Below are 52,629 nucleotides of genomic sequence, written 5' to 3'. Positions count from 1 at the left end.
TGAGGGTATGGACGAAGTCCGGGCTCTTGGCGCCCTTCGGCCGGTAGCGCGCGCTCATCCGCCGCGCCTGGAAGTCGCCGCAGACGGAGCACGAGGAGATTTCGCGGAAGGTGCCCTGCCCCGGCATCCAGACCTCGATGTCGTAGGTTTTTCGCGATGCAAAACCCATGTCACCGGTACAGAGCGTCATCACCCGGAACGGCAGATCGAGCTTCTTGAGCACGTTCTCGGCGCAGGCGAGCATGCGCTCGTGCTCCTCGGCGGATTGTTCGGGCGCCGTGATCGAGACCAGCTCGACCTTGTTGAACTGGTGCTGGCGCAGCATCCCGCGCGTATCCCGCCCCGCCGCCCCGGCCTCCGCGCGGAAGCAGGGGGTGAGCGCCGTGAAGCGCAGGGGAAGCTCATCCTCGGAGAGGATGCTTTCGCGCACGAGATTGGTGAGGGGGACTTCGGCCGTTGGGATGAGCCAGTGCTTGGGCGTACTGATTGCAGCATTCGCGAAAGCATCCGACCAAATCTCAAGGCCCTTGATGTCGTCCGGCGAGGTAATTTTTTCTAGGCGGAGGACAGCCTTATATTCGTCTGCGGCATTCGATATGTGCGGGTCTCTCGAAAGATCTCGAGCAAACTGGCTTAGTCCGACTGCCGCAAATTGATCCTCAGCAAACTTCGGCAACTGCGCCGTGCCGAACATCGCCTCGTCCTTCACGAGGATCGGCGGCGCGACCTCCAGATAACCGTGCTCCTGCGTGTGGGTGTCGAGCATGAACTGGCCGAGCGCCCGCTCCAGCCGGGCGAGCTGGCCCTTCAGCACCACGAAGCGCGAGCCGGAGAGCTTGGCCGCCGCCTCGAAATCCATGAGGCCGGTGGCCTCGCCGATCTCGAAATGCTGCTTGCCGCCGGTGAGCCAGGGGTGGGCCGGCTCGAAGCGGCGATACTCCACGTTGCCGTGCTCGTCGGCGCCCTCGGGCACGTCCTCCTTCGGCGAGTTCGGGATGGCGGCGAGCTTGTCGTCGAGCGCCTTGCCGGCCTCGGTCTGCGCGGCGTCGAGCGCCGGCCCCTCGTCCTTCAGGCGGGCGACCTCGGCCATGAGCTCGGCCGCGCGGGCCTCGTCCCTCGCCTTCTTGGCGGCGCCGATCTCCTTGGAGAGCGCGTTGCGCCGCTCCTGATTGCCTTGAGCCGCCGAGATCGCGCCCTTTCGCGCGTCGTCGAGGGCGATCAGCTCCGCCGAGAGCGGCGCCAGCCCGCGCCGGGCGAGCGCGTGGTCGAAGGCGGCCGGGTTGTCGCGGATGGCGCGGATGTCGTGCATGGCTCGTGTCCTCGGGCCGGCACGCTTTGCAGCATCGGGACTCGGGCGGCAAGGCTGGGATCCATCGCCTTCCTACCAGATCGCCTCATCCGGAGAGGCTGGCCGATCGCTCTCGTCCCGCCCTCGGCCTCCTCCCGAGAATCTGGCCGATAGGTGATGGTTCATATTTTCGCGACGCGTCGTGTGGGGAGTTCGGCGCTCGCGAGCCCGCCTCGCTCCCGCGCATGCCGCGCGTGGGTGGTCTCGGTCCAAACCATCGCGTGATCCCCTCGTCGCTCGCAACGACGACGGAATCACCCACGGCCGAGGCCGCCGCCCCGCTTGTCGGCCGGATGCTCAGGCGCCCTGTCAGGGGCCTCGAAGGTTCAGGACAGGAGAGCGGCCGACAACCGTGGGCGAGACGGCGGTGAAGGCCCGAAAAGAATCACTCGGCCTTGGCGGTCACGTCGAGCTTGTCGAGCACGGCGCCCGGCGAGCCGGCGGTGCTGAACTCGGCGACGCCCAAGCCGTTCGCGTCCTTCGCCCTGGCCGAGAGCGTCAGCTTGCCGGGCTTGGTCACGAACTGGCCCATGGCCGCGCCGATGGCCTTGGCGGAGGGCGAGTTGCCGAGGATCACCGGCACGCCGAGCGTGCTGGCGGTCACGTATTCCTGGCGCAGCTCGTCCGGCTTGAGGCTCAGCGTCTTCGACTGGGCCGCGATGAAGCGCTCGAACAGGCCGGTGTTCTCGATGCTCAGGTCGAGCGCCTTGGCGGTGGCCGAGAGCATGGCGAGCCCGGAGGTCGCCGCGTCCGGGTCGAACAATTCGGGCCCGATGCCGCCGATGGTGCCGGCGAGCCGCACGCTGCCCATGTCCTTGCCGGCCACCGAAACCTCCCGCAGCAGGACCTCTCGCTTGCCCTCGTCCCAGCTCGAATCGACCACCGCGTCGAGGTCGAGATCGCCGTAGCCGTAGGCGGAGAGGCCGCCGAGCCCCGGCACCGAGGCGACGCTGGCGGCCGGCATGGTCAGGCCGGCGAGGCTGAGCCGGCTCGATGTCGGCACGCCCTCGCGCGGAGGGCCGAAGGTCATGGTGGCGTTGCGCAGGCCGACATGGACCGGGGCTGCGGCCGGCTTGGCTGCTCCCGGCTTGGCGACGGGCGGGGCCGCCTTGGCGGCGCTCCTGTCGGCGCCCTTGGCGCGGGCGGCGCCGCGCACGGCGTCGTCCAGGGAATCGCCGAGGCGCTTCGGCGGCGCGGCCTCCGGCGCCGGCACGGGCGGGGGCGCGGGGGTGGGCGCCTCCTCGGGCGGAAGGTCGAGGCTCATGCCGTCGAGGGTGAGGGTGCCGATGGCGGGCGTCAGCCGCCGCATCGCGCCCTCGGGCACGGGAGCGTCGGGCTTCTTGGGGTCGACCACCGCGATCTGGCGAAGGGCCGCGACCGTCGGCGCCAGCGAGAAGCCGGCGAGCGTGATCTTCTCGATGCGCGTGCGCATGCCCCCCTTGGAGAGGGCGATGCCTTCCAGGGTGAAGCCGGTTTCGGAGGCGGCCGACTGGGCCTTCTGGCCGGCGGCCGGTAGCGCGAAAGCCATCCGGCCGATCTCGAAGGTCAGCGGCTCGGGGCCCTTTGTCTCGGCGACGCTGAGGCCCTTGGCCTCCACCGCGCCGGCCGAGACGCCCTCGATCAGGTCGGCCACGGTGGCGGCCGCCTTGGCGCGCTCGGGCCCTTCGAGGCTGTCGGGATCGAGGCGCGACAGCGCCTCGACGGCCCCCGTCCAGCCTCCCGGCACCTGCCGTCCGCCGAGATCGCGCCCGGACAGGGCGGCGAGCTTCACGGCGGTGCCCTTCTCGTCCGTGTAGGCGAGATCGGCGATGGACAGCGTGGCGTAGAGCGTCAGCAGCGGCCCCTTGCCGTCGCCGGGCACGCCGTAGAGTCGGGCCATGGCCGCGAGGTCGACGCCGGTCGCCGCGATCCGCCCGTAGCTCCCCGAGCCGGAGTCCGGGCCGCCCGCCACGGTGATCGCCGCCCCCGAGGCGGTGAGCTCGGCGATGCGCCCGGCCCGCACGTCGCGGGCCGTCACGTCGCGGTAGACGACGGTCTGGCGGGCATCCCCCGGCCCGGCATGGACCGTGCGCAGCTCGGGGATGGTCAGGCTGGCGGCGTCGAGCCGGGCGAGCCGCGCGGCCCAGGGCTCCGGCGAATCCGCCTTCAGGATGCCCATGAGGTCGTCCCGCGACAGGCGCGTGCCGCTCACCGTCACCTTGGGCGCGGTGAGCACCGTGGCGCCGAAGGGCAGGCTCACGTCCTGGAGGGTCACGTCCTGGACGGCGGAGGCCGCCTCCTGCGCCGGGGCCGGCAACGGCCGCACCGCCCATCCACATCCCGCCGCCAGGGCGAGGGCGCAGGCCGAAGCCAGGGCCGCCCGCGCCGCTTGCCGTGCCGTCTGGGCGCGGCCCTTCGGATAGGTCATGTGCGTGTACCGGATCTGACGCGTGCGGGACGGCGGCCGGTCGGGCCGTGCCATCCGTGCCGCATCCGCACGGGCGAGGCAATCGGACGCGCCGCCGCGCGGCAGCGAGCGCCCGCACCTGTCATCCGGGCGCAACGGATCGGGGGCTCTACAGCGAGAAGGAGGTGCCGCAGCCGCAGGAGGAGGTGGCCTGCGGGTTCTCGATCTTGAAGGACTGGCCGATGAGGTCGTTCACGAAATCGATGGTGGCGCCGGCCATGTATTCGAGCGACACGGGGTCGACCAGCACCGTCGCGCCGTCGCGCTCGATGGCGAGGTCCTCGTCGGCGCGGTCGCGGGCGATGTCGAAGGCGTAGGAGAAGCCGGAGCAGCCGCCCCCGTTCACGCTGATGCGCAGGCTGGATCCGGGGGGCTCGGCCCCCATGATTTCGTTGATGCGCCTGGCGGCGCGGGGGGTCAGGACGATATCGGCCATGTCCGGCACTCTGTCGCGGCGATTGCGGCGCCCGCTGTCCGAAACAAGATATGGGCGACGGGCCCGCGCCGCAACGCGGCGGCCCGCAGGGGGAGAATGCATGGACAGGCGGATCGGCTTCGAACGGATGCAGGCCCTTGCCCCGACCCGGTGAGCGCTGGCGCGCGCCCTACGCCACGGACCCGGCGGCGACCCGCGGCCGGCTGATCCCGGAACCGTCCTCGCCCACCCGCAGCGACTTCCAGCGCGACCGGGACCGCATCATCCACTCCACCGCCTTCCGGCGCCTCAAGCACAAGACGCAGGTCTTCGTGCATCACGAGGGCGACCATTACCGCACGCGGCTGACGCATACCCTGGAGGTGAGCCAGATCGCCCGCGCGCTCGCCCGCGCGCTCGGGCTCGACGAGGATCTCGCCGAGGCGCTCGCCCTCTCCCACGACCTCGGCCACACCTGCTTCGGCCATACCGGCGAGGACGCCCTCGGCGCCTGCATGGAGGCCCATGGCGGCTTCGACCACAACGCGCAGGCCCTGCGCATCGTCACCCGGCTGGAGCGCCGCTACGCCGCCTTCGACGGGCTGAACCTCGCCTGGGAGACGCTGGAGGGGCTCGTCAAGCACAACGGGCCGCTGCTGACGCCGGACGGGCGCCCGACCCCGCGCTACGCGGCGGACGGCATCCCGGCGGCCATCCTCGAATACGACGCGCTCCATCCCCTCGACCTCGCGCGCCATGCCGGGCCGGAGGCGCAGGCGGCGGCGCTCGCCGACGACATCGCCTACGATTCGCACGATCTCGACGACGGCTTGCGCGCCGGCCTGTTCGATCTGGCCGACCTCGCCGAGGTGCCGTTCCTGGCGGGGCTGCTCGCGGAGATCGCGCGGCTGCATCCGGGGCTGGAGCCCTCGCGCACCATCCACGAGCTCGCGCGGCGGGTCATCACCCGCTTCGTGGAGGACGTGATCGCGGAATCCACGCGCCGGATCGCGCGGCTCGCTCCGAGGAGCGTCGAGGACGTGCGGAACGCGGATGCGCCGGTCGTCGCCTTCTCGGACGCGATGGCGGCGGCGGATGCCGACATCAAGCGCTTCCTCTACGCGAGGATGTACCGCCATCCGAGCGTCGTCGCCGTGCGGGCGAACGCCAACGTGATCGTCGCCGACCTGTTCTCGGCCTTCCGCGAGGCGCCGGAGCGCATGCCGGAGGAATGGAGCGCGGGCCTCGCGGCGGCGCCGGACCAGAAGATCGCCCGGCGCGTCGCCGACTACATCGCCGGCATGACCGACACCTACGCGGTGCTCGCCCATCGCCGGCTCTTCCCGACGACGCCGGACCTGCATTTCAGCCCCGAGAGCCGGAGCCTGCCGCTCGCCGAGCCCTGACGGCCGGGCGAGCGGCGGCGGCGTCAGTAGCCGTAGCAGTCGTTGCCGTAGGCGCCGTAGCTCACCGGCGCGTAGCCGTAGCCGCTGCCGTACGTGGGGGGCGCGTAGCCGTAGCCCGAGGAGTAGCCGTAGCCCCCCTGGTAGCCGTACCCGCCGCCATAGCCGTAGCCGCCCCGGTAGCCATATCCGCCCTGGTAGCCGTAGCCGCCGCCGTAACCGTAGCCGGAGGAGACGGCGCCGGCCGCCAGGCCCAACCCCAAGCCGATCCCGGCACCAGCCAGGCCGTAACGGGCGCCGCGCCCGTAGCCGCGCCCGCCGGCATAGCCCCCGCGATATCCGCCGTAGCCGGCGCGGTAGCCGCCCGTGCGGTAGCCACCGCCGAGAGCGGCCGCCTTGTAGCCTCCGAAGCCGCGCGCGCCGTAGCCGCCGCCGTGGGACACGCCGTAGCCGCCGGCCGACCGGCCGCCATGACCGTAACCGCCGTGGCCGTAGCCGCCGAACGGGCCGGCCTCGGCGGCGGGAGTGAGAAGAACGGTCGCGCCGAGCGCGGTTGCTGCGAGAACGAGGGCCTTCATGGTGTCTCTCCACCGCACGAGGATCGGCGATGTCTTTTCAACGCAATCTTGGCCGCGTCCGTTCAAGGGGGCAGTCTACGCATCGGTAGTCCGGGCGGCCCCAACGAACGGTCGATCCGGCCCGAATCATCACGGACTCCGCATGAGCGACCGCATCCGCGACGACCGAAGCCAGTATCCGCGCCTCGTGCCGCTGACGACGCGCTGGGGCGACAACGACGTCTACGGGCACGTCAACAACGTCGTATACTACGCCTTCTTCGATACGGCGGTGAACGGCCTGCTGGTGGAGGCCGGCGTCCTCGACATCGCGGCGGGCCCGGTGATCGGGCTCGTGGTCGAGAGCGGCTGCCGCTACTTCTCCGCCATCGCCTTCCCCGAACGGGTGACGGCGGGCGTGCGGGTGGCCCGTCTCGGCCGCTCCAGCGTGCGCTACGAGATCGGGTTGTTTCGCGCGGACGACGCGGAGGCCGCCGCGCAGGGCCATTTCGTCCATGTCTATGTCGACCGGGGGACGCGCCGCCCGGTGCCGCTGCCGGAACCCCTGCGCGGCTTTCTCGGCGGGCTGCTCCCCGCCGCCTCCGAGCCGCCCCCTCCGTGACTCGCCTCCGGCGCCTTGCTATGCGGCCGGATGGTCCTCGCCCCTCCGGCCGCCCGTGACCGGCCGCGAACGAAAAAAAGCTGATCGAACCCCATGAACATCTTCGCCCTGTTCGAGGCGCGCGTGCGCGAGGCCCTCGAAGCGCTGACCCGGTCCGGCGCGCTGCCCGAGGGGCTCGACCTCTCCCGCGTGGTGGTCGAGCCGCCGCGCGACCCGAGCCACGGGGATCTCGCCACCAACGCCGCCCTGGTGCTGGCGAAGGAGGCCAAGGCCAACCCGAAGGCACTCGGCGAGGCGCTCGCCGCCGAGCTGCGCGGCGATCCCCGCATCGCCAGCGCCGAGGTGGCCGGCCCCGGCTTCCTCAACCTGCGGCTGGTGCCGGAGGTGCTCCAGGACGTGATCCGCTCGGTGCTGGCCGATCCCGACGCCTATGCGCGCCGGGCGCCGGGCAGCGTGCCGGGCAAGGTCAATGTCGAGTACGTCTCGGCCAACCCCACCGGCCCGATGCATGTCGGCCACGGGCGCGGCGCGGTGTTCGGCGACGCCCTCGCCAACCTGCTGTCCGCCGCCGGCCGCGACGTCACCCGCGAATACTACGTCAACGACGCCGGCGCGCAGGTCGACGTGCTCGCCCGCTCCGCCTACCTGCGCTACCGCGAGGCACTGGGCGAGACGGTGTCGATCCCCGAGGGGCTCTATCCGGGCGATTACCTCGTCCCGGTCGGACAGAAGCTCGCCGAGACCCACGGCCCAGCGCTCCTCGACAGGCCCGAGCACGAGTGGCTTCCGCTGGTGCGCGACACCGCCATCGCCATGATGATGGACATGATCCGCGAGGACCTGTTCGCGCTCGGCATCCGGCACGACACCTTCTTCTCGGAGCGTACTCTCCAGGGCGAGAACGGGGGCGCCGTCGCGGCTCTGCTCGACGACCTGCGCGCGCGCGGCCTCGTCTACGAGGGCCGTCTGCCGCCCCCCAAGGGCCAGTTGCCGGAGGATTGGGAGGACCGCGAGCAGACCCTGTTCCGCACCGTCGATTTCGGCGACGACACCGACCGGCCGCTGTTGAAGTCGGACGGTTCCTATACGTATTTTGCCTCGGACATCGCCTATCACCGCGACAAGTTCCTGCGCGGCGCCAGCGAGATGATCGACGTGCTCGGCGCCGACCACGGCGGCTACGTCAAGCGCATGCAGGCGGCCGTGAAGGCCGTCACCGACGGCAAGGCCAGCCTCGACGTGAAGCTCTGCCAGCTCGTGCGGCTGCTGCGCGCGGGCGAGCCGGTGAAGATGAGCAAGCGCTCGGGCGAGTTCGTGACGCTGCGCGAGGTCATCGACGAGGTCGGCCGCGACGCGATCCGCTTCATGATGCTCTATCGCAAGAACGACGCGACGCTGGATTTCGACCTCGCCAAGGTGGTCGAGCAGTCGAAGGACAACCCGGTCTTCTACGTGCAGTACGCCCATGCGCGCTGCCGCTCGGCCTTCCGCCAGGCCGCCGCCGCGCTGCCGGGCGAGGATTTTTCCCGCGCGTCGCTGCTGGCCGATTCGGACCTGTCGGTGCTCTCCGATCCGGGGGAGATCGAGATCATGCGCCTCATCGCGCAGATGCCGCGCGTCGTCGAATCGGCCGCCGTGGCGCACGAGCCGCACAGGATCGCGTTTCACCTGTATGAAACCGCAAGTTCCCTGCATGGTTTCTGGAACAAGGGCAAAGACTTGCCGCAATTACGGTTTGTTAATCCAACCGACCGAAAGTCGACACGGGCGAGGCTGGCCCTCGTCGAGGCTTTGACGAGCGTGCTCGCCTCCGGCCTCGCGATCCTCGGCGTCACCGCGCCGGAGGAGATGCGGTGAGGATTTACGCGTCGTGCGTATGAAGTGAGGGTGCTGCCATGACGAGCCCGTCGCGAGCGACAGTCGATTTCGAGGCCTTCGCCCGCGATCTCCAGCAGCCCCATCTCGCCCCCGAATCGGCTCCGCGCGCGCAGGGCACCGCTCCCGCCAAGGGCGACCCGCTCGCCGAGCTCGCCCGGATCATCGGCCAGGACGACCCCTTCCGCGCCCTGCTCGAGGCCCGCGACGGCCGCAAGGGAGCACAGGCCCGGATCGAGCCGAGCTTCTCGGAGGATCCGGTGGCCCGCCCGCTCGGGCAGCAGCAGGCCGCCTATGCCGCCCATGCCGGCTACCGGGAGCCCGCCGCCGAGCGCCACGAGACGCCGGCCGATGCCTTCGACCAGTACCTCGCCTCCGTCGAGCGGGATTATCACGACGCCCCGCAGCCGCAGCCCGAGGAGGCGCAGACGGCCGAGGACGCCTACGAGGGCCGCGCCCTCAAGCGGATCGCCCCGCGCCGCAAGCTCGTCTCGGTGGGCGCCGGCATCGCGGTGGTGGTGCTCTCGGTGACGGGCGCGCTGACCTATCGCGGCCTGCACCGCCACGGCGACGGCAGCGGCGGCGTGCCGATCATCAAGGCCGACACCGCGCCCCTGAAGATCCAGCCCAAGACCGCCGACGGCGTCGAGATCCCCGATCAGAACAAGCAGATCTACGAGCCCAAGGCCAAGGACGGCCAGATCCGCATCGTCAACCGCGAGGAGCAGCCCCTCGACGTGGCCCAGGCCGCGCGGGCGGCGCAAGGCTCCGAATCGTCGGCGGCGGTGACGCCCGGCGGCGGCCTCTCGGACGCCTTCGGCGAGCCGAGGCGCGTGCGCACGGTCTCGGTGAAGCCCGACACGCCGGTGCCCGCCCCGGCCCAGCAGCAGCAGGCCGCCGCCGAGACCCAGACCCCGCCGCCCGCGCTCATCCCGACGATGACGCTGCCCGATTCGAACCCGCCTCCGGCCGCTCCGGCCCCGCGGACGCGCTCCGTCCGTCAGGCCGTGCCGCTGCCGCAGGCCGCCCCGGCCCAGACCGTCGCCGCCCCCGCCGCCGAGACGACCCCGGTCGCCGCCGCGCCCGCTCCCACCCGCGTCAAGGCGCCCCAGCGCGTCGCCTCCGTGGCGCCGGAGGCCGTCGCCGCCCCGGTCGAGGCCCCGGCCACCACCTCGGCGACCACCGGCTCCGTCGGCGGCTTCTCGGTGCAGCTCGGCGTGCGCAACAGCGCGGGCGAGGCCCAGGCCGCCTTCAAGCAGATGCAGGCCAAATACGCCGAGCTCGCCGGCCAGCCGGCCCTGATCCGGCAAGCCGAGGTCAACGGCAAGTCGCTCTACCGCGTCCGCGTCGGACCGCTCGGCAAGAGCGAGGCGGCGAGCCTCTGCTCGAAGCTCCAGGCCGAGGGCGGACAGTGCTTCGTGGCCAAGAACTGACCGACCGACTGAGCCGGCTCCGTCGCCGCGCCGCCTGACTCATCCGGGCAACAGGTCCGCGCCGCGCGGGCCCGGAACGCCTCGTCCCGGCCGTGGGGCCTTGCGGGGCGGGGGCCGGCGGGCCGATTCTCCCCGCTTCGAGTCGCGCCGACCCCGATACCGAAAGCCCTCGCACAGAGTCCCCGCCGATGACCTCCCGTGCCCTGATCCTCGGTTGCGCCGGACGGACCCTCGAGCCCGAGGAAGCCGCCTTCTTCCGCGACGCGCGGCCCTGGGGCTTCATCCTGTTCAAGCGCAACATCGGCACGCCGGACGAGGTTCTGGCCCTGACCGACGCGCTGCGGGAGACGGTCGGGCGCGCCGACGCGCCGATCCTGATCGACCAGGAGGGCGGCCGGGTGCAGCGCATGGGCCCGCCGCATTGGCCGAAATACCCGGCCGGCGGCCGCTTCGGACGGCTGAACGGCTCGGCCGCCGCCATGGCGAGGCTCGGCGCCCGGCTGATGGCGCATGATCTGTCGAGCGTCGGCATCAATGTCGACTGCGCGCCCGTGCTCGACGTGCCGGTGGCCGGCTCCCACGACATCATCGGCGACCGCGCCTACGGCTCCAGCCCCGAGGCGGTGGCCGAGATCGGCCGCGCCGTGGCCGAGGGGCTGATGGCCGGCGGCGTGCTGCCGGTGATGAAGCACATCCCCGGACACGGCCGCGCCGCCTGCGACAGCCACCAGGACCTGCCCGTGGTCGATGCCTCTCGCGAGACGCTGGCCGCGCAGGATTTCCGCCCCTTCCGGGCGCTCGCCGACCTGCCCATGGCCATGAGCGCGCATGTGGTGTTCTCGCAACTCGACCCGGAATTTCCCGCGACGCAGTCGCGCGTCGTGATCGAGGAGATCGTGCGCGGCGCCATCGGCTTCGACGGCCTGCTGATGACCGACGACCTCTCCATGCACGCGCTCACCGGCCCGTTCAGGGCCCGCGCCGAGAAGGCGTTCTCCGCCGGGATCGACGTGGCGCTGCACTGCAACGGCGAGCGCGCGGAGATGGAGGCCGTGGCCGAGGGCGCGCCGCTGCTCTCGGGGCGGGCTCTCGACCGCGCGGCGCGGGCGCTCGCCCGGCTCGGGCGGGACCGGAGCGGATTCGACGTCGCCGAGGCCCGCGCCCGGTTCGAGGCGGGACTTTCCGCCGCGGCCTGAGCAACCGGCCGCATCATCCTCGCCTTGTGTTCGTTTCGCCCGGTCCTTAGGTTCCGGGCGATCATGGACAATGGCAGGCGCCGCCCCGGTCGGGCGCGTGGGCGCGGGAGTTCCCAATGGGCAGCATGAGCATCTGGCACTGGATCATCGTCGCCGGCATCGTGATGCTGCTGTTCGGGCGAGGCAAGATCTCGGACCTGATGGGCGACGTCGCCAAGGGCATCAAGGCTTTCAAGAAGGGCATGGCCGAGGACGAGACGCCCGCGCAGGCCGCCAAGCCCGCGCCGGGCAACGAGCCGGTGCGTACCCTCCCGCATGCGGCCGAGACGGCGCCCGGCACCGCCATCCCCGCGAGCCACGTCTCCCAGGCCGACAAGGTCTGACCCGGCGGGTGCCGGAAACCGATCGGGTGATGTAAGGCGGGGGTCCGCCCCGGATCGACAGGACCGACGACGACCATGCTGGACATGAGCTGGGGCGAGGTGATGCTGATCGGCGGCGTCGCCCTCATCGTCATCGGGCCGAAGGACCTGCCGAAGGCGCTGCGCACCGTGGGCCAGATCACGCGAAAGCTGCGCTCCATGGCCGGCGAGTTCCAGATGCAGTTCAACGAGGCGATCCGCGAGGCGGATCTCGACGAGGCCCGCAAGGAGGTCGACGGCATCCGCAAATCCATGAGCGGCATGTCGGGCTCGGGCTTCAACCCGGTCCAGACCATCCGCGACGAGCTGAAGGGCGCCATCGAGAGCCGCGAGGCGAAGGCCGCCGAGCCGGCGCCGACCGAACCGCCGCTTCCCGCGCCCCCGCTTGCAGACCTCGCCGCCGCCGAACCCGCCGTCGCTCCCGCGACGCGCGCCCGCTCGCTGGCAGACGCCGTGGCCGATCTGCGAGCCTCGGAGGCTGCTGCGGGAGGCCGCTACGACGTGCGCCGCCCCCCGGCCGCCCCTCCCGCCCAGGGCGCCTGAGATGGCCGCCGTGAACGAGGCGGACGAGGCCGAGATCGAGGCCTCGCGGGCGCCGCTCCTGGAGCACCTGATCGAGCTGCGCTCGCGGCTGATCAAGTCGCTCGCCGCCTTCGTGGTGATGTTCTTCGGGTGCTTCTTCTTCTCGAAGGACATCTACAACATCCTCGTCCACCCCTACGTCTCGGTGGTGGGCGCGGAGAACGCGAAGCTCATCGCCACGCATTTCCTCGAGCAGGTCTTCACCAACATCAAGCTCAGCGTCTTCGGGGCGGCGTTCCTGGCCTTTCCGGTCATAGCGACGCAGATCTACGCCTTCGTGGCGCCGGGCCTCTACCGCAACGAGCGCAACGCCTTCCGGCCCTATCTCGTGGCGACGCCGATCTTCTTCCTGCTCGGCGCGCTGGTGGTGTTCTTCCTGGCGATGCCGCTGCTGATCCGGTTCTCCGTGAGCCTTCAGCAGGTGGGCGTCGCCGGCGAGCCGACCATCGCGCTGCTGCCGAAGGTGGACGAGTACCTGTCGCTCATCATGACGCTGATCTTCGCCTTCGGCATCGCCTTCCAGCTTCCGGTGATCCTGACGCTGCTCGGCCAGATCGGCATCATCGACGCGAAGTTCCTGCGCGAGAAGCGGCGCTACGCCATCGTGCTGGTCTTCGTCGCCGCCGCGATCCTGACGCCCCCGGACGTGATCTCGCAGCTCTCCCTCGCGATCCCGATGCTGCTGCTCTACGAGGCCTCGGTGTTCTCGGTCGCGCGGGTGGAGAAGCTGCGCGCCGCGCGGCGACAGGGGGAGGGGCTGGAGCCTTGAGGTCGGCTTCTCCGACTGCTCGACCTCATCCCGAAGGCTGCCGATAAATCGGCGTTCCGTCTCCGGGTCCCTTCCGTCGAGGCTGCGGAGCGGGTTTCGCTCACGGCCGCGCACCGCTCAATCCGCGATGACGCCGGGATAGCGTGCCGCCAGCGCCGCGCGGGTCGCCTCGACGAAGGCCCGGTCGCGGGCCGGGCGCGGCACCGGAAGCCGCTCCTCGCCCACCAGCCGGGCGGGGCGGGCCGAGACCAGCAGCAGCCTGTCGGCGAGCCCCAGCGCCTCGGCGATGTTGTGCGTGACCATGAGCACGCTCATGCCCAGGCGGTCGACGGTGTCCGCCACGATGGCCCGCAGTTGCGCCGCCGCCGTGTCGTCGAGGGACACGAAGGGCTCGTCGAGCACCAGCAGGCGCGGATCGAGGGCGAGGGCGCGGGCGAGCGCCACCCGGCGCTGCATGCCGAGCGAGAGCGCGCCGGGATAGCGGTCGCGCCAGGGCTCCAGGCCGAGGGGCGCGAACAATCCGTCGAGGTCGCGCGCGCGCCGCTCGCGCGGAAGCGCGAGGCGCACGTTCTGCTCGACGGTACGCCAGGGCAGCAGGCGCGGCTCCTGGAAGACCATGCCGACCCCCGCCCCCGCCTCGCGCGGGTCCGGCGCGACGCTTCCCTCGTAGTCGCGGTCGAGCCCGAGCAGGATGCGCAGCGTCGTGGTCTTGCCCGCCCCCGAGGGGCCGATGAGGCAGACGATCTCCCCGGCCGGCACGCGGAAGGCCAGGCCCCGCACCGCCTCCACGGGCTCCGCGCGGCGCGAGCGGTAGACCTTTCGCGCGATCTCGACGGAGAGGACGGGCGGTTCAGCGCCAGCGTCGGACATGCGCGTCGATGGGCTGGAGGACGAGGGTGTCGATGGCGAGCATCACGCTCATGAACACGACGCTGTAGCCGATCACCGCCGTCACGTCGAAGAGCTGGAAATAGTAGTTGATGGCAAAGCCCACCCCGTTCGGCCGTCCGATCAGCTCGACCACCAGCACGATCTTCCAGGCGAGCGAGATACCGGAGCGCGCCGCCGCCACCGCGAAGGGCTGGAGCTGGGGGATCAGCACATGCGCCGCCCAGGTCCGGCGGTCCATCCGGTAGGTGCGCGCCATCTCCTCCAGGCCCGGATCGAGCCCGCGCGCGCCCTCGCGCATGATGACCGCGACGTTCGGCAGCTTGTTCAGCGCCACGGCGACGATGGCCGCCGTCTCGCTCAAGCCCAGCCAGACATAGGCCAGCACGGTGATGACCAGCGCCGGCGTGTTGAGGACGACGAGGAGCGGCGTGTCGAGGGCCCGGTCGGCGAGCTTCGAGCGGCCCAGCAGCACGCCGAGCGCCACCCCGAGGCTCATGGCGATGACGAAGGAGACCGCGACGCGCGCGAGCGTCACGCCGACATTGAACAGCATGCCGCCGCTCTCGATCTCGCGGACGACGAAGGCGGCGACCGCGCTCGGGCTCGGCAGGGTGCGCGTGTCGGCGATGGTCGCGGCGAGCTGCCAGAGGGCGACCAGGACGGCGAGGGAGACGAGGCGTGCGGCCAGGGCCATGCGGATCAGCGGACCCGCGTCGAGCCGCGCCTTCGAACGGACCTGTTCGAAGGTGTGAGGCACGCCCGTGTCACGGGCGGGAGCCCGCGCTCAGCCATTGCGGCCCGCGTCGAGATAGAGGTCGGGGGGCAGGCTCGTGCCGGTGCCGACGAGCCGCTCGCCGCCGAGCTTGGCCAGGGCCGCGTAGATGGTCTCGCCGTCGGCGCGCTCGACGCCGAGGGGCCTGCGCGGGATGCCGGCGAGGAAGTTGCGCTTCAGCGCCTCGAAGGTCGGCTCGTCCTCGGCCGCCATGAGCGGGCGCACCACGTCCCAGGCGGAGGGGTCGGTGGCCAGCGCCTCCTTGGCGGCGGCGGAGGCGCGGGCGAAGCCCTGCACCGCCTCGGGCTGGCGCAGCGCCTCCGCCGAGAACAGGTAGCCGATGAGCGTCACGGAGCCCTTGGCGCCGAAGGCGCGCATGATGTCGTCGGCGCTCACCAGCTTGCGGAAGCCCTTGGCCTCCAGCCGGGCGCAGTTGGTCCAGTAGAGCAGCGCCGCGTCGAGCTCGCCGACCTCGAGCTTCTGCGTGAGCAGCGGCGGCGCGCCGTAGGCGATCCGGGCGGCGGATTCGAGGTCGAGCCGGCCCGCCTCGCGTGCCTGCGCCCGCAGCAGGATCCAGTTCTTGTCCAGCGCGCCCCCGGCGACGCCGAGGCGCTTGCCGGCGAGGTCGGCGAGACCCTTGATCGGGCTGTCGGCGGGCACCATCAGCGCGCCTTCCGTGCTTGAATAGGGCACGAACTTCACGCCGCGCCCCTCGTTGCGGAGCTTGGCCGCCCAGATCAGGTCGCCGATGACGGCGTCGAGCTGGCCGCCCTGGAAGGCGATGCGGGCGGCATCCGTGCCGGCGAGCTTGACGGTCTCCAGGGTGAAGCCGTTGGCCGTGTCGAGGCCGCGCGCCTTGATGACGGCGGCTTCCCAGGAGGCGGTGCCGAAGGGCAGCACGCCGAGACGCACGGTCTCCCCCGCCAGTGCCGGGCGCGGCAGCAGGAGCGACGCCGCAGCCGCGAGAACTCCGCGCCGTGACAGCATGACGCCTGATCTCCCCGAACCGTGCCGGACCGATGTCGCCGTGCGAACGCGCGCGGCCCTCTGTCCTTACAACGTCCTTACGGGCTCGCGGTAAGGCCGTCCACCGCCCTCGAGGTGGGGCCTTTCCGCGCTCCCTCCCGCCATCCCCGGCGCGGCCGGCGGCCGGCCTTGCCTCCGCGCCCGGCGCGGCGCAGTTTCCCCCGTCCTGAACGGAGGCGGAGCGGACGGATGGCGGAGCGGCGCGAAGGAACCCTCGACGACGCGGCGATCGCGGCGCGGCTGAAGGCCGAGCTGCCGGAATGGCGCTACGAGGACGGCTGGATCCGCCGCACCTACAAGACCGCGAGCTGGAAGGGCACGCTCATGGTCATCAACACCGTCGGCCATCTGGCGGAGGCCGCCTGGCACCATCCCGACCTCACCGCCTCCTATGCCTGGGTCGAGGTGCGGCTGATGAACCACGCCGCCAAGGGCATCACCGACAAGGATTTCGCCCTCGCGAGGAAGATCGAGGAGGTGGTCGCCTGGCAGCCCGGCACCGAGGGCAACGGCCTCGAGGGCACGCCCACCGATCCCCGCTTCGCCTACATCAAGTACGACCGCTGACCTCCTTTTCGCGATTTCGCGGCGCGGCCTTTCTGGTCGCCGCGATGCTGGCGGGGCCCGCGCTCGCGGCGCCCGTCGCCGATGACGGCGTGGCCACGGCGCTCGTCGTCTCCGTCGACGTCTCGGGCTCGGTGGACGACGCGCGCTTCCGCCTTCAGATGGAGGGTATCGCCGAGGCGCTGGAGGATGCCGCCGTGCTCCGGGCGGTGCTCGGCAGTCCCGGCGGCATCTACTTCTCCATGGTGACATGGGCGGACGAGGCGAGCCTCGCCGTCGGCTGGCGCCGCATCGCGACGAGGGCGGACGCGCTCGCCACCGCCGCCGAGGTACGCGCGCTCCCCCGCCGGAAGGGCGACTTCACCTGCGTCGGGCGGATGATGTCCACGATCACGGCGAGCGTGATCCCGGCGCTCCCCGTGGCGGCCGACCGCGTGGTGGTCGACGTCTCGGGAGACGGCGGCGACAACTGCTCGGACCCCGACGCCATCCGCCAGCAGCGCGAGGCGCTTCTCGCCACGGGGGCCACCGTCAACGGGCTGCCGATCCTGGTGCCCGGCGAGAACGACGTGGTCGGCGCCGGCGCCTATCGCGCGCCGGGCTACGGCCTGCGCGAGATGCCGATCCAGGAGGACCGGCGCGTCGGCCTGGAGCAGTGGTACCGCGCCAACGTGGTCGGCGGCCCCTCCGCCTTCCTGCTGGCGGCGCAGGGCTACCGCGACTTCTCCCGCGCCCTGCGCCAGAAGTTCGTCATCGAGATCGGCATGCTGGAGAGCCCGTCTCCGCCGCCTCTGGTGGCCGGCCGCTAGCCGGGCTCCTTCACCCGGCGGCATTCGGTCTTGAGATAGGCGGTCTTGCCGATCTCCTCGCGCATGTCGGTGCGGGCGATGATCTCCTGCCAGCCGCTGGTGCAGCCGAGCTCGTTGGCGACCCGGACCTTGCGCACCTCGCTCGCCTTCTCCTCCGTGCAGGACTCCATGGGGATGCCGTTGGCGCAGACCAGCACGACGGCGATGAAGGCGTTCATGGGGCTCTCCGTCCCGGATGGCGTCGCGGGAGGATGGGGCGCGCGGGCGCGCCGCCAAGGTGCCGCCGGTTCAGGCGGCTCCCCTCCCCGGCATCTCTACGACGAGGCGGGGATCGAAGTTTCGGCCCTCCACCGGGTTCGCCACCCAGCGGCAGCGGCCGACGCGCCGGTCGTGGCCGGCGTGGAAATGGCCCGAGATCCAGATCTCCGGGCGCCCGGCGTCGGGCAGGTCTTCGAGGACCGTGGTGGCGTAGAAGGCCGGCACCCACCAGGGCACGCCGGGGGCGTCGCGGAAGGCATCCGCCGCCAGCGGGCTCGCCGGGTGATGCGTGATCGCGACGGTCGGGCCGTCATGGGGCCGGCGCAGCGCCGCGAGCAGCAGGGCGCGCTCGGTGTCGTGCGCGGCCATGGCGTCGGCCGGCCGCCAGGGCGTGCCGTCGCCCTTGCGGATCGAGCCGCGATACTCGCGCGAGCCGGTGACGGGATCGGTCATGCGGGCGGCGGCATAGGCGACGGGATCGCCGACGCCGTCCTCGTCCGGGCCGTCGCGCCAGCGTCCGGCGAGCGACCAGTCGCTCCACAGGGTGGTGCCGACGAAGCGCACGCCGTCGATCGCCACAGACTGCCCGCGCTGGAGCAGGTGGATGCGGCCGCCCGCCGCGTTGGCCCGCGCCACCTCCGCTTCCAGCGCCGCCAGGAGCTGCGGGGCGGTGCGGGAATCGCCGGTCGGGGCGTAGTGCTCGTGGTTGCCCGGCACCAGCACGATCGGCCGCCCGTCGGCCAGCGCCAGCAGCGCCGCGAGCCCGCGCTCGGGATGGCCCTCGTGCAGATCGCCGGCGCAGGCGAGCACGTCGAAGGGGGCCGCCGGCCTGGGGATCGCGTCGGGCAGGCGGCGCTCGAGATGCAGGTCGGAGATGGGGAAGAGGCGCATGGCGCTTCCCTAAGGCCAGCGCCGCCGGGGCGCTGTCAACGGCCGCCGCCGCACCCCAGATGAGACCTCGCATCATCGGACAGGACGCCATGCACGCCAGCCATTCCCTCGACGCCCCGGCCGCCCCGCAGATCGGGTTCGACGCGTTCCTCGCCGTGGACATCCGCATCGGCACCATCGTTTCCGCCGAGCCCTTTCCCGAGGCGCGCAAGCCCGCGATCAAGCTCGTCATCGATTTCGGGCCGGCCATCGGGCGCAAGAAGTCCAGCGCGCAGATCACCCGGCATTACCGGCCCGAGGCGCTGCCCGGCCGGCAGGTCGCGGCGGTGGTGAACTTTCCGCCCCGGCAGATCGGGAAATTCCTGTCGGAGGTGCTGACGCTGGGCTTCGCCGATGCCGAGGGCGAGGTGGTGCTGTTCCGCCCGGACCTCGCGGTGCCGGACGGGAGCCGGCTGTTCTGAGCGTCAGCCGCCCTCCTCCGCCCGCGCCGCCCGCCGTTCGGCGCGGGCGGCCTTGAGGATGTCGTGGGCGGAATCGGCGTTCAGCACGGCGATGCCGGCGGCGGCGGCGAGGTCCGGCCAGGGCGAGGGATAGGCCGCCGTCGCCAGTCCCGCCGCGATGATCGCGAGATTGGCGTAGGCGTCGTTGCGGGCGGAGAGATAGGCGGCCTTCGTCAGGCTGCCGGCGCCCTCGCGGTGGCGGGCGAGCATCGCCGCGCAGGCGAGGTTGACGGCGAGCGCCCCGAGCCCGGTGAGCGCCAGCGGCACGGGAGCCGGCGGGCTCAGGTCCGAGAACTTCTCGTAGGCCGCGTAGGCGGTCGCCAGCGCCGGCACCAGCAGGATGCCGGCGAGCAGCGTGCCGAGCCGGGCCCGGTTGCGCGCGCTCCAGCCGAGGCCGGCGAAGATCAGCAGGTTGATCGCCGCGTCCTCGAGGAAGTCCAGGCTGTCGGCGATGAGCGCCACCGAGCCGATGGCGAGCGCCACCGCGATCTCGACGCCGAAATAGGCGAGATTCAGCCCGGCGACGCGGGCGACCACGGGGCGCAAGCGCGGCGTCGGGGCGGGACGGTTCGACAAGGCTCTGGTCCCTTTCCACGGAACGGGGGCGTCTTGCCGGGGGCCGCTCACCCTGTCGAGGGCCTGCATACTGGATTTGCGCCGCCGGCTGTGCGAGGCGGGGCGGGAGGACGCCGCATCGCATGCGGACGGACGGGACCGGGAGAGCTACGATGTTGCCCGAACTGCGTATTTTGTATTTCGAAGACTTGGAGGTCGGGCTCTCCGAGACGCTCTCGAAGGTCATCGCCTCCTCCGACGTGGTGGGCTTCGCCGAGATCACCGGCGATCGCAACCCGATCCACCTCTCCGAGCATTTCGCGGCGCGCACGCCCTTCGGCACCCGCATCGCCCACGGCCTCTACACCGCCGGCCTGATCTCGGCGGTGCTCGGCACCCGCCTGCCGGGGCCGGGGGCGGTCTATATCAGCCAGACCCTCAACTTCCGCGCGCCCGTGCGCATCGGCGACACCGTCGACGTCACCGTTACCGTGGCGGAGCTGGTGCCCGAGCGGCGCCGGGCGCGGCTCTCCTGCACCTGCTCGGTGGGCGGCGAGGTCGTGCTCGACGGCGAGGCCCTGGTGAAGGTACCGAAGAAGGAAGAGGCCGATCCGCTCGCGGTGCGCATGGGCGGCCGTCCGGGCGCGTGAGCTCGCCGCCGGTCGCCATCGACGACCCCGCCGATCCGAGGCTCGCGCCCTACGCCGCCATGCGCGAGCGCGACCTCGTCGGCCGGGAGGGCCGCTTCGTGGTCGAGGGCGAGGTGGCGCTGCGGCTGATGCTGTCGCCGCGCGCGCGGTTCCGGCTCGAATCGGTGCTGCTGGCGCCCGAGCGGCTTCCGGCGCTGCGCGAAGCCCTCGACGCCGTGGGGGCGCCGGTCTACCTCGCCGGCAAGCCGGTGATGAGCGCGGTGACGGGGTTCCCGATCCATCGCGGCGTGCTCGCCATCGGCCTGCGCGGCGAGGAACCCCGCGCCGCCGATCTCATCCCGCCGGCACCCGCGCCGGCCCTGGTGCTCGGCCTCGCCGGATTGTCCAACCACGACAATGTCGGCGGCCTCTTCCGCAACGCCGCCGCCTTCGGCGCCGATGCCGTGCTCGCCGACGCCGCCACCTGCGATCCGCTCTACCGCAAGGCGATCCGCGTCTCCTCCGGGGCGGCGTTGGTCACGCCCTTCGCGCGCATGGACGAGGATTGGGCCGAGTTCGCCCGCGTCCACGACCTCGCGCCGCTGGCGCTCAGCCCCGCCGGCGCGGAGGAGATCGAGGCGCTCCCGCCCCTGCCCCGCGCGCTGGTCCTCGTCGGCGCGGAGGGGCCGGGCCTTCCGCCGGGCCTGATCGCGCGGATGCGCGGCGTGCGCATCGCCATGAGCGGCGGCTTCGATTCCCTCAACGTCGCGACGGCGGGCGCCATCGCGCTGCATCACCTCGCCCGTGTCGCCGGGCGCGGCATCGCGTGAGTTCAGCCGCCGGTCTCGCCGAAAATCCACGCCGCCGTGCCGGCATCCGCCCCGGCGACGGGCAGGTGCAGGACGATCGGCGTCTCGTAGGGGTGGCGGGCCTTCAGCGCCGCCGTCAGCGCGTCCGCCAGCCCCTCGCGGGTCTTGAGGATGGCGACGACCTCCTCGCCGCGCTCGACCGCGCCCTTCCAGGCATAGACCGAGCGCATCCCCGGCAGCACGTTCACGCAGGCCGCGAGCCTGTCGCGCACCAGCGCCTCGCCGATGGCGAGCGCGGTCTCGGCATCGGGAAAGGTGGTGTAGACGAGGAGCGGACGCTCCATGCTATGCCTCCGGCTGCGCGGTCTCGCGGTGCCTCCGGCCCGTCGCGGCCGGGCATGAGACGCACGCGGGGCTTCCGCGTCAACGGGGCGGAGCCCGGATAGCAGCATGGCGCGGCGCTTCCACAAGATCGCCTTCGTGGCGAGCCCGACGCCGGGCTCTCGCGAGTCCGCCGCCGCGCTGATGCGGCGCTACGACCACGTCGCTCCCGAGGACGCGGACGTGGTGGTGGCGCTCGGCGGCGACGGCCTGATGCTCCAGGTGCTGCACCGCTTCATGGCCTCGGGCAAGCCGATCTACGGCATGAACCGGGGCACGGTCGGCTTCCTGATGAACGAGTTCCGCGAGGACATGCTGATCGAGCGCCTGGAGGCGGCGCATCGCAGCGTCATCCATCCGCTCATCATGGAGGCCGAGGACGTCGAGGGCCGCCGGCACACCGCCCAGGCGATCAACGAGGTCTACATGCTGCGCCAGACCCACCAGACCGCGAAGCTGCGCATCGCCGTCGACGGGCACGAGCGCCTGCCCGAGCTGATCGCCGACGGGGTGCTCTGCGCCACCCCCGCCGGTTCCACCGCCTACAACCTCTCGGTCGGCGGCCCGATTCTGCCGCTGAACGCCCAGCTCCTGGCGCTGACCCCGATTTCCGCCTTCCGCCCCCGGCGCTGGCGCGGGGCCCTGCTGCCGAGCTACGCCCATATCCGCATCGAGGTGCTCGACCCGGACCACCGCCCCGTGGCGGCGGTGGCCGACCACACCGAGTTCCGCCGGGTGCGCTGGGTCGAGACCCGCCTCGATCAGGCCACCGACCTCGTCATCCTGCACGACCCCGGCCACAGCCTCGACGAGCGGATCCTGCGGGAGCAGTTCGGCTGAGGCGCGGTCACGCCGCGAGCCGCAGCCGCTCCGGCCGGTAGCTCGCCACCAGCGCCTCGGGGATCGTGTCGAGGGCGGCCGCCTCGGGCACCGGCTCGGGGGCCGGTGCGGGGGCGATGGCGATCCCGGCCGCCGCCGCCGCTTCCAGGGCGCGCATGCGCTCGGCATGGAAGCTGTCGAGGAGCGCATCCGGGAGCATGTCGAGGATCGCGTCGAGCTCGGCGAGATCGAGGGAGGCGGTGGCCGCCTCCGGCGCGGGTTCCTCCGCGACCGTCTCCGGCACGGCCGGGGCGGCGGCGGGCGCCTCCGCTTCCGGCAGCTCCAGCCGGGCCGCAGCCGCATGCTGCGGGAGCGCCTCCGGCACGGGCTCGGGCATGGCCGCCTCGGCCCGCGCGGCCTCCTCGGCGGCGGCCTTCCCGGCCATGGCGCGGGTGAAGTCCCTGGCCTCCTCGCGGGCGGCCTCGACCTCGTAGCGGGTCAGCAGCGCCATGATCCCCTGCGCCTCGGCATAGGGCATGGTCTCGCAGGCGGTAAGCGCCCGCTCGATCATCCGCCGCGACAGGGCGGCGCCTGCGAGTGTGCTGGCCCCCGTCGTGGACTCGCGCCAGGCGTCGAGGGCGGCGGCGAAGGCGGGAAGCAGGATCTCCGGCAGGCCGGCCCGGCGGTGGAGCGCGGAAAACCCCCGCGCCTCGCGCATCAGGTCCCCGGCGCGGGCGGCCTCCAGCCCGGCGAGATCGGCCATCGCGGTTTCCGCGAATCCCATGGCGCCCGAGAGCACCGCCCGCAGGATCAGCCCGGCATTGAGCTGCCCCGTGGCGCGCAGGTGGCGCACGACCCGCGCGACGGCGCCAGGGCCGGCATCCGCGCAGATGTCGAGCACGGCGCGCTCGTTCGCCTCGCGGCTCAGGCGCTCGCCGCGCTCGGCCGAGAGCCAGCCGCAGCCGGTGACGAAGCCGGTGAGCGAGCGTGCCAGCCCGGCGGCGACGGCGTGGCGGACTTCGAGCGGCAGGCCGGGGCGGGCGAGGAGCGCCTCGCGCAGGGTGGCGTCGGCGCCGTGGCGCTCGACCATGCGCAGCAGCCGCCCGGTGGTGATCTGCGCGGTGGTGTTGGCGGCGAGCAGCGCCAGGGTCTCGGGGCCGGCGATCTCGGCCAGCGCGCCGGCCACGGCGTACGACAGGTGGTGGCGGCCGGCGATGGCCGCGCGCGCGCCCTCGCAGCCCATGGCGGCGGCGTCCACGAGATCGGCGTCGGTGAGGATGGGCGAGCGCGACAGGATCAGGCAGGCGATCTCCGGCTGGTCGGAGGCCAGCGCCACGGCGACTGGGCGCGGCGTGCGCTCCGAGCCGGCGCAGGCCTCGGCCAGCGCCCGGCGCACCAGCGGCGAGGGATCGTCGAGCAGCGCCAGGATCGCGGTCTTGGCCTCCCAGGCCGCCTCCGGCCCGAGATTGCCGTGGAGATAGGCCCGCGCCAGCGCGGAGGCCGCCTCCGCCCGCCGTCCGGCCGAGGAATGCTGCGTCCAGGCGAGGAACTGGCGGATGATCATTTGCCGCTCCGGATCGTGAACTGGGAGAGGTCGAGGGGAAGCGCCCCCGCGCCGGCCGCGACGCGGGTCGCGGTCTTCGCGGAGGGCGAGGCGGAGAACTCGATCGGCCGCTGCGGCGGCAGGGGGGCGCCCACCAGGGCGAGGCCGCTCGTGGGCGTCGCCACCGAGCCGGTGGCCTCGACATCCGTGGATGCCGTATCGGAGGCGCCCGTCGCGGCGGCGTCGGAACGCGGGAAATAGGTCGGGGCGGCGCGCGTCGGCTGCACCGTGGCGCGGCCCTGCCAGAGCTTCGCCACCCCGTCCGAGACCGCGCCCTGCCGCCTATCGGTCTGGAACAGGGAGCGCAGGTCGCCGCCCAGCGACGCGTAGGCGGTGGTTCCCTCTGGGATCGCGGTGAGGTCGCTCGCCGGGGCGCTCGACCGGCCGGAGGCGGCGGCCGACAGGCTGGCATAGAGCTCGGCCGAGCTGCGCGGGCGCCCCGAGCGGTCGTAGAACAGGCTGCGGTTGGCGGCGGCCGCCTCCGGCAGGTCGAGGGCGGCGGCGCGGGCCGGGCTGCCCTGGGCGGAGGAGATCAGGGTCGTCGCGCCCTTCGCGCCGAGCACATGGGCGGCGTAGAGGTCGCCGGAGGTGGGCTCGCGGCCGAGGCTGGCCGAGAGGCTGTCGCGGTTCTTCTGGGTGAGCGCGCCTGCGAGCGCCGCCGAGACCTTCGGATCGCGCCGCAGGTCGAGGATCGCCTGCTTCGCAGACGGGTCGGAGACCGTGTAGGTGCCGTCCGATTTCGCGGTGATGGCGTCGGCGTAGGAGGACAGCCCGAGGCTCGGGCCGGCGCTTTTCATGGTGCCGAGCCAGGTCTGCTCGATGAACTGGAAGAGCCCGGTGGCGCTGGAGGTCGCGGCCTTCGCGGCGGGGTCGAGGGAGGATTCGCGCTGCGCCGTGGCGAGCAGGTAGTCGAACCCGACCCCGCTCGACTGCGCGCCCTGCCGGATCGCCTCGATCACGCCGGCGGGGGCGCTGGCGGTCCGCGCGGCCGTCGCGGCGGCGGCGCCTTGAGAGGCGTCCTGGCTACCGGCGGAGGGCGTGGTGAACAGGAACATGAACCGTCCGACGGGCAGACGCCGCCCGTCGCCCGGCCGGCGCGAGGCGAGCCAGAACGCGCTCCCTCAAGGCACCGATCCTGTTGCATTTATGGTAAAGGAAGGCTGAAGGCGGGGCCCTTACCGACTGCGCGACCGGAGGGGGCCGATGAAATACGCCACCGTCTTCGACGCCTCCTCCGCCGATGGACGACACGTCCTCCCCCTGCTCGTCGGCATCGGCCTGACGCTCCTCGGCGCCTGCCTGGCGTTCCGGCCGGAATGGCTGGAGCGGCTGGGCTTTCCGAAGCCGCTGCCTCATCGCGCCTTCGGCATGTCCTTCTGCCTGTTCGCCGCCTTCCACACGCTCGTCACGCAGACCGCGATCTGGCGCAGCGGCGCCGATGCCGGGGCGGCCGTCACGAGCAACCGCTGCCGGACGGTCGAGGGCCGCGTCGCGCATTTCCATCCGATGCCCTACGCGGGACACGACAAGGAGCGCTTCGAGGTGAACGGCGTTCCGTTCGCCTACTCGGACTATCTCATCTCGGGCGGCTTCAACACCAGCGCCTCGCACGGAGGCCCGATCAGGGAGGGGCTCCCCGTCCGCATCTGCCATCTCGACGGACTCATCGTCCGGCTCGAGATCGCGTCCGAGTGAGAGGGCGCCTCAGCCGCTCTTCGGCCGCCGCATCTCGAAGCGGTTCTCGGGCGTCACGGAAAAATAATCGAAATAGCCGCCGCGCATGATCGGGCGCATGGCGGCGGTGTCGACGAGGCCGTCCACCACGAAGCGGTCGTCCACGTAGATCGAGACCACCTGGCCGATCACCAGGAAGTTCGCGGCCTCCCCGCCGCCGAGCGGCGTGAGCGGCACCGTCTGGAGCCATTTGCACTCGATCGCCGCCGGCGCGTCGGCGACGCGGGGCGGACGCACGAGGCGCGAGGGCGCGGTCCTCAGGCCCGCGTGGTCGAACTCGCTCACCCCCCTCGGCAGCGGGGCGGAGGAGGCGTTCATCGCCTCGCGCAGGTCGTGGCCGGCGAGGTTGCAGACGAACTCGCCGCCCTCCTCGGCGAAGGTCATGGCATCCTTCCGGCCCGAGGAGGAGAAGGCCACCATGTCGTCGGCCACCGCGTTGAAGAACGAATAGGGCGCGAGGTTGAGGGCGCCGTCCCGGCTCATGGCGCTGATCCAGCCGATGGGCCGGGGCGCCACGATGGCCTTGAGGGGGTTGTGCGGCAGGCTCTTCCGGTCGGGGCCGTAATGCATGGACGCCTCCCTCAGAGGTAGGTGACGATCTCGGCGAGATCCGGCCGGGGCCGGTCGGAGGGCACCTCCGCCGCGCGCCCGATATGGACGAAGCCGGCGAGCTTCTCGGTGGGCGCCAGGCCGAGCGCGTCGAGCACGCGCCGGTCGTAACCGAACCACTCGGTGAGCCAGGCCGTGACGAAGCCCGAGGCGTTGGCCGCGACGACGAGGTTCATCGCCGCCGCGCCCGCCGAGAGCACCTGCTCCCAGTCCGGGATCTTGATATGCGGGCCGGCGCGGGAGACCAGCGCCACCACGGTCGGGGCGTGGGCGAGGCGGGCGCGCTCCATCTCCAGGCGCTTGGCGTCCGCTTCCGGGTGGTCGGCGGCGTAGGCGGCCGCGATCACCTCGCCGATGCGGGCGCGCGCCTCGCCCTCGATGACGATGAAGCGCCAGGGCGCGAGCTTGCCGTGGTCGGGCACGCGGGCGGCGATCGCGAGGATCGCGTCGAGCTCCGCGCGGGTCGGGCCGGGCCCGCTCATCAGCATCGGCGGCACCGAGCGGCGGGCGCGCAGGAGGTCGAGGGTGGGGTTTTGGGCAGGTGCTGTCATGAGGCCGATATGGGAGCTTGCGGGCGCCGGGACAGCCGTCGCGGCCTTGCGGGCGCCACGGTCGCGGTCCACAGCGGGGCATGGCGCCTGCGCGGCGGCTTGGCAATGCGTGCCGCAGCTTGGCAATGCGTGCCGCGGCTTTGAAATGCGCGCGGCGCCTTCGGCGTGACGGGACGGAACGAGACGCGGCATGAGGTGGAGCGGATCGAGGCGTGGGCTGGCGGGGGCGGTGCTCCTCGCCTGCATCGCGGCCGGGCCGGCGGCGGCGCAGGGGACGGACCCGTTCGGGCGCGGCGGCCTGCCCTCCCCCGCGATCACCGGGCCGATCCTGCCCGCGCCGTCCGAGGCGCTCCTGACCCTGTCCGTGACGCTCGCCGGCAGCGACCGGCCCCTGCGCTCCGGCCTCGCCTGGCGGATCTACGAGGATCGCGGCGACGGCGCCCGTCCGGCGATCGTCGCCCGCTCGACGGACTCGGAGGCGAGCTTCAAGCTCGCGCCGGGCGCCTATGTCGCCACCGTCACCTATGGCTATGCCAGCGCCTCGAAGAAGATCGCCATGGGCGGCGAGCCGCAGCGCGAGCAGCTCAGGATCGCGGCCGGCGCGCTGCGGCTGTCGGGCGCCATCGGCGACACCCGGATCGCGCCCGCGCAGCTCTCCTTCTCGGTCTTCGTGCCGGTGGGGACGAACTCGGAGGGCCGGCTGGTGCGCAGCGGCGTCAAGGCCGGCGAGCTGATCCGGCTGCCCGAGGGCACCTATCACGTCGTCTCCACCTACGGGGAATCGAACGCCATCCAGCGCGCCGACCTCAAGGTCGAGAACGGCAAGGTCACGGACGCGACCATGAACCACCGCGCCGCGACGCTGACCCTCAAGCTCGTCTCCGCGCCGGGGGCGGAAGCCTTCGCCGGCACTGCCTTCTCCGTGCTGACGCCCGGCGGCGACACCATCCGCGAGGCCATCGGCGCCTTCCCGCAGGTGACGCTGGCGGAGGGCGAATACGTGCTCATCGCCCGCCACGACGGGCAGGTCTATTCGCGCGAGTTCAAGGTCGAGAGCGGGCTCGACCGGGACGTCGAGGTGGTGGCCAAGGGAAGCTGAAACAGTGGGACCCCGCCGGATGCGCCGAGCGACCGCCGCGCTCGTTCTCCTGATCGCCGCCGGGCCGGCCCCGGCCCAGACCGTCACGGACGGGTCCGACGCCGCGCTCCCGGCCGATGTCGCCCGCGCCGCCATCGCCCTCGTCGGGCGCGGCCTCAAGGACCCCGCGAGCGCCCGCGTCACCGGGCTGAGGCCCGGCAAGGCGGGGGCGGTCTGCGGCGAGATCGATCAGCGCAACCGCATGGGCGCCTATACCGGCCCGCGCCGCTTCGTCGCCGATCCCGCCTCCGGTTTCGCCGGGCTGCTGCCGGAGGGCCCGGAGCTGCGGGCGCCGGCCAGCATGGCGGATTATCAGGCCATGCAGCGCGCCCTCACCCTGCTCGCGGCGAATTGCGGCGGGTGACGCCCGCCGGCCCGTGACGGCCGTCGATGCGGGCATGATCGCGCTCCCCGCGCCGGATCAGGACGTCTCCTACGGCGCGACGGCGGGGTGGTATTGCGGCGCCTCGCGGCGGTCGTGCAGGCCGTACTCGCGGATCACCCGGACCGAGCGGTGGCGCCAGGGGCTCGCGCTGGCGGGAGCGGCCGGGCGGAACGCGTCCGCCGCCTCCGCTCCGGCCCAGGAGGCGAGAAGCAGCAGCTTGCCGGGCGCGGTGATGCTCTCGAACAGGTCGTGCCCGACGAGCCCGGCCGCCTCGGCATCCGGGGCGGAGAGCGCCGTGCCGGAGCCTGGCACGGCTTCCGTGATCGTGAGGGCCTTGGCCTCCCCGATCTCGGTGGCGTCGAAACGCTGGCCGCGCAGCGGCGCGCCGACGGGGAGCGCGGTATCCCCCGTCACCTCCCCGACCCGCAGGCGGTAGTCGGAGAAGATCGCGTCGCGGCCTTTCCGCTGGGTGAGGTGGTGGCGCGCCTCCGTGCGCCAGCGGATCACCGATTTCTCGTCGCGCCAGGTCGAGAGCGACAGCACCCAGCCGGGGCGGGTGCGGCTTCCGAAACGCTCGTTGTCGAGGAAGCCGTCGATGGATTCGAGCACCGGCCGCATCTCGGCAGCCAGCGCCAGATAGGCGTCCTTGCGGCCCTCGCCGGGGCGGACCTCGAACACGACACAGAACATGGCGTCCCTCCTTGCCGGCGGCAGAATGGGGCTGCCGCTCGGGAAAGTCAGGCGGGAACGCTTCGGCCGCGACCGAAGCGTTCCCGCGTGATCGGAGGGCGGCCCGGCGCTATCCTCGCGGGCATCATGAGTGCCGCCGCCAGCATCGCGCAGGTCGCCTCCCTCGTCGGGGATCCCGGACGGGCCAACATGCTCGCCGCCCTCCTCGACGGGCGGGCGCTGACCGCCACGGAACTCGCCGTCACCGCCGGAATCAGCCCGGCGACGGCGAGCGGCCATCTCGGGAAGCTCACGGAGGGCGGCCTGCTCAGCCTCGCCCGGCAGGGGCGCCACCGCTATTTCCGGCTCGCCTCGGCGGATGTCGCGCGCATGCTGGAGGGCATCCTCGTGGTGGCGGGAAAGGCCGAGCCGGATGCCGGGCGGCGGGTGACGCCGCGGATCGCCCCGGAGATGCGCGAGGCGCGCGCTTGCTACGACCATCTCGCCGGGCGGCTGGCGGTGGCGCTCGCCGACGCCCTGATCGCGCGCGGCGCGGTGGTGCTCTCGGACGAGGCCGGCGAGGTCACGCCGGCCGGCCGGGCCTGGCTGTCCGAGTTCGGGATCGCGCAGGATGCGGCCGCCCGGAGCCGCCGCCTGTTCTGCCGCCCCTGCCTCGACTGGAGCGAGCGCCGGCCGCATCTCGCCGGCCGGCTCGGAGCGGCGCTCTGCGCGCGCTGCGAGGAACTCGGCTGGATCGCGCGGTCCCGCGACAGCCGCGCCGTCATCGTGACGGAGATGGGCCGGCGCGGCTTTTCGGAGACGTTCGGGGTCGTCTGCTGAGCCCTTGTGCCGGTGTGCTCATCCGGTGACGGGCTGGCGTCTTGGTGGATTAAATTCGACGCTTGATACTCGCGGGTTGGAGCCGCTTCCGCTCCTCCCCGGACCTCTCGAAGCCAAGTCGCGATCGGGAAATTCCTACTTTGAAGGAATTCGTACCTCGCTATATCGCATTCTATCCAAGTTACCCTGCGCTTCCAGTTTCCCTCTTGCTACAAGCAACTTGATCCGTTCCACTATCGCCGTATCCGGTATGTGGCGATGCGGATTTGCCATGATGATCCTGCCAACGATCATGGCGACCTTTTGCCAACTCGTGGATGCGCCGCGCATGATCTCGTCATCCACACTGGCGGCGACTGAAACATCGGTGATCTGGATGGTGGCTGGCTGATCCATCTCTGCCCCTTCCAGATTCCACTTTTCCATCTCAAGCCGACATCGAGAACAGGTCCCACGCGTCGGATTCGCTGATCGACCGTCAGCGCCGCAGGCTGCCGATCCCGCCCACCAGGTTGCCGACGCCGCCGAGGAAGTTCCCGACCTCGCCGAGGGAGGCGCCGCCCCGCTGCGGCTGCGGCTGGGCCTGAGGCGGCGGCGCGTGCGCGGCCTGCGCCGCGCCGGGCTGCGGGCGCGGCGGCCGGGGCACGGCGGCGCGGACGGTCCGCTCGGCCGGGGGCTTGGCGGCGACGAGCTTCTGGTAGTCGGTCTCGCTCTGCGCCCACAGGGCCGCCTTCTGCGCGGCGGTGAGGAAGCCCGATTCGGGGATCTGGCGGGTCTTCTGCCAGTTCGTCAGGGCGCGGCGGGTGCCGGGGCCGAACTTGCCCGAGGCGCCGCCGGGATCGAATCCCAGGGCGCGCAGGCGCTGCTGCGTCTCGATCCGCTCCTTCGGCGTGAGCTTGAGGGCGTCCTCGCCGGCGGCGCTGCCGGTCTCGCCCTTCAGCTCGGCCTCGCTCGGCGCCGAGCGCGTGGCCGGGGCGGCCGCGCGGGCGATGCGGTTGCGGGCGATCTGGGCGAAGTAGCCGTTCGGATGGGCGTCGAGATAGGCCTTGTAGTCCTCGGGCGAGCCCGACTTCTCGGCCGATTCCCAGAGCCGCATCTCGAGGGCCTGCGGGCTCTGCGCCTGCGGGTTGGCGGAGGGCAGCGCCGCGCCGGCATCGGCCGAGGCGACCTGCACGGCGGGGGCGGCCGGGTTGAGATAGAACTCGCCGATGATGGAGGTGTTGACCCAGGGGCGCTGCTTCTCGCCGGTCGAGCGCCACACGTCCTCGCGCACGCGGTCCATCACCGTGGAGATCGAGACGCCGGGGGTCTCCATGTGCTTGAGCAGCGCCGCCGTGAACGGGCTGTTGTGCCCGCTCGACCCGTCGAGCGCCGTCTTCCCCGGATCGGTGGCGAAGGCGATCATGGTGCCGGCGGCCGAGTTCACCGCGATCTCCGACAGGCCGCTCGACACCGAGGCCGAGCGCGTCTTCAGCGAGCGCGCCAGTTCCTTGGCGAAGGGGTTGTCGCGGCAGGCGTCGAGGACGACGACGTTGACGCGGTCCTCGCGCTGCATCTGCCGCATCACGAGGTTGATGTTCATGGTCTTGAAGTCGAGATCGGCCTCGTTCTTCAGGACGGCGTCGGTGGGCAGGAGGTAGTTCTCCCCCGCCACCGCGACCCCGTGCCCGGCGTAGTAGACGAAGGCCACCTTGGCGCCGTCGAGCTTGGCCGCGTACTCGCCGACCTTGGCCCGCATGGCGTCGAGCTTGAGGTCGTATCCCTCCACCACGTCGAAGCCGATGCGCTTCAGCGAGGCGGCGATGGCCTTCGAATCGATCAGCGGGTTGTCGAGCGCGCCGACATTCTCGTAGGCGCCGTTGCCGATGACGAGGGCGACGCGCCGGTCCGGCGCGGCCTGCGCTCCCGCCGCCGCGAGGCCGGACAGGGCGAGCCCCGTCACGGCGGCGGCCGCCACGCGTCGAAGGGCGCGCCCTGCGCCGGAGACGATCTGCCTCATCCCAACAACCCCCTCGCTTGCCGAGGCTTTGCCGCCGTGTCCGCGGCCGCCCCTTTTCAGGCGCGACGATCCGTCCGAAGCGCGCCGCGATCAACTCTGCGTGAGAGTTTCCGGCGCAGTTGCGGCAAGATTGGGTCGGCCTGTGGCGATCGGGCCATGCCGCCGGAAAAGGCCGAGCCTTGTCCGCGCGTGTCCGGCGGCCGGGGGGCGGCCGTGCGACAGCTTGCGGGCTCCGGCCACGCAGAGCGCGACGATTCCCGCCGCCAGCAGCATCCTCGGCTCGATGCTTTCGCCGAGGGTCAGGCCGGCGATCAGCATTCCGAGGAAGGGCTGGAGGAGCTGGAGCTGGCTGACGGCCGCGATCCCGCCGCTGGCGAGCGCCCGATACCAGAACACGAAGCCGACGAGGGAGCTCGCCCCCGCGAGATAGGCGAGACCGGCCCAGGCCGGCGCTCCGACGGCGCCAGGTTCGGCCGGGCTCCAGAGCAGCGCCAGCGGCAGGGACACCGGCAGCGACAGGGCCGCCGACCAGGCGATGACCTGCCAGCCGCCGAGGCGCCGGGCGAGGCGGCCGCCCTCCGCGTAGCCGAGACCGCCCGCCGCCACCGCCGCGAGCATCAGCCCGCCGCCGGCCAGCGAGCCCGGTCCGGCGCCGGCGGCGGCGAATCCCACGGTCACGGCGCTGCCGAGCACGGACAGCACCCAGAAGGCCGGCGCCGGGCGCTCCCCCGCGCGCAGCGTCCCGAACAGGGCGGTGGCGAGGGGCAGCAGGCCGATGAAGGCCATCGCATGCGCCGAGGTGACGTGGCGCAGAGCCAGGGCGGTCAGCAGCGGAAAGCCCACCACCACCCCGAGCGCCGTCAGCGCCAGCGCGGCGAGATCAGCCCGCGCGGGACGCCCGCGCGAGACCAGGGCGAGGGCCAGCGCGGCGGCGAGCCCCGACAGCGCCGCCCGCGCCGCCGTGAGGAAGAGCGGATCGAGATCGGTGAGCGCGAGGCGCGTCGCCGGCAGCGAGGCGCTGAACAGGCCGACGCCGATCAGGCCGTCGAGGAGCGCGCGCCGCGAACCCGCGCGGGCGGGAGGCGTGGTCATCGCATCATCCGCCCAGCGCGATCAGCGGGAGGGCGAGCGCGATGCCGGCCAGCAGGATGACCGCGTCGCCCGCGCGCCGCCATGCCCAGGAGCGACCTGCATCGCCCGCTGCCGAAGATCCGTTCCGCCGATACCGTGCCATGCTCCGTCTCCCTGCTGCGCGAGGTTCCGATGAAGGCCGGACACTGCGCCCGGCGCGGCTTTCGCGACAGGGACGGATGCGGTACGGTTCGGCTAAACTGTCCTGTACGGAGACCAGTACGGAATGGATCGTCCACTGGATCAGGGCGGCACCCGCGTCGAGGCGGTGATGGCCGCCGTCGAGGCGCGCATCGCCGGGCGGCTGCTTGGGCCGGGCGCCAAGCTGCCCTCGATCCGGGGATTCGCGGAGACGATGGGCGTCTCGAAATCCACCGTCGTGGAGGCCTATGACCGCCTGCTCGCGCGGGGCACGGTGGTCTCGCGGCCGGGCTCCGGCTTCTATGTCGCCGGGCGGATGGAGCCGCTCTGCCTCGCCTCCATCGGGCCGCGCCTCGACCGCGCGGTGGACCCGCTCTGGATCGCCCGCCAGTCCCTCGAGGCGGCGCCCGGAATGCTCAAGCCCGGCTGCGGCTGGATGCCGCCGGACTGGATGCCGGACCCCGGCATCCGCCGGGCGCTGCGCCAGCTCGCCCGCGACGGCGGGCAGGACCTCGTCAGCTACGACCAGCCCCTCGGATTGCCGGCGTTGCGCCAGACCTTGTCCCGGCGGCTCGCCGAGCGCGGCATCCCGGCCCATCCCGACCAGATCGTGCTGATGGATTCTGCCACCCAGGCCCTCGACCTGATCTGCCGGTTCCTGCTGGAGCCCGGCGACGCGGTGCTGGTGGACGATCCCTGCTACTTCAACTTCCACGCGCTCCTGCGCGCGCACCGGGTGCGGGTCGTCGGCGTGCCGTTCACGGCCTCCGGCCCCGATCTCGCGGCCTTCGAGGCGGCGCTGATGGCGCACAAGCCGCGCTTCTACCTGACGAATTCCGGGCTCCACAATCCGACCGGCGCCTCCTTGAGCCCGGCGACGGTGCACCGCGTCCTCAAGCTCGCGGAAACGCACGGCACCGCCATCGTCGAGGACGACATCTATTGCGACTTCGAGGCGGAGCCCGGCCCCCGGCTCGCCGGATTCGACGGGCTGGAGCGCGTCATCCATGTCGGCGGCTTCTCGAAGACGCTCTCGGCCGCCGCCCGCGTCGGCTTCATCGCGGTGCGCGCCGACTGGGTGGAGCGCCTCGTCGACCTCAAGCTCGCGGTGAGCCTCGGCAGCGGCCATCTCAACGCAGCGCTCGTCCACCGCTTTCTCGGCGACGGCAGCTACCGCCATTATCTCGACGGCATGCGCGCCCGGCTGGCCACGGAACGCGGCACGGTGGTCAGGCGGCTCGCCTCGGCGGGTCTGACGGTCGACCATCTGCCTGCGGCGGGCATGTTCCTGTGGGCGCGCCTGCCCGAGGGGCTCGACGCGGCCGAGGTCGCCACCCGCGCCCTGGCACGCGGGGTGGTGCTGGCGCCGGGCAACGTCTTCAGCGTCTCGCAGAGCGCCGGCGCCCACCTGCGCTTCAACGTCGCCCAGTCCACCGACCCGCGCGTTTTTTCGGAGCTGGAGCGGGCGATGGACGCAGCGGCCTGACGCTACGGCGCCGGCCGCTCCCCGTGATGCGCGTCGAGCGTCGCGGCCTCGGTGGGCACGGTGTCGGCCACGCCCTGCGCGCGGCGGATATCCGGCGAGGCCGCCTCCGCCACGAGTTCGGCCAGCGCCGCGTCGAGGCCGAGGGTGCGGGTCTGCTGGCTGCCGAGCCGGCGGATCGAGACGGTGCGCTCCTCGCCCTCCTTGCGGCCCAGCACCAGCATTACCGGCACCTTGGCCAGCGAATGCTCACGGACCTTGTAGTTGATCTTCTCGTTTCTCAGGTCGCTCTCGACGCGCAGGCCCGCGCGCGTCGCAGCCGCGATCACCTCGGCGGCATAGGCGTCGGCTTCCTGCGTGATCGTGGCGACCATCACCTGCACCGGCGCCAGCCAGAGCGGGAAATGCCCGGCGAAATGCTCGATCAGGATGCCGGTGAAGCGCTCCATCGAGCCGCAGATGGCGCGGTGGACCATCACCGGCGGTTTCTTCTGGCTGTCGGCGTCGACATAGAAGGCGCCGAAGCGCTCGGGCAGGTTGAAGTCCACCTGCGTGGTGCCGCACTGCCAGTCGCGCCCGATGGCGTCGCGCAGCACGTACTCGAACTTGGGGCCGTAGAAGGCGCCCTCGCCCGGATTGACCTCCGTGCGGATGCGGCCCGCCGACTGCTCCTCGATCTGCGCCAGCACCGTCGTCATCACGCCCTCGGCATGGTCCCAGAGCGCGTCGGAGCCGACGCGCTTCTCGGGCCGGGTCGAGAGCTTCACCACGATCTCGCCGAAGCCGAAATCGGCATAGGTCGAGAGGATCAGCTCGTTGATCTTGAGGCACTCGGCCGCGAGCTGGTCCTCGGTGCAGAAGATATGCGCGTCGTCCTGGGTGAAGCCGCGCACGCGCATCAGCCCGTGCATGGCGCCCGACGGCTCGTAGCGGTGCACGATCCCGAATTCCGCCATGCGCAGAGGGAGATCGCGGTAGGACTTCAGGCCGTGCTTGAAGATCTGCACATGGCCCGGACAGTTCATGGGCTTGAGCGCGAACCAGCGCTTGTCCTCGGCCTCGTCGCCCGCCGACTGGGCCGCGAACATGTTCTCGCGGTACCAGTCCCAGTGGCCGGACGTCTCCCAGAGCGACTTGTCGAGGATCTGCGGCGCGTTCACCTCGGCATAGTCGCCCTTCAGGCGGCGGCGCATGTAGGCGATCAGCTCCTGGAAAATCGTCCAGCCCTTGGCGTGCCAGAAGACGACGCCCGGTCCCTCCTCCTGGAAGTGGAAGAGGTCCATCTCGCGGCCGAGGCGCCGGTGGTCCCGGCGCTCGGCCTCCTCCAGGCGATGGAGATAGGCGTCGAGGTCCTCCTTCGAGGCCCAGGCGGTGCCGTAGATGCGCGTCAGCATCGGGTTGTTCGAATCGCCCCGCCAATAGGCGCCCGCGACCTTCATCAGCTTGAAGGCGGTGCCGACCTTGCCCGTCGAGGTCATGTGCGGGCCCCGGCACAGGTCGAACCAGTCGCCCTGGCGGTAGACCTTGAGGTCCTCGCCCGGCGGGATCGCGTCGACCAGCTCGACCTTGTAGGCCTCGCCCTTGTCGGCGAAGACCTTTTTGATGTCGTCGCGCTTCCAGACCTCCTTGGTGAAGGGAGCGTCGCGAGACATGATCTCGCGCATCTTCGCCTCGATCGCGGGGAAGTCCTCGGGCGTGAAGGGCTCGTTCTTGGCGAAGTCGTAATAGAAGCCGTTCTCGATCACCGGGCCGATCGTCACCTGCGTGCCGGGCCAGAGCGCCTGCACGGCCTCGGCCAGCACATGCGCGCAGTCGTGGCGGATGAGCTCCAGCGCGCGGGGATCGTCGCGGGCGATGAACTCGATCGCCGCGTCGCGCTCGATCGGATCGGAGAGGTCGTGGACGGTGCCGTCGAGCACCATGGCGACGGTGCGCTTGGCCAGGGACTTGGCGATGCCCTCGACCACGCTGCGGCCGGTCGACCCCGGCTCGACGCTGCGGGCATTGCCGTCGGGGAAGGTGAGGATGGGCATGCGGGTCTCCTGCGCTCACTCCTGCATACGAGGCAGGTAAGCGGGGTGTGATGAGCCGCGCCGTTTAGACCGATTTCAGGGCGGAAGAAAACCGTGTCGGCGACGCTCTTGCCGCAATCAGGCGCTTGAGGACACCTCAGACGATCCCGAGAAACACCGCCATGGCGCGATTGACGGCCAGCATGGTCTCGTCGTCGAGCCGTCCGATGACGAGGCCGATCTTGCTGCGCGGCGGCGTCTGCGGCTTGTCGATCATGATCTGCGATCGCTTGCCGAGACCGTTGAAAGGGCTCGGCTCCACCGTGATCCAAAGGAGCGGCGCATCGATCAGCGTACCGGTGATCGGCAGCAGCGTCACCGCCGGGAGGTCGGCGAAGAGATCGGCCTGGATTACGAGAGCCGGCCGCGGCTTGCCCTGATCGCCTTGCAGGGCGACCGTCACCAGGTCGCCGCGTCTCACGCCGTCCAGCCGGCTCGGTCCGATGCCGCGAACCAGGCTTCGTCCTCGTCCGTTTCGGCCGAACCCTGCATGTTGCGGATCAGCCGTGCCTGCCGTGCGCATTCGGCGGCGAATATCTCCGTGCGCGTGTCGGGCAGCCAGACTTCGACCGGCCGCAGCCCGGCGGACCGCAGGTTGTCGTCGCGCTGCCGCATCGCTTCCGTCTCCGCCATGCGTCGCCTCCAGTGCCGGACGCCTTGAGGATCGGCACGCTAACGGCCCCCCGCATCCTCCGCCACCCCTTCGCACACGAACGGCGAGGGCGGCGCCTCGACGCCGCGCCAGCGGCCGTAGCGCCAGGGCAGGAACCAGCGCGCCCGGTCCGGCAGGCGCTCCGGCACGAGGTCGATGCCGTGGGTGCCGAAGGGGCCGCAGCGGCAGATGCGGGAGAATCCGATCCAGCCGCCGGGCCAGAGCCCGTGCCGCTGGATCGCCCGGTCGGTGTAGTCCGAGCAGGACGGCCAGTGCCGGCACTGGCGCCCGACGAGGCTCGACAGGGTGAGCTGGTAGGCGCGGATCGCGAGATGCGCGGCCCGGCGCAGCAGCATGGCGCTACTCGGCGGCCTGCGGCGCGGGGCCGGCGCGGGCCGCGATCCGGTCGAGGGCGTCCACCACGGCGTCGAAGGTCAGCAGGGTCGAAGCGTGGCGCGCCTTGAAGTCGCGCACCGGCTCGAACACCGCGAAATCGGCATAGGGGCCTTCGGGCAGCGGCCCGTTCTGCTTGAGCATGGCGCGCATCTGCTCGCGAAGGCTCCGCAAGTCCGCGGGCGCGGCGCCGACGACATGCCGGGCCATCAGCGAGGAGGAGGCCTGGCCGAGCGCGCAGGCCTTCACGTCATGGGCGAAATCGGAGACGCGGCCGTCCTCCCCGAGGCTGAGGTCGACGGTGACGGTGGAGCCGCAGAGCTTCGAATGCGCCGTGGCGGTGGCGTCCGGCGCCGCGAGCCGCCCGAGCCGGGGGATGTCGGCGGCGAGCTCGAGGATGCGGCGGTTGTAGATGTCGTCGAGCATGGGTTCGCCTCGCCGTCCCAAGAGATGAGGCTTGCCCAGCCGGCTCAAGGGTTTCGGCTCTCGGTTGTCTGATGCGCGGGCCGCGCATTGCGCACGGACGCGAGAACGACGATATAGGCGTGATCGTGCCGCTTCGCGAGGAGGCGGCCTGTCGACCGGCGCCGCGCCCAGGGCCCCGGATTCATCGTTTCCGGTCCGGGCACTCGACTCCAGCAGGGTCCACGCCCAGGACGGTCAGACAATGTATGCCAAGCCCGACGCCAAGACGATGCCGACGCGGATCGCCCTGGCGGGAGATGCCATGGATGCCGCCCTCAAATCCCTGTCGTACCGGATCGCCGAAGACGGGCGGGGGCTGAACCCGATGCGCAACGACAACGAGCGCCCCGTCGAGGCGCCCCCCGAACTCGCGCCGGAGCCGTCCTCCCTCACCCGCGTTCCCGAGGGCATCGCGCTCGGCCGCCCGAGCCGCGAGGAGGCCGAGGCCGCCGTGCGCACCCTGCTGCGCTGGGCCGGCGACGATCCGAACCGCGAGGGCCTGCGCGACACGCCCGCGCGCGTCGCCAAGGCCTACGGCCAGCTCTTCTCCGGCTACGATCAGGATGCGGGCGCGCTCCTGGAGCGGGTCTTCGAGGAGGTCGAGGGCTATTCCGACATCGTGCTGGTGCGCGACATCCCGTTCTATTCCCATTGCGAGCACCACATGGTGCCGTTCATGGGGCTGGCGCATATCGCCTACTATCCCTCCAAGGGCGTGGTCGGCCTCTCGAAGCTCGCCCGCGTGGTCGACACCTTCGCCCGCCGCCTCCAGACCCAGGAGACCATGTCGGCGCAGATCGCCGACGTGATCGAGAGCATCCTGGAGCCGCGCGGCGTCGCCGTGATGGTCGAGGCCGAGCATCTCTGCATGGCCATGCGCGGGGTGCAGAAGGCGGGCGTCTCCACCGTCACCAGCCAGTTCCGCGGCGTCTTCCGCGACAACGCCAACGAGCAGGTGCGCTTCCTGACCCTGGTGCGCGGCGGCAAGGCCTGAGCCGGATCATCGCGGCTTGCCGGACATCATGAGCGCCACGACCCTGCTGCCCTTCGACGCGCCGGGCACGACATCCGAGATCGAGGAAGGCACCTCGTTCCAGCCGCGCTTCGACGCGAACGGCCTGATCGCCTGCATCGCCGTCGATGCCCGTGACGGGCGGGTGCTGATGCTCGCCCACATGAACGCCGAGTCCCTGGCCCGCACCCTGGCGACGGGGGAATGCTGGTACTGGTCGCGCTCGCGCGGCGAGCTCTGGCACAAGGGCGCCACCAGCGGGCAGATCCAGCGCGTCGTCGAGATGCGCACCGATTGCGACCAGGACGCCCTGCTCGTCACCGTCGAGGTCGGCGGCGACGGGGGCTGCTGCCACACCGGGCGGCGCGCCTGCTTCTACCGCGCCGTCGAGCGCGATCCCGAGGGCGGGCGGGCGCGATTGCGGGCCCTGGAGGCGTGAGCGCCTCGGCCCCCTGGGAGGTCGCGGCCTTTCACGAGCGGGCGCCGGCTGCGGCCCGCGAGGTGTTTCCGGCCGGCATCGTCGAGCCCGTGCGGGCGCCCGTGCGGCGCGGGCCCCGGATCGGCCTGGCGCTCGGGGGCGGCTCGGCGCGGGGCTGGGCCCATATCGGCGTCATCGAGGGGCTGGAGGAAGCCGGGATCTATCCCGAGGTGGTGGCGGGCTGCTCCATCGGCGCCGTGGTCGGGGGCTGCTACGCCGCCGGCAAGCTCGACGTGCTGACCGCCTTCGCGCGCTCGCTCACCAAGCGCCGGGTGATGGGCCTGCTCGACGTGAGGCTCTCGGGCTCGGGGATCATCGGCGGGCGGCGCCTGCGCAAGCATCTCGAGCGCGACCTCGCCGGGCGCGATCTCGATTCCCTGCCGATCCGCTTCGCCAGCGTCGCCACCGAGCTCGGCACCGGCCACGAGGTCTGGCTGACGCGCGGCGCCCTGGTCGAGAGCCTGCGCGCCTCCTACGCCCTGCCCGGCATCTTCCCGCCGGTGGCGCTGGGCGGCCGGCTGCTCATGGACGGCACCCTGGTGAACCCGGTGCCCGTCAGCCTCGCGCGCGCGCTCGGGGCCGAGATGGTGATCTGCGTCAATCTCAACTGCGACCCGCGTGTGCGCAGCGGCCGGGTGATCGAGCCCGAGGACGAGACGCTCGCCGCCATCGCCTCCGAGGTGGTGGAGGAGCGGCGCTGGCGCTTCCTGCGCGCCATGGGCGGCGGCCGTTTCCTGTCCAGCCGCCGCGACGAGGGCCCGCGCGCGCCGGGCATCGGACGGGTGATGTTCGATGCCTTCAACATCACCCAGGACCGGATATCGCGGGCGCGGCTCGAGCAGCACCCGCCCGACGTCGCCATCGCTCCGAAGCTCGCCGACATGGGACAGTTCGAGTTCCACCGCGCGGGGGAGGCCATCGCGCTGGGCCGTCAGGCCGCCCGTGCCGCCCTGCCCCGCATCCGCGCCGCGCTGGAAGGCGCGGAAGCCCGCGCCTGAGGCGGACCGCCTCGTCCGCGAGGATGGCGGGCTGCACTCGGGCGCCGCGTGGGCTTCCGAGAGCAGCCGGCCGGGACAGCCTCACGCCATGGTGATGTAGTCGCGCATGGCCTGATGCTCGGCTTCGACGGCCGCGATCCGGCGCTTGACCACGTCGCCGATGGAGACGAGCCCGACGAGCTTGCCATTCTCGCAGACGGGCAGGTGGCGGAAGCGGCCCTCGGTCATCAGCTCCATCACGTCCTCGACCGAGGTCTGGCGCGTGCAGGTGGTGACGTTGGCGGTCATGAAGTTCGCCAGCGGCTGATCGAAGGCCGCGCCGCCGTGGCTCGCGAGCGCGCGCATGATGTCGCGCTCGGAAAGGATGCCGGCGATGCCGCCATGCCCGTCCGAGACCACGACGGCGCCGATGCGCTTCTCGGCCAGGAGATGGATCGCCTGATCCAGGGTCCGGTCCGGCTGCACCGTGACGACGGAGCTTCCCTTCTCTGCGATGATGCGTGCGACGGTCATGATCGTTCCTCCCTGGACCGTTGGAGCGCCGTCAGCCCGCGGCGCCGTCCGATGCCGTTGACCCGGCCGGGTTGGATCCCGGCACATCGTCGATCGCGGCGAGTGTGTGGCGCTCCCGTCCCGAAGGCAAGCGCCCCACGCGGCAGGGGGTTGCAAAAAAAGCTCGGCTTGAGCCGGCTCAGGCGTGCCGGTTGCCGCCGTCGAGGAACGGGAACAGGAAGAACCCGGCGACGAATCCGCCGAGATGCGCGTCCCAGGCGACGGCCGCGCTCTCTACCCCCAGCGGCAGGGAGATCACTCCGAACAACAGGTTCGTGGCGAGCCAGATCAGCAGGAAGGTCAGGGCCGTGCGGTTGCGCATCAGCTCGGGGATCGTCTCCGGCGGGCGGCGCGGCGGCAGCTGCCAGGGGCGCGTGCCGTAGCCGCCCTCGGGCGGCGGCTGGAACACGAAGCGCGCGGCGGCGGCCATGAGCGCGGAGACTCCGGCCGAGGCGCCCACCAGCGGCGCCGTGCTGAAGGGATCGACGAGGACATGGGCGATGCCCCCCGCCACCGTGCCGGCGAGCGCCAGCGCCCCGTAGCGCCACGCCCCGCAGCGCCGCGCCACGGGCGAGCCGAAGGCGGCGAGCCAGACGCAGTTGAAGAGGACATGCATCCACGAGCCGTGCAGCAGCGCGTAGGTGGCGAAGGTCCAGGGCATGGCCTCGGGATTGGCCGCGACGTAGCGCGCGAAGGCTTCCCGCGCGGCCGCCACCTGCGGATCGGAGGCGGCCGCCGCCGCTTTCACCACCGCCTCCACCTTCGAGGGGTCGAGGGAGACCGTCCAGCGCGCCGGCAGGAGGGCGAGCGCGATGACGGCGCGGATGTCCCATTCGTCGGGCAGCACGAACTCGCGCAGCGCCTGGATCGCCATCAGCACGCCGATGGAGGCGGTGACGACGCCCGGCATGTTGAAGACGGGCACGCGGCTCTGGCGCGGGAAATCGGGGGAGGCATCCATGCCGCCACCATGTCGGTGCCGCGCGCGGGCGGGCAAGCCCCCCTCGCCCCGTCGCGGCGGCCGGTCGCGGCGTCGGCGGGGGCGTCATCAACAGCTCGTTAACCCTAACGAAAAGTTACCCGCGCCCCGCTCCGGGGCGGGGCATAGGGTGTGCGGCGGCACGGTCGAGCCGGCGCCGGGCGGGCCAGACCTTCCCCGGCGGCGGTTCGTTCAGGGACGAGCCCGAAACGCCAGCGTACCGATCCGGGATATCATGAAGCATCCGACGAGCCGCCTGCTCCACGGCTACTGGGACCGCCTGCGCGGCGAGCGCGCCGCCCCCGAGCGCGCCGAGATCGAGCCCGGCGAGATTCGCGGCCTCCTGGCCGACAGCCTCGTCCTCGAAGTCGACATGCCGACCCGCAGCGCCCGCCTGCGGCTCGCCGGCACGCGGGTCTGCGCCCTGTTCGGGCGCGAGCTGAAGGGAACGCCGTTCGCCGATCTCTGGGGCGGGGCTGACAGGGGGGGCACCCCCGGCCCCTGGCGCCTCGTCGAGATCGTGGGCGAGGACACCGCCGGGGTGGTGGCCGGCATCCGCGCCACCACGGAGCGCGGCGAGAGCCTCGATCTCGAGCTGCTGCTGCTGCCGCTGCGCCACCAGGGCCGGACGCAGGAGCGCATGCTCGGCTCGCTCAGCCCCGCCGGGATTCCCCCGTGGCTCGGCCTCAGGCCCGTCACCGGGCTCGTCACCACCTCCCTGAGGGTCCTCGGCCCCACCCGCGAGCGCGCGGCGCCGGACGCGGCCGCCTCCCTGCGCGATCTGCCGCTTCCCGCCAATGACAGCCTGCCCCTGCGCCGGGGCCATCTCCTCGTCCATCGGGGCGGGCGCGCCTGAACGGTTTCCCTCGGATGCGAGGGATCCCGGAAGGTCTTTCGTAACCCTCGCGACGCTAGAACGAGAGCGCTCGAATCGACGGCTACGGAGGCCCTGGTCGACTTCATGATCACGGTCGCCGCCCATACCGCGCCCCTCGCCTCGCGCGCCATGCTCGCCTCGGACAGCCGCCGCCACCAGCGCGTGAGCGTGGCCCTGCTCGGCCGCTACATGCTGTCCGACCGTCGCGAGTTCCCGTGCCAGACCGTCGACATGTCGCCGGGGGGCGTGCGCCTCACCTGCGCCGTGCTCGGCGAACTGGGGGAGCGGGTCGTGCTCTATCTCGAGCAGATCGGCCGTATCGAGGGCGCCATCGTGCGCCTGATGCCGACGGGCTTCGCCGTCCAGCTCAACGCCACGCCGCGCAAGCGCGACAAGATCGCCTCGCAGCTCACCTGGCTCGCCAACCGCGACAGCCTCGGCCTGCCCGAGGGCCGCAGCTACGAGCGTCTCGTGCCGGTGCAGGCCGGGATCGGCCTGCGCTTCGAGGGCGGCCGCACGGCCTTCGCGCGGATCATCGACTTCTCGATGTCGGGCGCGGCCATCGCCAGCGGGGCGCGGCCAGAGATCGGCGCGGCGATCACCGTGGGATCGACCCCGGCCCGCGTGGTGCGCTATTTCGAGGGCGGCTTCGGCGTGCAGTTCCTGCTGCCGATCTCGGCCGACCGCTTCCACGACGGCCTGGTCCTCTGAGGAACGGGCCGGGCTCCGGCTCGGCGGCGCCGGCACAGGGTTTCCCGATCCTCACCGCGACCCCGCGATTGCGCGGCAATCGGCTGTCCTCTCGTTCCCGGTGTTGCGAGCCCACATGGCCCGGCCGGCGAATCGATAAAATTGCGCGGATCGGCTTCAGCGGGGCGCAGCCGGCGTGGCGGCAATCTGTCCGAACTGGACGGAGATGGCCGCAATGCGCAGCAGGACGAAGATCGCACTCGGGTTCACGGCGCTGATGGCCGGGCTCGGCTTCGCCGGCACGGCGCGGGCGCAGGGCCTTCCCCTCCTGCCCGAGCCGACCGTCGCCGCGATGCCGCTGGGCGAGGCCAAGCCGATCGTCGCCTGGGTGTCGTTCTGCCGGTCCTACGCGGAGGAATGCGCGGTGGACACGTCCGAGCCGTCGCGGATCGCGCTGACGCCGGCGGTGTGGTCGAGCATCGTGGCGGTCAACCGCAAGGTGAACCGCTCGGTCGAGGCGATGACCGACATGGACCACCTGCGCGTCCCCGACCGCTGGGACCTCGCCGAGGACGGCATCGGCGATTGCGAGGACTTCCAGCTCCTCAAGCGCCATCTTCTGGCGAGGGCCGGGCTGCCGCGCCGGGCCATGCGGATGACCGTGGTGATCGACGAGAAGGGCGAGGGCCACGCGGTGCTGGCGCTCCTCACCGACCGGGGCGACCTGATCCTCGACAACAAGACCAGCGCCATCCTGCCCTGGCACCAGACCGGCTACACCTTCATCAAGCGCGAGAGCCAGGACGCCGTCGCCTGGGTCTCCCTCGGCGGCCTCACCTCCCCCGCCACCACCGCAAACCGGTGACGCGGCGGAAGCAAACGAGCATGCGGTTGCCCGTCTGCATCACCGTCCCGGATTGGAACCTTGCCGGACTTGCCGCGTTAAAGCCTCCTTCATTTTTCCATTGAGCCGCCCGCCGGCCCATGCGAGCTTTGCCGCCTGAGCAAAAGCCGGCGGGGCATCCCACCATGCGGCACGCGGTTCTCGACGGTCTCGGTCGCTTCGGCGGGGAGGACCGCTCATTCGTCCAGGCCGCGGCCAGCCGGGGCCGCCGCGCCGCCGCCCTGGGCCTCGTCGGAACCATCCTGATGCTGGGGGGCGCCGCCACGCAGGCCAGCCCCGGACCCGAGCAGCCGGAGAGCGCGTCGCCGGTGGAGACCGGGCCCACGGTGCGTCCGGTGGCGGCCTGGACGGCGTTCTGCGCCCGCAGCCCGTCGGAATGCACCGTCGACACCGCCGAGCCGGCGCGGATCCACATGACGACGGCGCTCTGGCGCACCCTCGGCAGCGTCAACCGGCGCGTCAACGCCCGGATCAAGCCGATCACCGACCAGGCCCATTGGGGCGTCGTCGACCGCTGGGACTATCCCGACGACGGCTTCGGCGACTGCGAGGACTATCAGCTCCTCAAGCGCCGGATGCTGGTAGAGCGCGGGTTGCCGCGCCGGGCGCTGCGCATGACCGTCGTCATCGACGACATCGGCGAGGGCCACGCGGTGCTGATGGTGCGCACGGACCGGGGCGACTACATCCTCGACAACAAGACCAGCGTGGTCCTGTCCTGGCGCAACACCGGCTACACCTACATCAAGCGCGAGGGGCAGGACGGCACGGCCTGGGTCTCGCTCAACGGCGGCGATTCGCCGGTGGCGACGGCCAACCGCTGAGGCCCCTCAGGCCCCGACGAGCAGGGCGGCGAGATCCACAGCGACCCGGCCGGAGAGCAGGCTCCAGCCGCAGGCGATCATCGTCGCCAGCATCACGAAGGGGATCGGGCGGCGCTCGAGGCGGCGGCCCTTCACGGTGTTGCGAAGGATGATGAAGGGGGCCGAGAAAGCCAGCACCGGCAGCACCGCCACCGCCGAGACCCCGCCGGCCTCCAGCAGGCTGAAGCTGGCGCGCCGCGCCGTGAACAGCTCGAAGGCGCTGGCGAGAAGCCCGGACAGGGCCAGGCCGATGCACAGGGTCTGGAGGTGCTCGATCGCCGAGGGGGTGAGGGTCATGCGCGCGCCACACGTCTTGGAGGACGCGCGCAGCTTAGACCGACCCTTAACGAAAGGTTAAGCGCAACCCTTCGTCAGGGTTAACCCCGTGCACAGGCCGTTCGGCCGGCGCGGGGCCCTGCGTCTCAGTCCTCGTCGAGATCGGTGTCGAGGATCGCCATCTGGAACTGGAAGGAGTGGTCGCCGTCCTCGTCGTCGACGGAGAGCACGCCGAGGAACTCCTCGCCGATATAGACCTCGGCCGAGTCGTCCTTCTTCGGACGCGCCACGACGCGCAGGTTGGTGTTGGAGAAGGTGCGGCGGAGGTAGTTCTGAACCTTCGCGATGTCGGTCTTGTTCACGGGCCTGTCGCCTCTCGCGCTGTCGGGATGCGGGACGCCGGGATACCGGGTTCGGGACGCCGGCGCCGGGGTGTCCGGTCGCCGCGTCGATTGCCACGCCGCCGCCGGGCGGGCAAGCGCGGCTGCGGCCTGCGGGCCCGTTCAGATGCCTTCGGCCATGTGGATGAACTCGTCCATGCTGACGAGCTGGTCCATGGCGCGGGAGGGCTCGGCGCAGCCGGCGGTGCCGACGACGCGGGCGGGAACGCCCACCACCGTGGTGTTGGGCGGCACCGGCCGCAGCACCACGGAGCCCGCCGCCACGCGGGCGCAGGCGCCGACCTCGATATTGCCCAGGATCTTGGCGCCCGCCCCGATCATCACGCCGCGCCGGATCTTCGGATGGCGGTCGCTGCCCTGCTTGCCGGTGCCGCCGAGCGTCACCGCGTGCAGGATCGAGACGTCGTCCTCGACGACGGCGGTGGAGCCGACCACGAGCCCGGTGGCATGGTCGAGGAAGACGCCCTTCCCGATCCGCGCGGCCGGGTGGATGTCGCACTGGAAGACCTCGGACGACCGGCTCTGGAGGTAGAGCGCGAGGTCGCGCCGGCCGTGTCCCCAGAACCAATGCGCGAGGCGATGCGCCTGGAGGGCGTGGAAACCCTTGAAATACAGCACCGGCTCGATCGCCCGCGAGGTGGCGGGGTCGCGGTCCATCACGGCGACGATGTCCGCGCGGAAGGCACGGCCGATGCCCGGATCGTCCGCGATGGCCTCGTGGAAGCCGTGCGCGACGAGCTCTGAAGGCAGCGAAGGATGGCCGAGCCGGGCCGCCACGCGATGCGCGACGGCGCCCTCCAGGGTCGGATGGTTGAGGATCGTCGCGACGATGAAGGAGGCGAGCTGCGGCTCGTCGCGCAGCACCGTCTCGGCCTCCCCGCGCAGGCGCGACCAGACCGGATCGAACCCGGCGACGGTGTCGTCCTGGCCCTTCGGGGGGCTGATGGCTGGGCTCGCCGACATGGCCTTCTCCTCGGGCACCCTCCCCGGCCGGGCATCCCGGCGGAGGTCGATCTTAGAAGCTATCCGGCGCTTCCAGAAGCGCCGGACAGCCTCTAAGCCATTGTTCTGCCGTATGTCCGGACGGAGAACCGGGATCCACTTCTCCTGGACATACTCTAGCGCGAAACCGCCCCGAACCGAATGACGGGGCTCCACGGCCGGCGGGGAGCGCGAAGCGCCTTCTCGCTGCGCCGCGTCAGGCTCCTAACCCTGGGGTCGGGAGCCGGCCCTATCAAGGGCCGGTCCCGGCCGTCCGGTGACACGGGCGGCCGTCCGCCTTCCGCTCAGGCCCCGAAGCGGGCCTCGATGGCCTCCACGAGACGGTCGACCATGGTTTCCACGGAGACGTCCGAGGTCTCCACCACCGAGGAGGCGCGGGCGTAGAGCGGCTCACGGCTCGCCAGCACGGCGCGCAGCTCCAGCATCGCGGTGGCATGGTCGCCGGTGGCGGCGAGATGCCCCTGGTCGCGCACCCGCTGCATATATTCCTCGGGCCGCGCCCGCAGCCAGATGGTGAAGAACGCCTGGAGCAGGAGGTCGTAGGTCAGGGGCTCGGCGACGATGCCGCCGCTGGTGGCGAGGATCATCGGGCCGGGATGCTCTGTGAGGCGGCGCAGGGCCGCCTGCTCCATCCGGCGGTATCCCTCCTGGCCGTAGATCGCGAAGATCTCCTGCACGGACAGGGCGTTCTCGCGCTCGATCTCGGCATTCAGCTCCACGAAGGCCCAGCCGAGCCGTTCGGCCGCGAGCTTGCCGAGGGTCGACTTGCCGGCGCCGCGCAGGCCCACCACGGCGACGCGCTGGCGCGGCTCGCCGAACGCGCCCTGGTCCCCACCGGAAAGGGCGCTCTTGGCCGCGGCGACCTGGGCCGGGCTCGCCTGGGCGAGGAGATCGCGCACCACCGACCATTCCGGCGTGATCTCCTGGCCGGAGACCAGATCGTCGAGCCGCACGCCCATGGCGTTGGCCACGCGCCGCAGCAGGATGATCGAGACGTTGCCCTGCCCGCTCTCGAGCTGCGCGATGTAGCGCTCCGACAGCCCGGAGGTCTGCGACAGAAGCTTGCGCGACAGGCCGCGCACCGTGCGCGCGTGGCGCACGCGCCGGCCGAGGTCGTTCAGGAACTGCGCTTCGTCTTCGCCTGCGCCGGTCATGGCGTCGCCCGTCTTTCCGATCCGTCGATCAGTGAGTGTGCCCTGCACAAATCCGGCCGGCCATCCCTGACGGAGGATGACCGGCGCCTCGTGACGCGACCGGATTATGGCGCCATCGTGCCGGGCTTCGTAGATAGACGTGTCGGTTGTGGTCGAATGATGACTTATATTGCAATACCGCAATGCGGTAGCGCATGGCATATCCGGTCGACCAGGCCGGTGTCACAGTCAAGCCCCAGAAAAGGCGCTGTCCGGCGGCGTTTTTGCCGCAGTGCGGCTACTGGGCCGGCGGCAGCGCCGTGGCTTCCAGCACGGGCGCCTCCGCGGGCGCCTTGCGCGCGACGGCGACGGGACGGCCGACGGAGGCGAGCATCTGCACGGAGGGCCGGCGCGGCGGCAGCGGCACGTCCACGCTCTCGGAGACGGCGCCGGCGGACTCCGCCGGCCGGGCCTCGGCCGGGGCGCCCTGGACGACGGCTGCCTGCGTCGGCGCGGCGGGGGTGACGGACATGTCGGCGAGGGCGGCCGGCGCGAGGCTCGCCATCTGGACGGCGTCTCCCCCGAAGGCGGAGGGGCGGCGGGGCGGCAGCGGCACCTCGACCGTCTCGGTGGGCATCGCCCCGGCGGCGTCGGGGGCGTAGGCCAGCGCCGCGCCCGTGCCGGCGGGGGCGGCCGCGCCGCCGCGCAGGGTGAACAGGCTGGCGAAGGCGCTGCCCGATGCGGGCGCGACCGGCGCCGGGGTCGGGGCCCGCTCGGCGACGTCGGTGGTGATGCCGAGGCGCTTGGCGGCGAAGTAGTAGCCGCGGTTGTAGTATTGATAGGCCAGCGCCAGGTCGCCCTGCGCGGCGCGGTAGGCGCCCGCGAGATAGGCGACGCCGTAGCGCAGGTTGGTCTCCGGGTCGTAGAGCCCGGCGGCGTCGCCCTTGTAGCCCATGCCGCGCGCCGTCGCGTGCTTGATCTGCATGAGGCCGAGCGCGCTGCCGCCCTTGGCATGCGGGTTGTAGTTGCTCTCCCGCTTGACGACCTTGTGAATGAAGCTCGCCGGCACCTTCTGGGCCTTGGCCTGCTGCTCGATCAGCGCGTCGATGTTGTCGCGGGCGGCCTGGGCCAGCACGGGGGCCGGCAGGCCCGCGAGGATCGCGGCCAGGAACAGGGGGCGGAGGCTCATTCGCAAGGACCCGAAGCACGTATCGTCACGGTCTAGGTCGGGGCGAATTGAGGCTGGAAAGCGGCTGCCCTGCGGTGCCGCCGGGGCGGCTTCGCCGTGACGAGCCGGCTGTGCTTACCGCGCCACAGGGCGGCCGGTCACGGGTTTCCGGCGCGTTTCGCGGGCAGGATGAAGCGCTCGACCGCCGAGGCGAAGCCGTCCGCGTCGTTGGCGAGGGTGACGCGGGAGGCCGCCGCCTTCACCCGCTCCTCGGCGTTGCCCATGGCGATGGAGAGGCCGGCGCGGGCGAACATCGCGCGGTCGTTGCCCGCGTCGCCCAGCACCGCGACCGCCTCCCGCGCGATGCCGAGCCGCGCCGCGATCGCCTCCACGAAGCCGCCCTTGTCGATGCCGGGCGGGGTCACGTCGAGATAGTAGGGCTGCGAGCGGTGGATCACGGCGCGTCCCCGGAAGGCGTCGGCCATCGTCTCCTCGAGCGCCGCGAGGGTTCCGGCATCGCCGCTCACGCCGACGATCTTGGACGCGGCCTCGAGCAGAGGCGACAGGTCGGAGACGATCGTCGGCTCCGCGTCGAGGGTGCGCCGCTCCACGTCGGTATAGGGCGCCGATCCGTCCCTCAGCGCCCATTGCCCGCGCGCAAAGACCCAGAGATCGACGCCCTCCGCCGTCAGGCGGGCGGCGGCCGCGCGCGCCGTCTCGGCCGGGATCAGGGTCTCGGAGAGAACCGAGAGATCGGGCGCGACCACGCTCGCCCCGTTGAAGGCGCCCATGGGCAGGCTCAGGCCGAGCTCCGCCGCGATGCCTTTCAGTCCGATGGGCGGGCGGGCCGAGGCCACGGTGAAGGCGATGCCGGCCGCGCTCAGCCGGCGGACCGCCTCGCGGGTCGCTGCGGTCAATCGCTTGCCGGAGGTGACGAGGGTGCCGTCGATGTCCGAGACCACGAGGGCGACGGGGTGCGGATGCGGATCGGTGCTCGTCATGCGTGTGCATCTCCCTCCGGCGGCATGAGGCCGAGCCGGCGCGCGATGGTGCCGGCGAGGGCCTCCGGCGTGCCCTCGATCGGCACCGTCGCCGCTGCCTCGTCGGCCGTGGGCTCCTCCAGCGTCGCGAACTGGCTGGCGAGCAGGCTCGGCGGCATGAAATGTCCGTGCCGCGCCCCGATGCGGGCCGCCACGAGGGCCGGATCGCCCTTCAGATAGGCGAAACGGACTTCCGGCCGTCCGGCGACGAGGACGTCGCGATAGCGCCGGCGCAGGGCCGAGCAGGCGACGATGCCCGTTCCGCCCGCATCGAGGCGCGTCCCGATCCAGGCCGCCACGGCGGCGAGCCAGGGCGCGCGCTCGGCGTCGGTGAGGGCCTGGCCGCTGCGCATCAGGGCGACATGGGCGGGAGTGTGGAGATCGTCCGCGTCGAGGAAGGGCCAGCCGAGACGCCGCGCGAGCGCCTCCCCGACGGTGCTCTTGCCCGAGCCGGATACGCCCATCACCACGACGATGCGCGGGGGCGTCCGGCCGGACCCTGAAGGAGGTTCGCGCGAGACCACCGGCCCAAGCTTGGGCGCCGGCACGGCCCGGCAAGGGGGGCGGCGAGGATTTGCGGCGTCAGGCCGCGACGCCGGCGGCGGGCGGGCAGACGGGGGGCACCTCCGGCCCGCCCTCCGCCTGGGGACGCAGGACGAGCGGGCGTTCGACGATCGGCTCCAGCACGCGCTCGCGCAGGCGCTGGGGGCCGAGGGTCATGGAGAAAAAGTCGTAGGCGCCGGGCACGTCGTTGGCGAGCAGGAACTGGAAATGCATCCGGAAGGGCCGGTTCTTGACCCTGGCATAGGTCTCCGGGCTCAGGATCTCGCGGAAGCAGGCCGAGCGCACGAGGGGGTTGGCCACCGGCGCGTCGCCGAGATCGAGGGCGAGATCCTTCTGCGGGATGAAGCCGGGGAAGTTCATCCAGTCCTGCGGGGCCTGGACGTCGAGCCAGACCAGCCGTGGGCTCGTCACCAGCGCCTTGACCTCCTCGCGCAGGGCCGCCGCCTGCGGCTGGATGGCGACCAGCGGCAGCCCCGAGCCGAGGGTGACGAGGGCGAGGTTCGTGGCCCCCTCCCCGAGCCGGGGATCGCGCGCCAGCACCCTGGCCGCGACCTCCACGGCGGTGAGCGCGCCGGAGGAATGGCCGACGATCATCACCTCGTCCACCGCCTCTCCGGCGGCGGCGAGTTCGGCGACGCGGGCGATCATGTGGTCGGCGAAGACGTCGAGGCGGCGGACGTAGTCGGGGCGGCGCCCCTGCCCGTGCTGGTAGTTGAACACCCAGTCGTTGAGGAGCTGCCAGAAGAAGATCCGGTTGAGCAGCGTCTCGATGGCGGCGATCCAGAGGATGCCGACGAGGATCGCGGCCGGCACGCTCGCCCAGAGCGGAAGCCGCATGCTGTGGCCGAAGCGGTCCCCGAGATGGTCGTGGACGACCATGCCGAGGACGACGGAGACCAGCGCCAGCAGCAGCACCATCACGAAGGGATAGAGGATGACGTTGCCGTATTTCCAGTTGAGCCGGTAGAACCGGGCCATGGCCCCCGCGACGATGCAGTGGGTCGTGCCCGCGAGCAGCAGCGCGACGCTCAGCGCGCGGGGACGGGCGAAGTCGCGCGCGACGATGTCGTCCCACAGGAGCACGTCGTAGCTGGTCTCGGCGCCGTTCGTCTGCGCGTGGGCGCCCACCCGCCAGCTCTGGACGAGGCCGCACTCGCTCAGGGAGGCCGGCGAGATCGCCCGCTTGCCTTCACCGAAGCGCTTCGTCCGGCGGGTCAACTCGCGCACGAACAGCAGGCGGTAGCGGGTGCGGCCCTCGGGATCGTAGCCGGGGATGTAGAAGACGTGCCGCCGCCGCACGGGACCGGGCCGGGAGGGCTGGAGGTCGGGCGGCGTGTAGCTCAAGGGGGAGGTCATGGCGCGCCGTCTCGTCCCCCGTGTGGAATCAGTGTTCCGCGCGCGGCATCCGGGCGGTTCTGTTGTGTTTCCGCGGCAGACTATCGCGCCGGAACTGACGAGGGCAATCTTTCCCGCCCGTCCGGCGGCGCGCGGGATTGATTTCGGGCATGCCTGTGCTCTTGTCGCCTCGGCGCCGGGCTGTGCGGAGCGGGGACGATCGTCCCGCCCCGGCCGGGTCCGGGCCGGACTGTGACCCCCCCGCCACGGACACCCGGCCGCCTTTCGGATAGGCAGCATGCGTGAGAACGCGGCGAGCCATCTGGATGCGGACTGTCCCACTCCTCCTGTGCGCCGCCTTCGCGGTCTCGGGCTGCTCGATTCTTCCTGCGTCCGGCCCGACGGCGGGAGCGGTTGCGGATGGGGCGGATGTGGCCACCGCCGAGGGCGTTTTCGCGCGCTACGAGCTCGTGGACATCACGCCGGCCGTGGTCGAGGCCCTGCGCACGCGCCCCCTCGA

At 72.0% G+C, this 52,629-nt stretch carries 60 protein-coding genes and 1 pseudogene (1 of these 61 only partly in view); 27 read left to right on the top strand and 34 right to left on the bottom strand.

From position 1 onward, the window contains the following. From serS to ACP56T_RS18655, 3 genes are all read right to left on the bottom strand, one after another. Positions 1–1,309: the 5' portion of a serine--tRNA ligase gene (gene serS / locus ACP56T_RS18665; protein ID WP_430913661.1), read on the bottom strand. The gene continues 152 nt to the left of window position 1, outside the view; the window shows 1,309 of its 1,461 coding nt (coding positions 1–1,309); it begins with the start codon at positions 1,307–1,309; its stop codon lies beyond the left edge, outside the window. A 424-nt stretch (positions 1,310–1,733) separates the two neighbouring features. Continuing rightward, the gene (locus ACP56T_RS18660) at positions 1,734–3,755 is read right to left on the bottom strand and encodes a hypothetical protein (RefSeq protein ID WP_430913691.1); all 2,022 of its coding nucleotides are present in this window, start codon (positions 3,753–3,755) and stop codon (positions 1,734–1,736) included. A gap of 148 nt (positions 3,756–3,903) precedes the next feature. After that, positions 3,904–4,230 (bottom strand): HesB/IscA family protein, encoded by a 327-nt coding sequence (locus ACP56T_RS18655; RefSeq protein WP_430913660.1) that lies wholly within the window; start codon positions 4,228–4,230, stop codon positions 3,904–3,906. Positions 4,231–4,367: 137 nt separating this feature from the next. Here ACP56T_RS18655 and ACP56T_RS18650 point away from each other — a divergent pair, with 137 nt between their 5' ends. Next, positions 4,368–5,615, top strand: coding sequence for a deoxyguanosinetriphosphate triphosphohydrolase (locus tag ACP56T_RS18650; protein WP_430913659.1), 1,248 nt, complete (start codon positions 4,368–4,370; stop codon positions 5,613–5,615). 23 nt (positions 5,616–5,638) lie between these two features. Here the strand turns inward: ACP56T_RS18650 and ACP56T_RS18645 are convergent, their stop codons facing one another. Next, complete coding sequence (locus tag ACP56T_RS18645) at positions 5,639–6,190, bottom strand: hypothetical protein (protein WP_430913658.1); 552 nt, start codon at positions 6,188–6,190, stop codon at positions 5,639–5,641. 142 nt (positions 6,191–6,332) lie between these two features. Between ACP56T_RS18645 and ACP56T_RS18640 the strand changes: the two genes are divergently transcribed. From ACP56T_RS18640 to tatC, 7 genes are all read left to right on the top strand, one after another. Then, entirely contained in the window at positions 6,333–6,791 is a 459-nt protein-coding gene (locus ACP56T_RS18640) for an acyl-CoA thioesterase (RefSeq protein ID WP_430913657.1), read from the top strand. Positions 6,792–6,884: 93 nt separating this feature from the next. Next, entirely contained in the window at positions 6,885–8,648 is a 1,764-nt protein-coding gene (gene argS / locus ACP56T_RS18635) for an arginine--tRNA ligase (RefSeq protein ID WP_430913656.1), read from the top strand. 38 nt (positions 8,649–8,686) lie between these two features. Continuing rightward, positions 8,687–10,099 (top strand): SPOR domain-containing protein, encoded by a 1,413-nt coding sequence (locus tag ACP56T_RS18630; protein WP_430913655.1) that lies wholly within the window; start codon positions 8,687–8,689, stop codon positions 10,097–10,099. Between the two features lie 188 nt (positions 10,100–10,287). After that, the gene (gene nagZ / locus ACP56T_RS18625) at positions 10,288–11,295 is read left to right on the top strand and encodes a beta-N-acetylhexosaminidase (RefSeq protein ID WP_430913654.1); all 1,008 of its coding nucleotides are present in this window, start codon (positions 10,288–10,290) and stop codon (positions 11,293–11,295) included. A gap of 116 nt (positions 11,296–11,411) precedes the next feature. Beyond that, a complete protein-coding gene (locus ACP56T_RS18620) occupies positions 11,412–11,678 on the top strand; it encodes a twin-arginine translocase TatA/TatE family subunit (protein WP_430913653.1) in 267 nt (88 codons plus the stop codon). Positions 11,679–11,753: 75 nt separating this feature from the next. Beyond that, positions 11,754–12,260 carry a Sec-independent protein translocase protein TatB gene (tatB, locus tag ACP56T_RS18615; protein ID WP_430913652.1) on the top strand — a complete coding sequence of 169 codons (507 nt, stop codon included), beginning with the start codon at positions 11,754–11,756 and terminating at the stop codon, positions 12,258–12,260. Between the two features lies 1 nt (position 12,261). Further along, positions 12,262–13,068, top strand: coding sequence for a twin-arginine translocase subunit TatC (gene tatC, locus ACP56T_RS18610; RefSeq protein ID WP_430913651.1), 807 nt, complete (start codon positions 12,262–12,264; stop codon positions 13,066–13,068). A gap of 117 nt (positions 13,069–13,185) precedes the next feature. Here the strand turns inward: tatC and ACP56T_RS18605 are convergent, their stop codons facing one another. From ACP56T_RS18605 to ACP56T_RS18595, 3 genes are all read right to left on the bottom strand, one after another. Then, positions 13,186–13,938, bottom strand: a complete 753-nt coding sequence (locus tag ACP56T_RS18605; protein ID WP_430913650.1) for an ABC transporter ATP-binding protein — start codon at positions 13,936–13,938, stop codon at positions 13,186–13,188. Continuing rightward, entirely contained in the window at positions 13,919–14,653 is a 735-nt protein-coding gene (locus ACP56T_RS18600; RefSeq protein ID WP_430913689.1) for an ABC transporter permease, read from the bottom strand. Before ACP56T_RS18600 ends, ACP56T_RS18605 begins: the two co-directional genes overlap by 20 nt. A 90-nt stretch (positions 14,654–14,743) precedes the next feature. Continuing rightward, positions 14,744–15,718: an ABC transporter substrate-binding protein gene (locus tag ACP56T_RS18595; protein ID WP_430913649.1), complete on the bottom strand. Its 975-nt coding sequence runs from the start codon at positions 15,716–15,718 to the stop codon at positions 14,744–14,746. A 228-nt stretch (positions 15,719–15,946) separates the two neighbouring features. On the opposite strand from ACP56T_RS18595, the gene ACP56T_RS18590 reads away from it, so the two are divergent. Together ACP56T_RS18590 and ACP56T_RS18585 are read left to right on the top strand one after the other, a co-directional pair. Next, positions 15,947–16,324 carry a 4a-hydroxytetrahydrobiopterin dehydratase gene (locus ACP56T_RS18590; RefSeq protein WP_430913648.1) on the top strand — a complete coding sequence of 126 codons (378 nt, stop codon included), beginning with the start codon at positions 15,947–15,949 and terminating at the stop codon, positions 16,322–16,324. Between the two features lie 44 nt (positions 16,325–16,368). Next, complete coding sequence (locus ACP56T_RS18585) at positions 16,369–17,130, top strand: DUF1194 domain-containing protein (protein WP_430913647.1); 762 nt, start codon at positions 16,369–16,371, stop codon at positions 17,128–17,130. Here ACP56T_RS18585 and ACP56T_RS18580 read toward each other — a convergent pair. Together ACP56T_RS18580 and ACP56T_RS18575 are read right to left on the bottom strand one after the other, a co-directional pair. After that, entirely contained in the window at positions 17,127–17,348 is a 222-nt protein-coding gene (locus tag ACP56T_RS18580; protein WP_430913646.1) for a hypothetical protein, read from the bottom strand. The genes ACP56T_RS18585 and ACP56T_RS18580 overlap by 4 nt on opposite strands. 70 nt (positions 17,349–17,418) lie before the next feature. Continuing rightward, the gene (locus ACP56T_RS18575; RefSeq protein ID WP_430913645.1) at positions 17,419–18,279 is read right to left on the bottom strand and encodes a metallophosphoesterase; all 861 of its coding nucleotides are present in this window, start codon (positions 18,277–18,279) and stop codon (positions 17,419–17,421) included. Positions 18,280–18,368: 89 nt separating this feature from the next. Here ACP56T_RS18575 and ACP56T_RS18570 point away from each other — a divergent pair, with 89 nt between their 5' ends. Next, complete coding sequence (locus ACP56T_RS18570) at positions 18,369–18,740, top strand: tRNA-binding protein (RefSeq protein WP_430913688.1); 372 nt, start codon at positions 18,369–18,371, stop codon at positions 18,738–18,740. Positions 18,741–18,743: 3 nt separating this feature from the next. On the opposite strand, the gene ACP56T_RS18565 is transcribed toward ACP56T_RS18570, so the two are convergent. Next, entirely contained in the window at positions 18,744–19,355 is a 612-nt protein-coding gene (locus ACP56T_RS18565; protein ID WP_430913644.1) for a cation efflux transmembrane domain-containing protein, read from the bottom strand. 152 nt (positions 19,356–19,507) lie between these two features. Between ACP56T_RS18565 and croR the strand changes: the two genes are divergently transcribed. Both croR and ACP56T_RS18555 read left to right on the top strand, forming a co-directional pair. Beyond that, entirely contained in the window at positions 19,508–19,984 is a 477-nt protein-coding gene (gene croR / locus ACP56T_RS18560) for a 3-hydroxybutyryl-CoA dehydratase (RefSeq protein WP_430913643.1), read from the top strand. 59 nt (positions 19,985–20,043) lie between these two features. Continuing rightward, positions 20,044–20,793 carry a TrmH family RNA methyltransferase gene (locus ACP56T_RS18555; protein ID WP_430913687.1) on the top strand — a complete coding sequence of 250 codons (750 nt, stop codon included), beginning with the start codon at positions 20,044–20,046 and terminating at the stop codon, positions 20,791–20,793. Between the two features lie 2 nt (positions 20,794–20,795). Here ACP56T_RS18555 and cutA read toward each other — a convergent pair whose 3' ends face one another. Further along, positions 20,796–21,116: a divalent-cation tolerance protein CutA gene (cutA, locus tag ACP56T_RS18550; protein ID WP_430913642.1), complete on the bottom strand. Its 321-nt coding sequence runs from the start codon at positions 21,114–21,116 to the stop codon at positions 20,796–20,798. 106 nt (positions 21,117–21,222) lie between these two features. Here cutA and ACP56T_RS18545 point away from each other — a divergent pair, with 106 nt between their 5' ends. Beyond that, the gene (locus ACP56T_RS18545; RefSeq protein ID WP_430913641.1) at positions 21,223–21,993 is read left to right on the top strand and encodes an NAD kinase; all 771 of its coding nucleotides are present in this window, start codon (positions 21,223–21,225) and stop codon (positions 21,991–21,993) included. Between the two features lie 7 nt (positions 21,994–22,000). Here ACP56T_RS18545 and ACP56T_RS18540 read toward each other — a convergent pair whose 3' ends face one another. Then, positions 22,001–23,536, bottom strand: a complete 1,536-nt coding sequence (locus tag ACP56T_RS18540) for a DUF2336 domain-containing protein (RefSeq protein ID WP_430913640.1) — start codon at positions 23,534–23,536, stop codon at positions 22,001–22,003. After that, a complete protein-coding gene (locus ACP56T_RS18535) occupies positions 23,533–24,630 on the bottom strand; it encodes a transglycosylase SLT domain-containing protein (RefSeq protein WP_430913639.1) in 1,098 nt (365 codons plus the stop codon). The genes ACP56T_RS18540 and ACP56T_RS18535 overlap by 4 nt, the downstream gene beginning before the upstream one ends. 148 nt (positions 24,631–24,778) lie before the next feature. Between ACP56T_RS18535 and ACP56T_RS18530 the strand changes: the two genes are divergently transcribed. Further along, complete coding sequence (locus tag ACP56T_RS18530) at positions 24,779–25,270, top strand: hypothetical protein (protein ID WP_430913638.1); 492 nt, start codon at positions 24,779–24,781, stop codon at positions 25,268–25,270. Between the two features lie 9 nt (positions 25,271–25,279). Here ACP56T_RS18530 and ACP56T_RS18525 read toward each other — a convergent pair whose 3' ends face one another. Both ACP56T_RS18525 and ACP56T_RS18520 read right to left on the bottom strand, forming a co-directional pair. Further along, positions 25,280–25,879, bottom strand: coding sequence for a flavin reductase family protein (locus ACP56T_RS18525; protein WP_430913637.1), 600 nt, complete (start codon positions 25,877–25,879; stop codon positions 25,280–25,282). A gap of 11 nt (positions 25,880–25,890) precedes the next feature. After that, positions 25,891–26,469 (bottom strand): nitroreductase family protein, encoded by a 579-nt coding sequence (locus ACP56T_RS18520; RefSeq protein WP_430913636.1) that lies wholly within the window; start codon positions 26,467–26,469, stop codon positions 25,891–25,893. A 190-nt stretch (positions 26,470–26,659) separates the two neighbouring features. Here ACP56T_RS18520 and ACP56T_RS18515 point away from each other — a divergent pair, with 190 nt between their 5' ends. Both ACP56T_RS18515 and ACP56T_RS18510 read left to right on the top strand, forming a co-directional pair. After that, the gene (locus ACP56T_RS18515; RefSeq protein WP_430913635.1) at positions 26,660–27,568 is read left to right on the top strand and encodes a hypothetical protein; all 909 of its coding nucleotides are present in this window, start codon (positions 26,660–26,662) and stop codon (positions 27,566–27,568) included. A gap of 19 nt (positions 27,569–27,587) precedes the next feature. Next, the gene (locus tag ACP56T_RS18510) at positions 27,588–27,971 is read left to right on the top strand and encodes a hypothetical protein (protein WP_430913634.1); all 384 of its coding nucleotides are present in this window, start codon (positions 27,588–27,590) and stop codon (positions 27,969–27,971) included. Between the two features lie 69 nt (positions 27,972–28,040). On the opposite strand, the gene ACP56T_RS18505 is transcribed toward ACP56T_RS18510, so the two are convergent. Beyond that, complete coding sequence (locus ACP56T_RS18505; protein WP_430913633.1) at positions 28,041–28,682, bottom strand: antibiotic biosynthesis monooxygenase family protein; 642 nt, start codon at positions 28,680–28,682, stop codon at positions 28,041–28,043. Positions 28,683–28,808: 126 nt separating this feature from the next. Here ACP56T_RS18505 and ACP56T_RS18500 point away from each other — a divergent pair, with 126 nt between their 5' ends. Continuing rightward, entirely contained in the window at positions 28,809–29,501 is a 693-nt protein-coding gene (locus tag ACP56T_RS18500; protein WP_430913632.1) for an ArsR/SmtB family transcription factor, read from the top strand. Between the two features lie 135 nt (positions 29,502–29,636). Here the strand turns inward: ACP56T_RS18500 and ACP56T_RS18495 are convergent, their stop codons facing one another. The 3 genes from ACP56T_RS18495 to ACP56T_RS18485 form a co-directional block, all read right to left on the bottom strand. Further along, complete coding sequence (locus tag ACP56T_RS18495) at positions 29,637–29,927, bottom strand: DUF3658 domain-containing protein (RefSeq protein WP_430913631.1); 291 nt, start codon at positions 29,925–29,927, stop codon at positions 29,637–29,639. A 52-nt stretch (positions 29,928–29,979) separates the two neighbouring features. Next, positions 29,980–31,500 (bottom strand): caspase family protein, encoded by a 1,521-nt coding sequence (locus ACP56T_RS18490; RefSeq protein WP_430913630.1) that lies wholly within the window; start codon positions 31,498–31,500, stop codon positions 29,980–29,982. 90 nt (positions 31,501–31,590) lie between these two features. Then, positions 31,591–32,592: a DMT family transporter gene (locus ACP56T_RS18485; RefSeq protein ID WP_430913629.1), complete on the bottom strand. Its 1,002-nt coding sequence runs from the start codon at positions 32,590–32,592 to the stop codon at positions 31,591–31,593. Between the two features lie 265 nt (positions 32,593–32,857). Here ACP56T_RS18485 and ACP56T_RS18480 point away from each other — a divergent pair, with 265 nt between their 5' ends. Next, positions 32,858–34,258, top strand: coding sequence for an aminotransferase-like domain-containing protein (locus ACP56T_RS18480; RefSeq protein ID WP_430913628.1), 1,401 nt, complete (start codon positions 32,858–32,860; stop codon positions 34,256–34,258). Between the two features lie 2 nt (positions 34,259–34,260). Here ACP56T_RS18480 and thrS read toward each other — a convergent pair whose 3' ends face one another. From thrS to ACP56T_RS18455, 5 genes are all read right to left on the bottom strand, one after another. Beyond that, complete coding sequence (gene thrS / locus ACP56T_RS18475) at positions 34,261–36,288, bottom strand: threonine--tRNA ligase (RefSeq protein WP_430913627.1); 2,028 nt, start codon at positions 36,286–36,288, stop codon at positions 34,261–34,263. 136 nt (positions 36,289–36,424) lie between these two features. Further along, entirely contained in the window at positions 36,425–36,748 is a 324-nt protein-coding gene (locus ACP56T_RS18470; protein ID WP_430913626.1) for a type II toxin-antitoxin system PemK/MazF family toxin, read from the bottom strand. Then, the gene (locus ACP56T_RS18465) at positions 36,745–36,960 is read right to left on the bottom strand and encodes an antitoxin MazE-like protein (RefSeq protein WP_430913625.1); all 216 of its coding nucleotides are present in this window, start codon (positions 36,958–36,960) and stop codon (positions 36,745–36,747) included. The genes ACP56T_RS18470 and ACP56T_RS18465 overlap by 4 nt, the downstream gene beginning before the upstream one ends. A 39-nt stretch (positions 36,961–36,999) precedes the next feature. Next, positions 37,000–37,332 carry a membrane protein insertion efficiency factor YidD gene (gene yidD, locus ACP56T_RS18460; RefSeq protein ID WP_430913686.1) on the bottom strand — a complete coding sequence of 111 codons (333 nt, stop codon included), beginning with the start codon at positions 37,330–37,332 and terminating at the stop codon, positions 37,000–37,002. A 7-nt stretch (positions 37,333–37,339) separates the two neighbouring features. Then, positions 37,340–37,798, bottom strand: coding sequence for an iron-sulfur cluster assembly scaffold protein (locus ACP56T_RS18455; protein WP_430913624.1), 459 nt, complete (start codon positions 37,796–37,798; stop codon positions 37,340–37,342). Positions 37,799–38,039: 241 nt separating this feature from the next. Between ACP56T_RS18455 and folE the strand changes: the two genes are divergently transcribed. The 3 genes from folE to ACP56T_RS18440 all read left to right on the top strand — a co-directional run bounded on the left by folE (position 38,040) and on the right by ACP56T_RS18440 (position 40,325). Continuing rightward, positions 38,040–38,831 carry a GTP cyclohydrolase I FolE gene (gene folE, locus ACP56T_RS18450; protein ID WP_430913623.1) on the top strand — a complete coding sequence of 264 codons (792 nt, stop codon included), beginning with the start codon at positions 38,040–38,042 and terminating at the stop codon, positions 38,829–38,831. Positions 38,832–38,859: 28 nt separating this feature from the next. After that, positions 38,860–39,288, top strand: a complete 429-nt coding sequence (hisI, locus tag ACP56T_RS18445) for a phosphoribosyl-AMP cyclohydrolase (protein ID WP_430913622.1) — start codon at positions 38,860–38,862, stop codon at positions 39,286–39,288. Between the two features lie 62 nt (positions 39,289–39,350). After that, positions 39,351–40,325 (top strand): patatin-like phospholipase family protein, encoded by a 975-nt coding sequence (locus ACP56T_RS18440; protein ID WP_430913685.1) that lies wholly within the window; start codon positions 39,351–39,353, stop codon positions 40,323–40,325. Between the two features lie 81 nt (positions 40,326–40,406). On the opposite strand, the gene ACP56T_RS18435 is transcribed toward ACP56T_RS18440, so the two are convergent. Then, positions 40,407–40,838: a CBS domain-containing protein gene (locus ACP56T_RS18435; protein ID WP_430913620.1), complete on the bottom strand. Its 432-nt coding sequence runs from the start codon at positions 40,836–40,838 to the stop codon at positions 40,407–40,409. A gap of 178 nt (positions 40,839–41,016) precedes the next feature. Continuing rightward, on the bottom strand, positions 41,017–41,838 hold the full coding sequence (locus tag ACP56T_RS18430; protein ID WP_430913618.1) for a rhomboid family intramembrane serine protease: 822 nt from the start codon (positions 41,836–41,838) through the stop codon (positions 41,017–41,019). Positions 41,839–42,091: 253 nt separating this feature from the next. Between ACP56T_RS18430 and ACP56T_RS18425 the strand changes: the two genes are divergently transcribed. The 4 genes from ACP56T_RS18425 (at position 42,092) to ACP56T_RS18410 (ending at position 45,151) form a co-directional block, all read left to right on the top strand. Beyond that, the gene (locus tag ACP56T_RS18425; protein WP_430913617.1) at positions 42,092–42,712 is read left to right on the top strand and encodes a PAS domain-containing protein; all 621 of its coding nucleotides are present in this window, start codon (positions 42,092–42,094) and stop codon (positions 42,710–42,712) included. 105 nt (positions 42,713–42,817) lie between these two features. Beyond that, complete coding sequence (locus tag ACP56T_RS18420) at positions 42,818–43,444, top strand: PilZ domain-containing protein (protein WP_430913616.1); 627 nt, start codon at positions 42,818–42,820, stop codon at positions 43,442–43,444. Positions 43,445–43,658: 214 nt separating this feature from the next. After that, positions 43,659–44,288: a transglutaminase-like cysteine peptidase gene (locus ACP56T_RS18415; protein ID WP_430913615.1), complete on the top strand. Its 630-nt coding sequence runs from the start codon at positions 43,659–43,661 to the stop codon at positions 44,286–44,288. 164 nt (positions 44,289–44,452) lie between these two features. Continuing rightward, the gene (locus ACP56T_RS18410) at positions 44,453–45,151 is read left to right on the top strand and encodes a transglutaminase-like cysteine peptidase (RefSeq protein WP_430913614.1); all 699 of its coding nucleotides are present in this window, start codon (positions 44,453–44,455) and stop codon (positions 45,149–45,151) included. A 6-nt stretch (positions 45,152–45,157) separates the two neighbouring features. Here ACP56T_RS18410 and ACP56T_RS18405 read toward each other — a convergent pair whose 3' ends face one another. The 8 genes from ACP56T_RS18405 to ACP56T_RS18370 all read right to left on the bottom strand — a co-directional run bounded on the left by ACP56T_RS18405 (position 45,158) and on the right by ACP56T_RS18370 (position 52,130). Further along, positions 45,158–45,487: a DUF6949 family protein gene (locus ACP56T_RS18405; RefSeq protein WP_430913613.1), complete on the bottom strand. Its 330-nt coding sequence runs from the start codon at positions 45,485–45,487 to the stop codon at positions 45,158–45,160. Between the two features lie 125 nt (positions 45,488–45,612). After that, positions 45,613–45,828 (bottom strand): DUF3126 family protein, encoded by a 216-nt coding sequence (locus ACP56T_RS18400; RefSeq protein WP_430913612.1) that lies wholly within the window; start codon positions 45,826–45,828, stop codon positions 45,613–45,615. A gap of 141 nt (positions 45,829–45,969) precedes the next feature. After that, positions 45,970–46,830, bottom strand: coding sequence for a serine O-acetyltransferase (gene cysE, locus ACP56T_RS18395; protein ID WP_430913611.1), 861 nt, complete (start codon positions 46,828–46,830; stop codon positions 45,970–45,972). A gap of 323 nt (positions 46,831–47,153) precedes the next feature. Further along, a complete protein-coding gene (locus ACP56T_RS18390; RefSeq protein WP_430913610.1) occupies positions 47,154–48,023 on the bottom strand; it encodes a helix-turn-helix transcriptional regulator in 870 nt (289 codons plus the stop codon). 277 nt (positions 48,024–48,300) lie between these two features. Further along, positions 48,301–49,191, bottom strand: coding sequence for a transglycosylase SLT domain-containing protein (locus tag ACP56T_RS18385; RefSeq protein ID WP_430913609.1), 891 nt, complete (start codon positions 49,189–49,191; stop codon positions 48,301–48,303). Positions 49,192–49,328: 137 nt separating this feature from the next. Beyond that, positions 49,329–50,171: a Cof-type HAD-IIB family hydrolase gene (locus tag ACP56T_RS18380; protein WP_430913608.1), complete on the bottom strand. Its 843-nt coding sequence runs from the start codon at positions 50,169–50,171 to the stop codon at positions 49,329–49,331. Continuing rightward, complete coding sequence (locus ACP56T_RS18375) at positions 50,168–50,734, bottom strand: gluconokinase (RefSeq protein WP_430913607.1); 567 nt, start codon at positions 50,732–50,734, stop codon at positions 50,168–50,170. The genes ACP56T_RS18380 and ACP56T_RS18375 overlap by 4 nt, the downstream gene beginning before the upstream one ends. A gap of 58 nt (positions 50,735–50,792) precedes the next feature. Further along, positions 50,793–52,130: an alpha/beta hydrolase gene (locus tag ACP56T_RS18370; RefSeq protein WP_430913606.1), complete on the bottom strand. Its 1,338-nt coding sequence runs from the start codon at positions 52,128–52,130 to the stop codon at positions 50,793–50,795. A 305-nt stretch (positions 52,131–52,435) separates the two neighbouring features. Between ACP56T_RS18370 and ACP56T_RS18365 the strand changes: the two are divergent. Further along, positions 52,436–52,629, top strand: a pseudogene (locus tag ACP56T_RS18365) (polysaccharide biosynthesis/export family protein); the annotation flags it as partial.

Origin of the sequence: Methylobacterium endophyticum (assembly GCF_050591105.1) — a bacterium.
GTDB lineage: Bacteria > Pseudomonadota > Alphaproteobacteria > Rhizobiales > Beijerinckiaceae > Methylobacterium.
This window is presented reverse-complemented; position numbering and strand designations above follow the sequence as displayed.

Excerpts from the sequence above, each read along its gene's own strand:
- ACP56T_RS18525 (WP_430913637.1), bottom strand. The coding sequence starts at position 25,879 with ATGCATTACGGCCCCGACCGGAAGAGCCTGCCGCACAACCCCCTCAAG.
- ACP56T_RS18645 (WP_430913658.1), bottom strand. The coding sequence starts at position 6,190 with ATGAAGGCCCTCGTTCTCGCAGCAACCGCGCTCGGCGCGACCGTTCTT.
- ACP56T_RS18660 (WP_430913691.1), bottom strand. The coding sequence starts at position 3,755 with ATGACCTATCCGAAGGGCCGCGCCCAGACGGCACGGCAAGCGGCGCGG.
- ACP56T_RS18495 (WP_430913631.1), bottom strand. The coding sequence starts at position 29,927 with ATGGAAAAGTGGAATCTGGAAGGGGCAGAGATGGATCAGCCAGCCACC.
- ACP56T_RS18590 (WP_430913648.1), top strand. The coding sequence starts at position 15,947 with ATGGCGGAGCGGCGCGAAGGAACCCTCGACGACGCGGCGATCGCGGCG.
- ACP56T_RS18630 (WP_430913655.1), top strand. The coding sequence starts at position 8,687 with ATGACGAGCCCGTCGCGAGCGACAGTCGATTTCGAGGCCTTCGCCCGC.
- ACP56T_RS18600 (WP_430913689.1), bottom strand. The coding sequence starts at position 14,653 with ATGGCCCTGGCCGCACGCCTCGTCTCCCTCGCCGTCCTGGTCGCCCTC.
- ACP56T_RS18480 (WP_430913628.1), top strand. The coding sequence starts at position 32,858 with ATGGATCGTCCACTGGATCAGGGCGGCACCCGCGTCGAGGCGGTGATG.
- ACP56T_RS18575 (WP_430913645.1), bottom strand. The coding sequence starts at position 18,279 with ATGCGCCTCTTCCCCATCTCCGACCTGCATCTCGAGCGCCGCCTGCCC.
- ACP56T_RS18390 (WP_430913610.1), bottom strand. The coding sequence starts at position 48,023 with ATGACCGGCGCAGGCGAAGACGAAGCGCAGTTCCTGAACGACCTCGGC.
- cysE (WP_430913611.1), bottom strand. The coding sequence starts at position 46,830 with ATGTCGGCGAGCCCAGCCATCAGCCCCCCGAAGGGCCAGGACGACACC.
- hisI (WP_430913622.1), top strand. The coding sequence starts at position 38,860 with ATGAGCGCCACGACCCTGCTGCCCTTCGACGCGCCGGGCACGACATCC.
- ACP56T_RS18485 (WP_430913629.1), bottom strand. The coding sequence starts at position 32,592 with ATGACCACGCCTCCCGCCCGCGCGGGTTCGCGGCGCGCGCTCCTCGAC.
- ACP56T_RS18595 (WP_430913649.1), bottom strand. The coding sequence starts at position 15,718 with ATGCTGTCACGGCGCGGAGTTCTCGCGGCTGCGGCGTCGCTCCTGCTG.
- ACP56T_RS18385 (WP_430913609.1), bottom strand. The coding sequence starts at position 49,191 with ATGAGCCTCCGCCCCCTGTTCCTGGCCGCGATCCTCGCGGGCCTGCCG.
- ACP56T_RS18425 (WP_430913617.1), top strand. The coding sequence starts at position 42,092 with ATGAAGCATCCGACGAGCCGCCTGCTCCACGGCTACTGGGACCGCCTG.
- ACP56T_RS18555 (WP_430913687.1), top strand. The coding sequence starts at position 20,044 with ATGCGCGAGCGCGACCTCGTCGGCCGGGAGGGCCGCTTCGTGGTCGAG.
- ACP56T_RS18420 (WP_430913616.1), top strand. The coding sequence starts at position 42,818 with ATGATCACGGTCGCCGCCCATACCGCGCCCCTCGCCTCGCGCGCCATG.
- ACP56T_RS18545 (WP_430913641.1), top strand. The coding sequence starts at position 21,223 with ATGGCGCGGCGCTTCCACAAGATCGCCTTCGTGGCGAGCCCGACGCCG.
- ACP56T_RS18455 (WP_430913624.1), bottom strand. The coding sequence starts at position 37,798 with ATGCTCGACGACATCTACAACCGCCGCATCCTCGAGCTCGCCGCCGAC.
- ACP56T_RS18580 (WP_430913646.1), bottom strand. The coding sequence starts at position 17,348 with ATGAACGCCTTCATCGCCGTCGTGCTGGTCTGCGCCAACGGCATCCCC.
- croR (WP_430913643.1), top strand. The coding sequence starts at position 19,508 with ATGTTGCCCGAACTGCGTATTTTGTATTTCGAAGACTTGGAGGTCGGG.
- ACP56T_RS18435 (WP_430913620.1), bottom strand. The coding sequence starts at position 40,838 with ATGACCGTCGCACGCATCATCGCAGAGAAGGGAAGCTCCGTCGTCACG.
- nagZ (WP_430913654.1), top strand. The coding sequence starts at position 10,288 with ATGACCTCCCGTGCCCTGATCCTCGGTTGCGCCGGACGGACCCTCGAG.
- ACP56T_RS18370 (WP_430913606.1), bottom strand. The coding sequence starts at position 52,130 with ATGACCTCCCCCTTGAGCTACACGCCGCCCGACCTCCAGCCCTCCCGG.
- ACP56T_RS18380 (WP_430913608.1), bottom strand. The coding sequence starts at position 50,171 with ATGACGAGCACCGATCCGCATCCGCACCCCGTCGCCCTCGTGGTCTCG.
- ACP56T_RS18515 (WP_430913635.1), top strand. The coding sequence starts at position 26,660 with ATGAGGTGGAGCGGATCGAGGCGTGGGCTGGCGGGGGCGGTGCTCCTC.
- ACP56T_RS18490 (WP_430913630.1), bottom strand. The coding sequence starts at position 31,500 with ATGAGGCAGATCGTCTCCGGCGCAGGGCGCGCCCTTCGACGCGTGGCG.
- ACP56T_RS18410 (WP_430913614.1), top strand. The coding sequence starts at position 44,453 with ATGCGGCACGCGGTTCTCGACGGTCTCGGTCGCTTCGGCGGGGAGGAC.
- ACP56T_RS18620 (WP_430913653.1), top strand. The coding sequence starts at position 11,412 with ATGGGCAGCATGAGCATCTGGCACTGGATCATCGTCGCCGGCATCGTG.
- ACP56T_RS18570 (WP_430913688.1), top strand. The coding sequence starts at position 18,369 with ATGCACGCCAGCCATTCCCTCGACGCCCCGGCCGCCCCGCAGATCGGG.
- ACP56T_RS18430 (WP_430913618.1), bottom strand. The coding sequence starts at position 41,838 with ATGGATGCCTCCCCCGATTTCCCGCGCCAGAGCCGCGTGCCCGTCTTC.
- ACP56T_RS18655 (WP_430913660.1), bottom strand. The coding sequence starts at position 4,230 with ATGGCCGATATCGTCCTGACCCCCCGCGCCGCCAGGCGCATCAACGAA.
- folE (WP_430913623.1), top strand. The coding sequence starts at position 38,040 with ATGTATGCCAAGCCCGACGCCAAGACGATGCCGACGCGGATCGCCCTG.
- ACP56T_RS18640 (WP_430913657.1), top strand. The coding sequence starts at position 6,333 with ATGAGCGACCGCATCCGCGACGACCGAAGCCAGTATCCGCGCCTCGTG.
- ACP56T_RS18405 (WP_430913613.1), bottom strand. The coding sequence starts at position 45,487 with ATGACCCTCACCCCCTCGGCGATCGAGCACCTCCAGACCCTGTGCATC.
- ACP56T_RS18415 (WP_430913615.1), top strand. The coding sequence starts at position 43,659 with ATGCGCAGCAGGACGAAGATCGCACTCGGGTTCACGGCGCTGATGGCC.
- thrS (WP_430913627.1), bottom strand. The coding sequence starts at position 36,288 with ATGCCCATCCTCACCTTCCCCGACGGCAATGCCCGCAGCGTCGAGCCG.
- argS (WP_430913656.1), top strand. The coding sequence starts at position 6,885 with ATGAACATCTTCGCCCTGTTCGAGGCGCGCGTGCGCGAGGCCCTCGAA.
- ACP56T_RS18535 (WP_430913639.1), bottom strand. The coding sequence starts at position 24,630 with ATGTTCCTGTTCACCACGCCCTCCGCCGGTAGCCAGGACGCCTCTCAA.
- ACP56T_RS18505 (WP_430913633.1), bottom strand. The coding sequence starts at position 28,682 with ATGTTCTGTGTCGTGTTCGAGGTCCGCCCCGGCGAGGGCCGCAAGGAC.
- ACP56T_RS18465 (WP_430913625.1), bottom strand. The coding sequence starts at position 36,960 with ATGGCGGAGACGGAAGCGATGCGGCAGCGCGACGACAACCTGCGGTCC.
- ACP56T_RS18540 (WP_430913640.1), bottom strand. The coding sequence starts at position 23,536 with ATGATCATCCGCCAGTTCCTCGCCTGGACGCAGCATTCCTCGGCCGGA.
- ACP56T_RS18605 (WP_430913650.1), bottom strand. The coding sequence starts at position 13,938 with ATGTCCGACGCTGGCGCTGAACCGCCCGTCCTCTCCGTCGAGATCGCG.
- cutA (WP_430913642.1), bottom strand. The coding sequence starts at position 21,116 with ATGGAGCGTCCGCTCCTCGTCTACACCACCTTTCCCGATGCCGAGACC.
- tatC (WP_430913651.1), top strand. The coding sequence starts at position 12,262 with ATGGCCGCCGTGAACGAGGCGGACGAGGCCGAGATCGAGGCCTCGCGG.
- ACP56T_RS18530 (WP_430913638.1), top strand. The coding sequence starts at position 24,779 with ATGAAATACGCCACCGTCTTCGACGCCTCCTCCGCCGATGGACGACAC.
- ACP56T_RS18500 (WP_430913632.1), top strand. The coding sequence starts at position 28,809 with ATGAGTGCCGCCGCCAGCATCGCGCAGGTCGCCTCCCTCGTCGGGGAT.
- ACP56T_RS18510 (WP_430913634.1), top strand. The coding sequence starts at position 27,588 with ATGCGCCGAGCGACCGCCGCGCTCGTTCTCCTGATCGCCGCCGGGCCG.
- ACP56T_RS18585 (WP_430913647.1), top strand. The coding sequence starts at position 16,369 with ATGCTGGCGGGGCCCGCGCTCGCGGCGCCCGTCGCCGATGACGGCGTG.
- ACP56T_RS18520 (WP_430913636.1), bottom strand. The coding sequence starts at position 26,469 with ATGACAGCACCTGCCCAAAACCCCACCCTCGACCTCCTGCGCGCCCGC.
- tatB (WP_430913652.1), top strand. The coding sequence starts at position 11,754 with ATGCTGGACATGAGCTGGGGCGAGGTGATGCTGATCGGCGGCGTCGCC.